Below are 57,671 nucleotides of genomic sequence, written 5' to 3'. Positions count from 1 at the left end.
GATAAGACTTGGTGTAATGCGACTAATACTACCTAACAGAGTATCGTAAATTCCGGTGATGAAGGCTATCGTACCGCCTGACACGCCAGGTACAACATCTGCTGCGCCCATTGCCATGCCTTTTAAAAAGATAGAAACTTTACTCATGATTCTCCGTGTGCTTTATGGTTTAAAGGTGAAATATGACGGCATTATAAACTGTTTGGGTGAAAAAAATGTCATAACAGCAAATACTTTTTTGAATTTAATTTAAATCACGTTTTGCTCGCATCATAAATATACAATGTAAAAGCGTACATATTGATTGTTTCTATTTATCATCTACTTCTATTTTAAATTCAACATTTTAAATGCGTAATTTATTGTTTAATTTTTACATTTCTTTCCTTTGATATTGCTATTAATTCTTACTTTGGCGTTTATTATCGAAGATCACAGTTTTCATCGATCATTCTGCTTAACTGTGATCGCTATAAAACATTTAGTGTTTTTGTATTTAAACTGTCATGTTGTTAATTTAGTCTCGTGTTCGCGATAACAACAATCAAAGGATTTGATGTGAATACACTAAAAAAAACAATAACAACAACTTGCCTTACTTGTCTTATGAGTGCGTCTGTACTTGCCGACAGTGATATCTATTTGACTAATAACTCCAATCAAACGATGGCGATTCAAGTTAGTCATACTGGTTCAGATTTGCTTGAAGAAGGTTCGGAGTGGCAGCAACATGTGCAGACACTTAAACCTTGGGAAACTAAAATGGTATTAAGTTTTAATCGCTGGGAAGGGGTTAAATCGGGTGATACTTATCAGTTCGAAACACTTGTAACGAATGAAAATGGCGAGTCGCTGTCGTTATTACAGCAAGTGAAAGGATATTGGTATAAATCATCGCTTGAACACGGTGCGAGTGCGAATGATGTAAGCTTGAATTGGGCTGATGATCGCGATACTTACCGCTATCAGTCGCAATATGACAGTAACAGCAGTAATACTGAAATCGCTTTTAAAGCGAGTGCAACTGGTCGTTATGATGATATTTATTACAGTATTACCCCACAAAGAATTGATGAGCAGCCTGTTAACGACGCTGATACACTTAAAGTTATGTCGTATAACGTTTGGGCTTTACCTGTTATTGCAAAACATATTGGTGATCGTTTTCAGGAGATCCCTAAGCATTTGAAAGGCTATGATGTACTTATGCTTCAAGAAGTATTTGCTTCTGGCCGTGATTCGTTCTTACGTGATCTTGCTAAGGAATACCCATACCAAACGAAAATGTTAGATCAATCTGGTATCAATGTGTATGACGGTGGTGTCACTATTGTGAGTCGCTATCCGATTGTTAATGAAGGCCAATATGTTTATCCAGATTGTTCTGGTACCGATTGCTTTGCAGACAAAGGCGTTAATTATGCCGAAGTAATCAAGAATGGTAAGGCGTATCATGTATTTGCAACGCATACAGCGTCGTTCGATACAGATACTGCTCGTGATTACCGCCAGCGTCAATTCCGTCAGATCCGTGAATTTGCACACACTCAGAATATCCCAGCGACTGATACGGTTGTTTATGGTGGCGACTTTAATGTGAACAAGCGTAAATTTCCGACTGATTATCAGCAGATGTTTACCAACCTGAGCGCAGGTGAACCGCAATATGCAGGTTATACAGAATCAACGTTTGATCCGCGTATCAATGCGTATGCTGGAAGCGCGTTATCGGGTGGTGAAAATATCGAATACCTTGATTATATCGTTGTCAGTAATGAATTTTCCAAGCGTAACGAAAACATAAACACAGTCAAAGTACCGCGTACTACGGTTGCAAGTTTATGGAAGCATTGGAACTTATCCGATCATTTTCCGGTTAAAGCGGAGATCCGTTAATGCGGATGCCGTTATTATTGATAAGCGTTGCCTTTATCGGCAGCGTTTTTTTCTTCATCACTAATGAAAATGAACTGAACTCCGTTAAGCAAATAATCGTGAGCCCTGCATTACCGGATTCAGATCATTCAAGAGTCCAACCAAATATAATCGCGGAGACAGACGATCAGACTAATGGGAAGCCACAAAGTCATGGCTCTACTGAGCAAAAAAATCGATTACAAGAAGCGAAGGGACAAGCGTTAATGAGCGCGATAACGTCATTTTGGCAGCTATGCCGTCAACAAAATAATTGTGATGAATTACTCGTTCAACAACAGTTAATACTTGATGAAAACCGTTATCAGTTGTTACTTAACTTCTTTGATAATCAACAGACTGAGCAGCGTTTGATGGGGTCGTCGTTAATAAGCCAGTCATCCAGTTTGGCAGATAAAATAGCCCATGTGAAAAGCATACGTGAGCAAGTATGGGGTGCTGATGCTCACTTACTGTTTGAAGATCAAGATGCTTATTATGATTATCGCTTATTGTTAGCAGATCCTGACAGTCGTTTTAATCAGGCTTTGAGTGCTGATGGTTTTATGAATGAATACAATGCAATGTTAGAGGAACTAGGGGAGGAGTTAGACCGTTTTTCTCTCGATTCTGATAATGCAAAATACGAAGAGGCCGTAAATTTAATCCCCGCATCAATGCCTGAGAATGAAGCCGTTCGCATTAAATCTCAATTGGCAAACAAATACCTAACGGGCAATGAGCAACAAGCAATTGTAAATAGAACTGAACAAGTTGATCAGCAACAGCAAGAAGTGGCAGATTATCAACAAGGGTTAAATGCCCTTGAAGTCGAGCTTGCTAATGAACGTGCTACGTCAAAGAAAACGATGAGTGACGAAGATTGGCTGGTGTATAAAGCAGAGCGTTTATATCAATATCGACTTGATTTTTTTAGTGCTTAGGTATGCCGAGTAAAAGAAGTCAGTTTTTCATAACGTCGCTATTTTGGGGACTTTAATACGTTATCTGAGAAAGGTGCTCGTTTGTTGAATTGGCTTAATAAATGCATTCGCATTGCTAAAAATGCAGTGAAAATTATGAATTTATTAACATTTCTGCATTTTTATTGCCATTTTTTTAAATATTTTATCATACTAAAGTAGCATGTTTTTCTCTAATCTTAATTATTGACGAAGTGAATCATTTTATCAATGAATTCAATGTAGTGTTAGCATAGTCGGTTGGTTAATTAGAGCGTTTAAGCTGTATAAATGGCGTCATAATGGGTGTTTCAGAGTTAGTGAATACTACTCAAATTCTCATCGCTTCGGTTTTTACATGGGAAATCATGTATAGTTAAGTTCTGCAACTCTTAAAATGTGAATAGCGAAAGTGCATAGGAAATGCCATTGCTTCCCCTCCCTCCCACACATATTTTAATTGCTGCCATAACTATAACCCCCAAGGAGACCTATGTTAGACCAAGTGTTTTATCAATTTTCAATAAGTACTACCCTCATGCTCTTAGTTGGCTTTTACGGCCTTACTTTTCTCTTCTCTACCTTAGTTTCAAAAAAATCGAGCAGTGTTGATGGCTACATGGTGGCGAATGGTGCCGTTGGATTCGGAATAGCCGCTGCGAGTATGACTGCGACCTGGATTTGGGCTGCTTCTTTTTACGGTGCAGCAAGCTCTGGTTACCAATATGGCATATCAGGTTCTTTGCACTACGGGTTTTGGGGAGCGTTAATGATATTATTTATCTATCCCTACGGACAACGTTTCCGTGAACTAGCGCCGAGAGCACGTACTTTAGCTGAAATAATGCAAGCAAGACACGGTTCGTCAAGTCAACTTATCTTAGCGGTTTCAAATCTAGTGGGTAGTGTTATCAGCCTAATGGTAAACTTTACTGCAGCAGGCGCATTGGTATCGGTGTTAACACCATTGTCGTTTGAAACTGGTGTCTTAATCGCGGGTATTGGCGTTTTATCTTATACGTTATGGTCAGGCTTTAGAGCGTCAATCTTAACCGATTTCGCACAAGTTGTTGCCATGATGGTTGTTGCTATTGTCTTAATCCCTTGGATTTACTTTAGCATGGGTGGCTCAGAAGCACTTTCGCAAGGCTTCAATATTATCACCACTGAACAAGCTGACTTTTTCTCGACGAAAGCGATTCTAGAGCAGGGCGCACCCTTCTTTGTGGCCGTTCTTGCTTATGGTATTGGTAATCAGACCATTGCCCAACGACTTTTCGCCGTTCGCCAAGACCTTATTAAATCGTCATTTATTACAGCTACGCTAGGTTATGGTTCAATTGTTATCGGCTTAGGTATGCTCGGTATGATGGCATTATTTATGGGTATGACACCGCATGATGGGGACTTAAACAACCTTATTCCGCAAGTAGCTTCAGCTTACTTGCCACCTGTTGCGATTGGCATGCTCTTTATCTTAGTTATTGGCTCTTTGTCATCAACTGCGGATTCAGACTTATCTGCGCTTTCAGCTATTGTGATGACTGATATCTACGCTAAAAATTTAGCGAAAGGTAAAATCGACAATAAAAAAATGTTGTTACTCGGTCGAGTTACTATGATTGTTGCGACTGCGCTAGGCTTAATCCTTGCTAGTTTCTCTCTTGATATTTTAGTGATGCTGGTATTTGTTGGTGCATTATGGGGTACGCTTGTTTTCCCTGTTATTGCTAGCTGTTATTGGGACAGAGTCACCAACCGCGCTTTCTTAAGTGCTGTGCTTGGTGGTTTAATTCTATTTTGCTTGGTTCGCTTCGAATGGATCGCACTGATCGGCGCTTGGGCTTCTAGCTTAGAATTAATTGCTGCTGTTGGTGGTGGTACTGTGATTGGTTTAATGTTCTTTGGTTTTACAAATCGCAATGTTGCGTTAATTGCTGGCTCAATCGTTGGTGCGTTATGCGCTTACTATTTCCACGATTTCCTGCGTGACTACACCGTATTATTAGGTTCTTTAGTTGCTTATGGTGCGAGTACGATGATTTGTACTGCGATAAGCCTAGCAAGTAACGAACGATTTGACTTTGCGCTGATCCATGAACGCATTCAACATTTTGATGATTAATAACTATTTGATAATTAACAGCTAGGAGCACAACATTATGTTATCTCTTTATATTTTAATATGGCCAGTAATTTCAGCCGCAGTGTTGTTCGTCATCGTCAAAGCTTTTTTTAAAGATATGGCAGAAGCGAAGAACGAAGACCGGACTATTGTTTAAACAAGCGATTACAGGACATTCTCTGTAATCAATTGCGAAAATCACGGCGTAATCCGTAGTAAAAACACCCATGTGGATACATTGTTTACATGGGTGTTTTACATTTAACCGTCCTTGTCACTAGAGTCTACCGTTAAGGTGGATCCCATATATTTGGTATTGATCACCCTCAATTGCAATCGTAATTTTGAGGTCGCCAGTCACACCAAAATCACCTTGTTCTGAAAGTTTTACGGTGTAATTAAGTATGTAAAATGTAGCATTACCTTGTTGAGCTGCGAATTCAGAAAAACTAAACGTCCCATTTTTTATACCGTGAAAAAGTGCTGTTAGTTTTATGAACTCCTTCTTTGCGACTTCTTTGTCAACTTGCGCCTTTGCGGTTGGCCCAAACATCTCATACAAAGCATCATAGTTTTTGGCATTAAAGTGTGTAATAAAGGTATCCAGTAATTCAGATTTTACCGTTGCGGTGATGAGTTCAGGTAATTGATGGTTAGAAACTTGTCCATGTGAGTTTTGATTTTGTGGGATATCATTATCCTTGACTCCAAACCATATTGTCGCTGTTAAATTAGCAACTAAAAGAGAGATGATAGTTTTATTTGTGTTATTCACTCAACCTTCCTTGAATATATAAATTTAAAAGAAAACCCTATATCGTAATGATAATTATTACCATTAAGTTTATGCCGTTGATTATATTTATATCGTTTTGATTATACAAGATAAGTTGGTGTATATTTTTGAAGCCATGGTTACTTTAAAAAAGTGCAATTATGTGGCACAAAATAACGCTATAATGCGGATTCCAAAAACCTATTTAGCATATAGCTGAGACTTTACTGGGATTTAAACATGACGATTCATACCTTGATGGCTTTTGCTGGCATTGTGTTCTTATTAGCTATTATCCCAGGCCCTAACGCACTGCTTATTTTGTATACCTCATTGGCTCAAGGCAAGCGACTCGCGTTCGTTAATATATTAGGCGTTGGTTTTGGTTTTCTGATCCATGCTTTTGTGTCGGCTCAGGGATTAAGCCTACTGTTGTCACAGTCTGCGATGGCGTTTAATGTCTTTAAATGGATAGGGGTAGGTTATTTACTTTGGTTGGGTGTGAGTAACATCAAAAATGGTTTAAAGCTGTCTCTGCTCACATTAGAGCCGAATCAGCGCACTGTAGCTCCGTCTTTGTTCAGTAGTTTTGCTAAAGGGTTAATGACCAATCTGCTCAACCCTAAAATTGTATTATTCTACTTGTCTATCTTCCCTCAATTTGTGTCACCAGCGCACATTTTAGAGCAAAGCATGATATTGGGGTTTGTTCAGGCGCTGGTTGTTGCGAGTTGGTTTTTGGTGGTTATTCTGTTTGCCACTAAACTTAAAGTCTTGCTGACAACACCAAAAGTAGCAAAGTGGCTTAATTATGTCAGCGGCGGACTTTTTGTGAGTTTTGGTGTGAGCTTAGCCAGCACTCGATTGTAATCTTCTTTAACAGCATTAAAGCGCGTTGAACTCGTCTAGCCATGCGCTGAACGAGCTTGATACCTGCGTAACAGTACAAGCTGCATAGTTAAAAAACCACACCGAGGCATCTGCTTGCTGAGTGGTGCAATCGCTAAGCTTGAAGCAAAACATGTTGCCCTTACAGTCAGACGCAAACAAAATGTGTCCTTTTGGCATGCCACTCATTTCATATAACTGTGATAGTGATGCGACATCTTCTAGGCTTAAGAAATCTTGTACTTCAGAAATATCAGAATTTAAATCGCAAATTTTAGTTAGCACATTTGGTGTGTGAACTAGGCCATATGTCGAGATTAAATATTTATATGAATCAGGTAAAACGCCATTTAATTTTGATTCAAGTTCTACAATATCATCACCATTGATTGGCACCATGGCATTTTTACTGCCCCAGTTTTTTACAAATGTATCAATGCTATTCATTTCGAAATACTCCAAGATTACTCACCGATAATTATCGATATATACGGTAAAAACCGTCTTCGTTTTATAATGAAAACAAGATACACAGGATAATCATACGATTCAATTAATTATTGATTTATTCACATATCCTCTATAGCGTTAGTTATATATAAAACACGACATTGAGCTGGATGAAAATTTACTTATGGCTGAGTTATTTAAAGACATTTATTGCACTGCATTTTATGAACAGTTTTCGGGTGTATTGACCAAGGCGTTACCAGACTTTGACTCGATGACGTTTAATCGGATGATTTTTAATGAACGCTTTGCGGAATATGAACTAAAACAGCGTATGCATCATACAGCCGTTGTCTTACATCATTTTATGCCTCAAGACTTTCGCTCGGCTGTGATAGCTCTCAAACGTATCGTTGATGAGTTACGTGGGCAGGGGATTAAAGAACGCAGTATTGAATATATGTGCTTGCCTGATTATATCGAGACATATGGATTGGAAGATTACGACAGCGCTGTTGATGGCTTTGAATACGTAACCCAATACACTAGTTGTGAATTTGCTGTTAGACCTTTCATTATAGGTTATCCAGCTAAAATGTTAGTGCAACTGCAGGCGTGGACGACACACGAGAGTCGCCATGTACGCCGCTTAGCCAGCGAAGGTTCACGACCGAGATTACCTTGGGCGATGGCATTGCCAGCATTTAAAAAAGATCCGACGCCTTTGTTACCCATTTTAACAGCATTGAAATACGATGACTGTGAAGTTGTGAGGCGCAGTGTAGCAAATAATCTCAATGACATTGCTAAAGATAACAGCGATGTAGTCGTGCATGTAGCAACGCTGTGGTTAGGAGACAACGCACTGACAGATAAACTCGTCAAACATGCGTGTCGCACTTTACTCAAGCAAGCTCAGCCAGACATTATGGCACTGTTTGGCTTTCAACAAGACCTCATTATGCTTACTGAAATGACGATTACCACGCCTATTGTAAAAGTAGGGGACAAGCTTAATTTTGATTTCACGATTGAAAATACAAGCGCGCAAGCACAAAAGTTACGTTTGGAATACGGCCTGTATTATCTTAAAAAGAACGGAACATTGGCGCGAAAAGTATTTAAAATCACTGAGCGCGTTATTGCTGGAAATACGCAAGAACAGATAACGCGTCATCAAAGCTTTAAAGTGATCAGTACTCGTGTGTTTCATTTCGGTACGCATAAATTGAGCATTATTATCAACGGGCAAGAGTGTAGTGTTAATGCTGGGCATGATGGTTTGTATAGTTTTGAGCTAATTGATTAGTTTATAGAAACCTGAGTTAAAGAGGTAATGGGCTGAAATTTAGGCATTCGCTAAATTCTACTCGTAAAGCAAAAACAGACCTATTACTATACCTGTCCCTCTAAATTAAAGAAGTAATCCGCTATGTCTCTGCCTCCTTGCCCAATATGTAAATCTGAATTCGTTTACGAAGATCAAACCCAGTTAATTTGCCCAGAATGTGCTCATGAGTGGAATTCATCTGAAGTGCTTGAGGATACATTCATTGTCAAAGATGCTAACGGCACACAATTGCAAGAAGGTGATAAGTTAACGTTAGCTAAAGACCTTAAAGTGAAAGGTAGCTCGTTAATACTTAAAGTCGGTACCAAAGCGGTGATTAAACGTATTATTGAAGGCAAAGATCATCAGTTAGATTGTAAAGTTGATGGGGTTGGCGAGATGTTGGTGACGGCTAAGTTTGTGAAAAGAGTATAAATTAGTACACATCCAAGAATGGCTTAGCGTTATAACGTTAAGTCGTTTCGGTCTTTTATTAAAACAAAAATAAATATTCAGCACTTTAACTATCCATTTGGTGGTACTATATTGTGTTGCAGCGGCTAATTACTTCAGATGTATAGGTAGAGTCGTGCGCGGTAACCAATAAGTTAATCATTAGGTCACTATGATGAACATATCTTGAGGGCTATTTTCCTCTAATTATATGAATATATTTTTAACTGTTCTTAGTTTTATGCAAGGGATGATCATGGCTAAATCATTACAAACAAGAATTATAAATGTTAGATATTTATGCGATAAAAATTTAATTAACGATATTAAAGAAGCTGCGATCTGTGACGTCAGAACCGTTTGTCGCTTTGTGTGTCATCGTTGTCCTTGTGTACCTGAATTAATAGATGTTGAAAAACTACAACTAAAAGGGTTGAGTTCATATTTCATCCAGTTAAAAAAAGAAGAAGATGGGGAGTTATTGATTTCTATAACGGTGCCGGGTATTGATAATTGGCTGATAATGAATAATCTTCCTTTAACCCCAAAAACATAAAATCTGTATGCTCGCTGTTATCATCACCCCTTAGAACATAGACTAACTTGGCTTAACTACGCTGTAATGAAATTGAGTGTCATTACTACTGTTAGAAGCTAAAGATAGTTTAAACTACCTACTATTTGTTAGTTATATAGTTGTTATAACTGAACCTGTTTGTATTTTCAGGTTAATTTATTATTACTGTGACATAAATTACTTGCATCTAAATTACATTTAACTTACATTGTCGCCATTAAATCGACCTCCTCGATTATTTTGTTTTTTATATGGACTTTAAAATACAGTGATACAAATCATTAATCACACATTTCGTATTTCCCTACCGTACTTCTGATCTCTGATTAGCGCGAGCGCTTTACCGCTTTGCCTAAAATTTAGCATTTTCTATCTGTTGCCCAGCGCAGCTTATCTGTTCGCTTGTCTAGACTCTTTTTAAAAATGGTTAAACCGTTTTTAGCGTGATTTAGCATTCGAATATGCATTTTTTTATTTAAAATTTGAAGAATGATGAAAAACTCAAACCAAAACTCAAATCAAAATAGTGATTGGTCTGATGTATTCGTACATCTAGATCCTAAAGCACAGCCGCATTACCTTAATGCTATCGAGCATTCTGCACGCGAATTATCAGCGATGTTTACTGCTGTTGAAGCACCGTATTCAGGGCTTGAACCAGCAACATTGAATGAGCAAATCATGGCAATGCCAATTGGTAATGCGCCGATTGCTCCCTTGGCTGACATCATTTCAAACAATGTTAACCTCATTGGTAAAAACTCAATTATTGTGCAACATCCGCACTGTATTGCGCATTTACACACACCACCGTTAATCCCTGCGCTTGCTGCTGAAACGATTATTTCGGCATTAAATCAATCTATGGATTCATGGGACCAAGCGTCTTCTGCTACCTACGTAGAACAGAAAATGACAGATTGGTTATGTGAGTTATTCGGTTATAACCTTGAGCAGTCTGCAACAAATAATGGCGCTGATGGTGTGTTTACCAGTGGTGGTACACAAAGTAATTTAATGGGTTTGTTATTAGCACGTGATCGCGCAGTGGAACAAATCTCAGGTGAAAGCGTCCAGAAAGACGGTTTACCAAGTTACGCGAAAAAGCTACGTATCTTGTGTTCACAAACAAGTCATTTTACCGTGCAAAAATCAGCATCGTTAATGGGACTGGGTGAACGTGCGGTTGTTACTGTTGCGACTGACGAGTTTGGTTGTTTAGATATTAACGCGCTAAACGCAACGATTGCAGACCTAGAGTCGCAAGACTTGATCCCATTCTGTGTGGTTGGTACAGCTGGTACCACAGACCTTGGTGCGATTGATGATTTACAAGCGATAGCAGCGATCAGTGAGCAACACAATATGTGGTTCCACGTTGATGGTGCTTATGGCGGTGCATTGATCTTAAGTTCACACAAAGGGCGTCTGGCTGGTATTGAGCTAGCGGATTCGATCAGTACTGACTTCCACAAATTGTTCTTCCAACCGATTAGCTGTGGCGCATTGTTGATTCGTGATAATCACAACTTCAAATATTTGTTACATCACGCTGATTACCTGAATCGTGAAACTGACGAACTACCAAACTTGGTGGATAAGTCTATTGCCACGACTAAGCGTTTTGATGCGTTAAAACTGTTGATGTCTATGCAGGCGTTAGGTACGGATAAATTTGGTGCGATGTACGATCACCTGATTAGTCTAACGCAAGATGTGGCTGCGTTAGTAATTGCGACCGACAAGTTTGACCTGCTTGCACAACCACAATTAAGCACTGTGCTATTCAGGTTCAATCATTTATCTACAAATCAGAACGATGTAACAACTGAGCACGAAGAAGAAATCAGCATGATCAATCAGCGTTTACGTTTAGATCTGTTAACAGCAGGACAAGCAGTATTGGGCGAAACCAAAATTAATGGTTACACCTGCTTAAAACTGACGATTTTGAATCCATGTTTACAGCTAAGTGATTTTGAAGGCCTGTTTACTAAGATAGCTGACTTTGCTGCAGAACAAGCTTATATCAAATAGCTTAGGGTTTATAGAGTGTCGCTTAAGAGTGATAGAAAGTCGAAAGCCATTTAGAAATAAATAAAACATTGGTTAGCGTATCTAGAATACGTTAACCATTTAAAAAATAACAATAAAGAATAAGTTTAAGGAATAGATATGTCTGTATTACAAATTGGTGCTGGTGGTGTTGGTTGGGTTATTGCGCATAAATGTGCACAAAACAATGACGTGTTTGGTGATATTACAATTGCTTCACGCACAATCGCTAAATGTGACAAGATCATCACAAGCGTTCATCACCGCGACAACTTAAAAGACAAGACTCGCAGCTTAGTATCACGTGAAATCAACGTTGATAACAAAGATGAGCTAATCGCACTTATCGAAGAAGTAAATCCAGATTTAGTCATTAATGCCGGTCCTCCATGGGTGAACGTAGCAATCATGGCTGCGTGTGTAGCAACTAAAACTGCTTACCTAGACACATCTGTTGCAACGGACCTATGTAGCGAAGGCCAGCAAGTACCAGAAGCTTATGATCCACAATGGGCATTCCGTGAAGACTTCGAAAAAGCCGGTATCACAGGTATTCTAGGTGCTGGTTTTGATCCAGGTGTCGTAAGCGTATTTGCAACGTATGCATACAAGCATTTGTTTGACGAAATCGACAGCATCGACGTAATGGATGTAAACGCGGGTGATCACGGTCAACGCTTTGCAACTAACTTTGATCCAGAAACAAACATGTTAGAGATCTTAGGTGATTCGTTCTACTACGAGAACAAAGAATGGCACCAAGTACCTTGCCATAGCCGCGTAATGGAATTTGATTTCCCTGTTGTTGGACAACAAAAAGTTTACTCAATGGCGCATGATGAAGTACGTTCATTAGCAGAGTTTATTCCTGCAAAACGTATTGAATTCTGGATGGGTTTCTCTGATAACTACCTTAAATACTTCAACGTAATGCGTGATATCGGTTTATTAAGCCAAGTTCCAGTTACGACAACTGACGGCATTACAGTTGAGCCACTTAAAGTATTAAAAGCGATCTTACCGGATCCAACGTCACTTGCAGAAGGTTACACAGGCAAAACATGTATCGGCACATGGGTTCGTGGTACGAAGGGTGGCAAGCCACGTAGCGTATTTGTATACAACATCTGTGATCACGAAGAAGCATATAAAGAAGTTGAGCATCAAGCAATTTCTTATACAACGGGTGTTCCTGCAATCACTGCAGCACTACTTTACTTCCAAGGTAAGTGGAGTGATGCTGGTTTATTCAACGTAGAACAACTTAACCCAGATGACTTCTTAGAATTGATGCCTCGCATCGGTCTAACATGGGAAGTTCAAGAGTTGGATTGCGAGTAATGTCGGCAGTTAATACAACTATTAATACTGCTATTAATATAACAGACGCAGGGGCGCTTAGTGCGCCTCTGAAAACACCGTATTTCATGATTCATGAAGATAAACTGCTGCGCAATCTTGAGATCTGCAAACAGTTAAAAGATCTATCGGGTGTGAAGTTAGTGTTGGCATTGAAGTGTTTCTCTACATGGGGAACATTCGACACTATCAGTAAGTATTTAGACGGTACAACAAGTAGTGGTCCGTACGAAGTTCAGCTTGGTCATGAAACATTTCCTGGTGAAACACATGCTTACAGCGTGGGTTACAGTGAAGATGACGTGATTGCTGTGCGTGATATTGCCGATAAAATTATTTTTAATTCGGTATCACAACTTGAGCGTATGCAGCCTTTGTTACCAGCTTCAAGCAGTGTTGGCTTACGTATCAACCCTGAAGTGAGTTATGCGGGGCAAGATCTTGCTGATCCTGCACGTGCTTATTCTCGTTTAGGTGTTAAACAAGCGGGTCTAACGGTTGAAACTGTGTCTAAACTTGACGGTTTAATGTTCCACATGAATTGTGAAAACAAGGACTTTGTTGCTTACAACAGGATTCTTAACACAATTTCAGAACAGTTTTCAGCGCATTTAGATCAAGTATCTTGGGTGAGTTTGGGTGGTGGTTTGTTCTTCACTTATCCGGGCTATCCAGTGGCTGAATTAGCGTTAGCGCTTAAAGCCTTTGCTGAAAAACACAACGTACAACTTTATCTTGAACCGGGTGAAGCGGTGATTACGGATACGACAGATCTTGTGGTATCAGTGTTAGATGTGGTTGAAAACGATAAGAAAACAGCAATTGTTGACAGTGCAACGGAAGCGCATCGCTTAGACACACTTATATATAACGAGCCTGCGAGTTTTGCTGAAGCAACTGAAGAGGGTGAGCACCCTTACATCATAGGTAGTTGCTCATGCTTAGCGGGGGATATATTTGGTGAAGCCAATTTCCCACAGGCATTACAAATTGGTGATCGTTTAACTATTAAAGATTCAGCGGGCTATACCATGGTTAAGCTGAATTGGTTTAACGGCCTTAAAATGCCAAGCATCTACTTTAAACGTGCTGACGTTAATGGTGTGAGCGGCAAAATTGAAATTCTGAATCAATTTGATTATCAGGATTTTAAGGCGACATTAGGTCAGGCTTAATGAATACAAGATCAGAGAAGGTGGAAACGTCGTGAGCGAAGTTTTAAATTATGTGACTGAAATGAATAACGATAAACCAGCGATGCGTCTACAAACGCCAGTTGCGTTAAATCTGAATTCATTTCTTAGTCAGCCAACGCGCGTGTTGGCAACTAATAGCTATTTGCAACGCCAAGAACAGCGTGAATCGAATGCGCGCAGTTACCCGCGTCGTTTGCCATTTGCGTTAAAACGCGGTCAAGGTATCTTTGTAGAAGACACTGAACAGCAGATTTTTATTGACTGTTTAGCTGCTGCGGGTACGTTAGCGCTAGGTCACAGCCATCCCGATGTGACGGATGCGTTGATTCAAGCAGTACAATCAGAAGTGCCAATGCAAACACTGGATCTGATGACGCCTGTTAAAGATCAATTTATGACACAGCTATTGGCTTTACTACCGGGTAATATGGCTGACAATGCACGCATTCAAATGTGCAGTCCTTGTGGTTCAGATGCGGTTGAAGCAGCGCTTAAGTTAGCTAAAATTGCCACGGGTCGTCGTTCGGTTCTTGCTTTCTCAGGTGCTTATCACGGTATGACGCATGGCGCGTTAGCAATGATGGGTAACTTAGGAGCTAAGTCGGCATTAAGCATGACAGGCGCTGATGTGCAAATAATGCCATTCCCGTACGCGCCACGTTGTCCTTATGGCTTAGGTGAAACGGGTATTAAAGCCAGTCTTTACCAGTTAGAAACAATGCTAACAGATCCTGAATCGGGTGTTGCTAAACCAGCGGCGATTATTGTTGAAGCAGTGCAGGGCGAAGCGGGTTCATTACCTGCAGATCCAACATGGTTGAAAGGTCTACGTGATATTACTAAACGTCACGGCATTGTGCTTATCATTGATGAAATTCAAGCCGGTATGGGTCGTACAGGTAAAGTATTTGCATTTGAACATGCTGATATTGAACCGGATGTGATTGTGGTATCTAAAGCTCTTGGTGGTGGCCAACCATTAGCAGCGGTTATTTATCACAGTGATTTTGACCAATGGAATCCAGGTGCACACGCGGGTACATTCCGTGGTAATCAGTTAGCAATGGCTTCTGGTTTGGTGGTTATGCGCCATCTTGCTGAAAACCAATTGCATTTGCACGCAGGTGCGATGGGCGCTAAGTTAAAGCATGACTTAGAAGCGATTGAAAGTGACGTTATCGGTGATGTTCGTGGTCGTGGCTTGATGTTGGGTATCGAGATTATTGATCCGAATGGCGAACGTGATGCGTTAGGTAACTTACCGCAAGATGGCCAACGTGCGAAAGACATTCAACAAGCGGCATTACGTCGTGGTTTGATTATTGAATTAGGCGGGCGTTTTGGTTCGACTATCCGCATGTTACCACCGCTTATCATTCAGCCTGCAGAGATTGATGTGGTTGTTGCTATCTTAACGGATGCGATTAACTCAGTGGCTTAATGCTATTTCTTAATTGAAATTCGCTCGTTAATAAAACTGTTCGTTATTAACTGATGAAGTGAGTCAAACCGGACATTTTTAAAACGAGTATATTAAGGTCTAATTCCGATTTAATACGGGGTTAGGCCTTTTTTATTAATACCTTCAATATTTTACCACTTGTTTTATAAAGATGTTAATAGCTTTATCTGCTTTATTTTGGTGTCTTAATCTTATAGATTCTCACCATTTTGGTGAATAAATCTACTTTAATCCAATTTGAAAACTTATTCTAAATTCGTTTATTACGTAAAAAAGCATAATAAAGTAGTTTTTATTATCGCAATAAACTACCACTTTATGAGTTGTATATTTACCTGCTCACCCTAGGCTTTATAAGGGGGCTGTTCTAATCTTAATACCTAAAACTTGATAGTGAGTGATGGGGTTATCGCCATTCCCTTATCTTTCACTTTATCTGAATTCTTCATTTTGGCCTTTTTCTTGCCTGTTATCTATTCGTTGACCAATACCTAGATACCATTTTCCTCTGACTATGCGAAGGAGTTTTCATCATGAGCAAGGGATTATCGAGAAGGCAATTTTTTAAATTCAGCGCGATCATGACTGGCATAGCAATTTATGCACCAAGAACGCTTTTGGCAAAGTCATCCACAGCTGTTGTTCCTGCGGTTATTTTTGAAAATCCGATGGGGTTTAATGGTCAACCAAAAGACTTTGCGATGGATATGTATCATCTTGGTAATGGTTACCGTGTTTACAATCCTGCGTTAGGTAGTTTTCATCAATTTGATGGTGAGATGGCTCCGTTTGGAGATGGAGGGGTAAATGGATACACCTTTGCCTCAAACGATCCCATTAATAATATTGACCCCAGCGGTAGAGTCGATGCGAGTGGCATCATTGGTGGTATTTTAGGGATATTGTTTTCTATCTCAGTGGCCGTCGCTACGGTGATGACTGGGGGGCTAGCGACAATACCAACACTCGCCCTTAGTCTGACGGCACTAACCGCAGGGCTTTTATCTGGTTCCACCGGTATCGCTGCTGCGATTATCGATGATCCGAGTCATCCTGCTTACAATGCTCTCTCAAAAACATCGACAGTATCTGGTCTCGTCATTGATGTCGCTTCTGTTGCATTGGGTGGTTTAAGCGTTTTGGAAAATGGCGCGAAGCATCTTCGCAACGCAAGGAAAGAGTCTACTGGTCTTTATCAAAAAATTTCTAAAGCTAAATGGATGTCTAAAGTAGAACTTACATTTGAAGCTGTTGATGCAGTTGGTACTTCACTTGGTGTGGCATCAACATTTAATGGTAACGAAAAGTTAGCGAAGGCTGGGTTAGGACTTAATATCGGCAGTAATGTGGTTAAGCTTGGCTTTTACTCCCGCATGCCTGCAAAAATGGCCAAAGATAAAATGAGTGGGACAGATGTCACCAAAAAAAGTTTTGGGCGGCAAGATTCTCGAGTTGGTTCAAATACTGGTCCACTCCTTGGGTCCTATACTGCGGGGCAGGTTGCTATTGCTAAGCTGGTTAAAGAGACGCTTCGCAGCGCACGTGTCGCCCGAAATACTTACCGTATCGTTCACAACTCCTCGCCTTCTCCTATCGTTGAAATGGCTCAGTCTGGCAGTTATTCCGTGTTATCAGACACCAGAAATGAACTACGTGAAGATTTTATGGGATCGCTGGGTACGATCTACGATAGGCATCAGCAATGGGAAGGGTCTGGGCAATTAGAATATGGATTCGGCTTAGGGCATTTAAATTAAAAAGGCCTAATTCTTAGTGTAAAAATAACAATCATTATAGTCATGATAACTTAACTGTCCGTTAATAATTGCGCATCAAAACCTTAACAATGGTGCTTTAAAGTGTTCTCGCATCACATTAATTAGAAATCTGAACTCTACCTTGGTAGATGTTTGGATCGTATATACATGGAAATATTAATCAGGATGAAAAATATGAAAAAATCTATTTTATTAATGAGTTTCTTATTTTCAGGAGCTACATTAGCGAATGATTCTTGCCGTGGAATAACACCAGGAGGTTCTGGAGAGGAGTTAGATTATCCATCGATAACCGTACTTGGAAATGGGAATATCTATGCTAATGGTAATATGCAAGCAAAGATCCGGGTTGATTATAAAGCGCAAGCAGGCTTTTCATTAATGGATATTACTTTATGTGATTACTTTGAAATGACCCCTATAGAAGATAGCGGGGAATGGAAAGTTGATGAAATAGAAAATGACTATTTACATGAGATTATATCAAGTCAACCTTCAAACAATGACAATCCTGAAGATGTAAACACTAATTTCGCCGACTGGATACCGTTTTATGATACACGTTATTTAAGAACAGCGGATGATACTGAGGCGTCTGCAGATGTTTGTGTTGTAGTGACTGGCATGCAAAGTGATGGGGAATTAATCGCTAAAACGTCATGCATCGGAGATAGCGTATCGACCATCCACGTTGCTGCCGAAATACCGGAACCAGTAGAGTTTGAATTAAATTGGGACAAGATAAATGATACAAACGAGCATCTTTCGAAAGTTTATGAACTACATAGTGTAGATAAAAACATTCAAATTCATGATATTAAATATCGTAATGGTGCAAGTGAAGCCACTAATACGACTCTTCGTGTAAACAGTCAATCAGATTTTAATGTGTTACGAGATACCCAAACAGGAGAGAGGATATCTAGTTGGGTTGGCGTATGGGCTTATGACTCAAGTAAAGTCGATACAGTCGAGATCATAAACGAAAACTCTAAAAGCGTCGGTTCGTTTGACCTTCCCACTTTAGCGCCCCCGTCTTCACCATCATTAATTACGTCATTCTTTTTATTTCAGCTACATAGATATTACTACATGATAGCAGATAACCTTTGCTATAAAACCGGAACCGGTAGTAACAGCTGCTACAACTATGAAGGAAAGCATTCTTATCCTACAGGAATTGGAGAGTCAGATTACCGTACTAACGATTTAACGATAACAGATGTTTATGGCACTCCTCGATCTGTGTCCATTAAGTTCGGTAACGGGAATGATAACGACGATTTGTTCATTTATTAATTGAATTAAATAGCTCATCAGATTGATGAGCTATTTATTGGCGTTTAGGTCGTACCTTCATAGAAGTATTTATCAGGATGAAACATATGAAAAAATCTATTTTATTATTGGGTCTGTTATTTTCTGGGGCTACATTCGCGAATAATACTTGTAGGGACATAATCCCAGGAGGCCCTATTGAAGAGTTAGAATCGCCATCGATAAGTGTACTTGGAAGTGGCGGGATCTATGCTAATGGCAACATGCAAGCACAAATCAGAGTTGATTATAAAGCGCAAGGCGGGTTTTCATTAATGAATATCACCTTGTGTGATGCTTATGAAATGGAACCTATAGAGGCAAAAGGTAAGTGGAAAGTTGATGAAATAGAAAATGACTATTTACATGAGATCTTATCAAGACAGTCTTCAAACGATGACAGTCTTGAAGATGTAAATACTAATATGGGTGATTGGATACCATTTTACGATACTCGTTATTTAAGAACCACTGGTAATGAGCCTGTCTCAGCAGATGTCTGTGTTGTCGTAACGGGTATGCAAAGTGACGGGGAGTTAATCGCTAAAACGTCATGTATTGGCGATGACATGTCTAGCATACATATTGCAGCGGGACTACCTGAACCAGCAGAGTTTGAATTAAAATCTAAAAAAATTAGAGACGAAAAAAATAATCGTGCGAAAGTTTATGAACTGCACAGTGTTAATCAGGTTATTCAAGTCAAGGATATCCAATATAGCAATGGAGTAAAGGAAGCCACAGCTTCGATTCTTCGTCTAAACGGTAGCTCTAGTTATAATGTACTAAGAGACTATCAAAAAGGAAATTGGGAATCTAGTTGGGTTGGAGTATGGGCTTATGATTCCAGCAAAGTCTACGAAATAGAGCATATTAATGCGATTTCTCATAGTGTCGGTTCATTTTCTCTTTCTACTATAACACCACCTTCTACATCATCATTAATTACATCATTCTTTTTATTTCAAATACATGAACAGAATTTCATGATCGCAGATAATTTTTGTGCAGAATGTATTTACGGTATGAATGACTGCATTAATTATGATGGAGATACATCACACATGCAATTAGTGTCAGATAGATTGACTAACGATTTAACGATAACTGACTTTTATGGTACCGCTCGTTCACTGACTGTTAAGTTCGGTAACGGGAACGATAATGACGATTTGTTCATTTATTAATAGAATTAAATGGCTCATCAGATTGATGAGCCTTTTTATTGGCCTTTGGGCCTAACTTTCATGGAAATATTAATTAGGATGATAAATATGAAAAAATCTATTTTATTAATAACTCTCTTTTTTTCTGGGGCTACATTCGCCAATGACTCTTGCCGTGAGATATCCCCCATAGGAGCTGAAGAAGAGTTATATAACGTATCGATTAGCGTACTTGGAAGTGGGGATATCTATGCTAATGGTAACATGCAAGCAGAAATCGCTATTGATTATAAGGCTCTAGGAGGATTTTCATTTACGGATATCACTTTATGTGATTTTTATGAAATGACCCCAATTGAGACTGATGAAGAATGGGCTGTTGAGGAGGTTGGAAATGACTATTTACATGAAATATTATCAAGCCAATCTTCAACTGAACAACGTAATAACGAGGAAGATATCACAATTACAGACGCAGAGTGGGAACCATATCGTGAAACACGTTTTATAAGAAAAACGAATGATCTTCCTGCGACAGCAGAAATATGTGTTGTCGTAAAAGGCATGCAAAGTAATGATAAAATCATCGCTAAAACCTCATGTATAGGTGATAACATGTCGAGAGTTCATATCTCAGCCCAAAAACCTAAACCTATCGGGTTTGAACTAAAGTCGGACACGATAAGAGACGAAAAGTATCATCTTGCAAAAGTGTATGAACTGCATAGCCAAAGTGAATACGTTCAAATTCATGATATTCAATATAGTAATGGAGCGGTAGAAGCAATATCTTCGAATCTTCGCTTGAACAGTGACTCTGAATTTTATGTATTACGAGATTATCAGGGGGCTGTAGGTGTATCTAGCTGGGTTGGATTATGGGCTTATGATTCAAGTAAAGTAGAAACCATTGAACATATTAATGAGGATAGCGATACTGTGGGTTCATTTGATCTTTCAATCATATCACCTCCTTCAACACCATCATTAGTTACATCATTCCTTTTATATCAGATGCATGAAGAATACTACATGATCGCAGATAAAAAGTGCATTAAAAACGCTTCAAGCCAAAATGTGTGTGTCAATTATCAAGGTGATAATTCCATCGCTAATGGAGAGTCCGATAGGCGAGCTAATGAATTATCTATAACTGACTTTTATGGAACCACTCATTCCTTGTCTCTTAAGTTCGGCACTGGTAATGATGATGACGATTTAGTGCTTCGATAGACAAAATCTAAATAATAAGGCTCATCAGATTGATGAGCTTTTTTATATTAATACCTAACACAGGGTGATGTTATGGACATGACGAGTAACGCATTTAATTTTAGTGAATTTATTAGCTCAGGTGTAGACGTTCGTACCGGTTCATTCTCATTGGAGTTTAGTCTTGGGACATTATTAGCGAATAACCTGTCGGGCCCCAACTTTGAAAAGAAAATTTATTACAATCCGTTTGATACAAATGATTACGGATATGGAATAGGGTGGAAGCTATATATAACCCACTTTGATAAAAGCAATTATAACCTCACGCTTAAAAATGGGCAGCGATTTAGAATTCAATATGATTCTGATTTAGAAGAATACGTTATTCCTTATAAAAAACTCCAAGATACCAAAGTTTATTATATGAGTAATATTTCTAAGCCTGGAGAGTCTGCCAGAAGTGGGCTAAAAATTGCTTATAAAAATGGTGAAACAGAATTTGTGGATTGGAGTAGCGGCACACTGCAACGACGAGTATCTCCACATGGCCAAGAAATATATTTTGACTACGCCGCACATAGTGGTAGCTATCGTTTAATCTGTGTTTCAGACAGTGTCGGCAATGAGCTCAATACTGATTACTGGACCACTAATGCATACACAAAAGTGAGTTTAATCTCGATAACAGGTGAAGAAAGACATATTACGCTTTATAAAATGGGCTCAAAGTTAGATCGAGTAACCTTGCCAAACACTGAAGACTTATTAACTCGTATCAACTACGAGACCTTATATAGTCTTAACGTAAAAGTGATCAATACCGTTATCCACCCGACAGGTCAAGTTGATTATATATGGTACAAAGAACTGGGCCATAAAACGCCATCTGGTTCACCTATGAGTCACTATCCTTATGTCACTAAATTTCAAAGTATCTATGAGAATGGTCAACCATCACAAACCATTATATACGACTACTCGACGCTTAATTTTTTAGGTTATAACAGTGGCGTGTCATGGGATAAAGATGAAGATACTTTATTTAAAGCATTATCTGACTACACCTATTCAAGTGATGAAATTATTAATGGTGATGTGAAAATAACAAGGCATTACAATAAATATCATTTGGTAGATAAAGAACAGTTTTATGACGGTGAATTTTGTTATCAGGTTGTGGATTACGCCTATTTTGCCAACTTGAACTGGAAGATCAGTGATCAACCAGCAAACTACAGCTTAGCGCGTGAACAGAAAGTCACTTTTTATAGTAGCAGTGGTGAACGAACAGAAACTAATACATATGACTATGACATATACGGTAATATCCTCGCCAATTTTTATGAAGATGGCAGTGTTAGCTACTATGAATACTACCCTTTAGAAGGGGTTGAAGCGCAATGCCCTGAGGCACCTTATGGCATTGTCCGATTTTTAAAATCGGAAAATTTTCATTTACCAGGCGCAAGCTTAGGTGGTACGCCTTATCGTTCAAAACACGTCGAATATAAAGAAATTACGATGTTAAACAATGACGGTATTTTCGTCGTGCCAATCAAACAAATAAATCACAACAGCGAAGTCGCTATGATTTATTACGAAGATAAAGCCGACAACAACATGTTTGGTCGCATTGAATCTAAGTCCACTACCGTTAACGGATCTACCAGTCACATATCTCATCGTTACCTTTTTGACACTTCTTATCTCTCAATTACGAATACCTTACGTACGCATGATGGATACACGACATTAAAACGTGAAGACTTTAGCTACTTAACCGGCAATATGATGTACGCACTGGATGAACAAGGGATCAGTGTCAGTACAGAGCATGATGACTTAGATAGAGTGATTTCTGAAAGCTGGGCACACAATAACAGCGTTAAAATTTCGAGAAATTATGACTATACAATAGGAGATGGTGAAAACCAGCTAGCAATAAGCGATTCAACGGGTAGAAACAAGATTTTCAAGTTTAGTAATGCGAACAATCTCATTAGTATTTATCAGCAAAATAATGAAGCCACTCTCTTTAAATCCAATGAATTCATTTATGATGCGCAAGGTCAAATTATACAGCAATCAAGTTTTGACAGGATTAATTCGATAGCTAAGCCAATGCATGAGTATCGAGAGTATGATCATTGGGGCGAAATATCAAAAGTGACTTATCCTGATGATACTGTTGAAATATTTCAAAATGATGTTGTGGCCATGCAGTCCAATCATTATATCGAAGGTCTTACTCGAACAGTTACAACATATAATATCGTAGGTAAAGAACTCTCTATTTTAAAATACGATCCTGATGACATAGAGTTTTCCGAAACCATTAATGATTACAACAGTGCACACCAATTAATTAAGACTGTTGATGAAAATGATTTAGAGACTTTTTACCAATATGACGATAACGAAAGGTTAATTGAGCAATACTTTTATGATGATGACGTAAAAATAAAGATAGATATTCACTATGCTTCATTCACTAATGATTTATTGACGACACAAGTGAGTGTTAATAATACGCCCATGGGACAAAGGGCTTATGACGGTTTAGGGCGAGTAACAACAGAATCGAAATTTGAGGGTACCGCTATAAACTTTGATTATACGGGCTCATCTTCCAAAGCCACCAGTGTTGAGACTGAATCAGGTAGTACGATTGAAATTACATACGAACCATTTTGGGGTGAGAAGACGGCCGTTATTGTTGATGGGGATGAAAATAATACCTCAACATATCAGTATGATAATCAAGGTCGACTCATTCGAGAAACCAATTCAAATTGTGCCATCACTTATGTTTACAACAATTTAGAGCAACTTGTTTCTGAATCAGTAAATATTACAGAGGAGGACAAGGAACTAACTGCAAGTTATACCTATAGTCCGATGGGTGTGCTTTTACAGCAAACGGATTTTGTGGGAATGTCTAAAGTGGTCACTTATGATTCCCTTTGCCGTATAGAACGCACTGACTTTGTAAGTAAAAGCGGCATCGGTCATAACTCTATCGTCATTAATTATGACGCATACAGTAGGCCAACTGAATACACTTATAGCAATGGATATGACTCATTTATAAATACCATATATTACAATTCTTTTGGTGTGGAAAGTGGGAGAAAAACACATAAAGGTGGTGAGCTGGAGGTTGATTTGTCTATTCGTTATTTGAATAATCTAAAGATTGATAACAGGCAGATCACGATCACGGGGAAACGAAATACTAACGAAGATATGGGATATGATCAAATAGGCAGGTTGACTCAGTACAATGCTACCGGGGAGCTAACGCCTCGCGATAATATAGGTCAATTGACCAATCAAGCGTTCAACTTTGATATTTACGACAATATTGACTCAAAACTAACGACATACAGTACTGCTAGCGAAGCGATTAGTACTGACTATCAATACCACGCATTCAATAAAACTCAGTTATCAAACATATCAACTCAACATATCGATTACCCTATAACGCATGATAGCGCGGGAAACTTAACCAATGATGAGCTAGGAAATCAGTATGAATACGATGTATTTAATAGGCTCAAGTCAATCCGTGACAGTAATGGTAACAGCATTAATAGCTACCAATATGATGCGCGAGGCTTTTTAATATCTCAGCGCCCTTTTAACAGCGATACGATTTATCTCTACTATCAATTCAATTCAATTGCCAATGAATGTTCGTCTATCCATAGTACGAGTTATATTGGTGTTGATGATAACGTTATTGGCAGGGTCGTTGACGAAGTGACTTATCAATATATGGCAACAGATACGAACGGTAGTGTGCTATCGACTTGGACTCGTTCACAAGACCAATTGAAGCAGTCGGTCAATACCTACACGCCATTTGGTTCTGGCTATACGAAGGAGTTTTCATCATGAATAATGGATTATCAAGACGACAATTTTTTAAGTTCAGCGCGATTATGACTGGTATCGCCATTTATGCACCAAAAACACTGCTCGCTAAATCCACGACAACGGTAGATCCAGCCATTATTTTTGAAAACCCTGTTGGATTTAATGGCCAGCCGAAAGATTTTGCACTGGATATGTATCACCTTGGCAATGGCTACCGTGTTTACAACCCAGCCTTAGGTAGTTTCCACCAATTTGATGGTGAAATGGCACCGTTTGGTGACGGTGGTTTGAACGGATATTCTTTTGCCTCAAACGATCCCATTAATAATATAGATCCCAGCGGTAGAGCTGACGTGAGTGGTATTGTTGGGGGGATTTTACGTATCATGTATGGCATTGCTAATATGGTAACAACTGTTATGACTGGGGGATTATCGAGCATTCCAACGCTTGCGCTTAGTTTGACAAAGTTAACTACATCGCTGATATCTGGTGCAACGGGTATCGCGGCAGCCGTTATTGATGATCCGTCGCATCCGTCTTACGATGCACTTTCAAAAGCGTCTATCGTTTCGAACCTAGCAAGTGGAGCCTCTTCTGTCTCGTTAAGTGGTGTAAAAGCGGTAGACAATGGTGCAAAGCAGCTTAAGAAAATGGGGCAGCAGTCTGATAGCACCTTTCAAAAATTTTCAAAATCTAAATGGTTATCCAAAGCAGAACTCAGTGCCGAAACGGTTGATACGGTAGGTACTTCACTTCAAGCCGCCTCTGCATTTAACGGTAATGAGACTTTAGCCAAGGCGGGGTTAATTTTAAAAGTCGGTAGTAATATCTTTAAGGTCGGTTTTGGCGCTCGTGTACCCGCAAGAATGGCAAAGGATAAAGTTACCGGCTCAAACTCAACAGCACTAAAACTGGGCACAAAGCACTCTCGCTTAGGATCAAAATCTGGACCGAGCCTAGGTAAGTATACTGCGGGTAAAGTCGCTACTGCTAAGCTAGTCAAAGAAACCATCCGTAGTGCGCGTGTATCTCGAAATATTTACCGTTTAATCCCCAGTTCTTCACCATCGCCTGCCGTCGAAATTGCGCAGTCAGGAAGCTACTCGGTATTATCAGACACCAGAAATGAACTCGGTGAGGATTTTATTGGCTCACTTGATACGCTATATGACAGGCATCAGCAATGGCAAGGGCCAGATGATCTCGAGTACGGGTACGGTTTGGGGCATTTTAATTAAAGATGGCTTGAGATAGGATTAATAAAAAGCCACCTTAAAACTATTTAAGGTGGCTTGAATTACTTATTCGTTAGTATGACTTATTTGTTAGCATTATTTCAGTTTAAACTGACCAACAATTGCCACTAACTGTTCATTTGAACTTGCTAGGTTACGGGTACTGTCCATGGTTTTGTCACCATTTTCGGTAAGTTGATTAACCATGCCTTGGATCATCGTCATGTTACGGTTAATTTCTTCCGTTACTGAGCTTTGTTCTTCGGCTGCTGTCGCGATCTGAATACCAAGGTCATTAATTTGCATCACAGACGTTGTCATTGAATCTAGGTTATCGTTCACACTTGCAGTTGTCGTTGCTGTTTGTTGACAGCTTGCTTTGGTAATATCCATCGCACGAACTACCATATCAGCGCCGTTTCGTAGGCGTAAAAGCATCTCGTTAATTTCTGAGGTGCTTTGCTGTGTACGAGCTGCTAGCGTGCGTACTTCATCTGCAACAACCGCAAAACCACGACCTTGCTCACCAGCACGTGCTGCTTCAATTGCCGCATTTAATGCAAGTAAGTTAGTTTGGTCGGCAATTTCACCGATGACACTTAATACACTACTGATCTTGTCAGTATCTTCATTCATTGTTTGAATGTTAAGCGCCATTGCTTCGACTTCATTTACCAAGTCAGCAACCCCGTGTACAGCGCCTTCTACAACCGCTTTAGACTGGTGTGCTTCATCGGCAGACTGTTGAGTGAATGTCGCTGATTGCGCTGCATTTTGAGCAACACTGTCTGCTGTTGAGCTCATTTCTGTGATGGCTACAACGACTTGGTCTGTCTCACTCGCATGATCAGTTAATACCGTATTGTTTTGTTCAGTTTGCGATCTTAATTGCTCGATGCCTGCTGAAATATGCTCTGTTGATTGTGAAATCTCTAGCATCATATCTTGCAAGTTGATCACAAAGCGATTCACTGCTTCAGCGATTTGACCTAAATCATCATTGCTGTTTACAGTGAGGCGTTGTGTTAAATCGGCATTACCTTGTGCAAGGTCTACAACTGTAGATTTTAATGCCAAAATTGGACGGTATAGCTGGTTAAGTGCTGCATATACAATCGCTGAAGCAATCAGGATAAGTAGTAGGGCACTAAATACACTTTCTTCTAATAGCTCTTTTACTGTTGCGTAATGTGCTGATTGATCAATCGTGATAAGTAAATGCCAGCTCATTGAATCATCAAGTTTAATTTCTTCAAAATAACTGACTTTATCCGCACCGTTAACAGTGAAGTTTGTTACACCTTCATCTTTTGTTAGCATCTCTCGTTGTAGTGGTGCATAGCCAGCATCATCAGATAATTTACTCTGGCCTGGATTACGAATCTGCTCGGTTGAGGCGATGGTTGTGCCTTGATTATCATGTAAACTGGTGACAGCATTCGCAAATGAAGATTCACGTACCATATCATTCAAAACACCAAGCTCAATATCAGCAAGGAGTACACCTGCTAACTGACCATCTTTATAGAAGGGTGCAGAAATACTAATCAGTAATTGTTTTGTTAATGCATCCTTATACATTGCCGTTACAATCGGACCGCGTTTTTGCTGTGCCAATGTATACCAATCACGTGTACGAGGGTCATAACTTGTTAAATCTCGTTTACCACTTGCCGCGCCATAAGAACGACCATCAGCAAAGCCAACAACGATATCACTGGCTTTTGTTGCCGCTGTGATTTGTTTTACCATGAGGTGTATTTGCGCGTCACTGCGTGTTTGTGCAAAATCAGGTGCCGTTGCAATTAAACCTTCTTTGATTGTTTGAAACCAGGTGTTAATTTTTGCGGATGTAGTGTCAACTTTCAACATAGAGTAATCATTGATATTACTCGACATTGAAGAAGATAATTGACGGTAAGAAAAGAAATTAGAGATCGTTAAAGTGATTATTAGGAGTAGAATAATGACCGAAATTATTCGCCCTTTAAAACTTGATAGAAAATTCACGTGAACCTATACCCTTTAATAGTTAGAAATGTTGCCATTTAACTGATTTGCCGATATAAATTCAGCGGATGGCGATTATTTCAATATACTATCATCCATATGTTTCTTAGGGTAGGGTTTTGTAAGCTGTTGTAATAGAGGTTTAATGCAGAGGATATTCTTTTTTACATATTAAAAAGCTTTGTGGTTATAAAAATAGACCACAAAGCTTAATGCATTACTTCATTATTACTTCAGTTTGAATTTATCCACAATCGTCAATAATTGCTCATTACTGCTTGCCAAATTACGTGTGCTATCCATTGTTTTCTCACCATTTTCGGTAAGTTGATTGACCATACTTTGGATCATCGTCATGTTACGATTAATTTCTTCTGTTACAGAACTTTGTTCTTCAGCAGCCGTCGCAATTTGAATACCCAGATCGTTAATTTGCATGACCGAACTTGTCATTGAGTCGAGATTGTCATTTACACTTGCTGTTGTTTGAGCTGTTTGCTGACAACTTGCTTTCGTGATATCCATCGCGCGTACAACCATATCGGCACCGTTACGTAAACGCGCAAGCATCTCATTGATTTCAGATGTGCTTTGTTGTGTTCTCGCTGCAAGGGTGCGAACTTCATCTGCGACAACCGCAAAACCACGACCTTGTTCACCTGCGCGAGCTGCTTCAATTGCTGCGTTTAATGCAAGTAGGTTAGTTTGATCTGCAATTTCACCAATCACACTTAATACCTTGCTTATCTTATGGGTGTCCTCGTTCATGGTTTGAATGTTAAGCGCCATTGCTTCAACTTCATTAACTAAATCTGCAACACCGTGAACCGCGCCTTCGACAACGGCTTTTGATTGGTGGGCTTCATCAGCTGAATGTTGAGTAAAGGTCGCTGATTGTGCTGCACTCTGTGCGACACTATCGGCAGTAGAACTCATCTCTGTTACAGCGACCACCACTTGGTCTGTTTCGCTCGCATGGTCGATAAGTACAGCATTGTTTTGTTCTGTTTGTGCTTTTAATTGCTCGATACCCATTGAAATATGTTCTGTTGAATCTGATATTTCTAACATCATGCGTTGTAAATTACTGACAAATGCATTGACCGATTCCGCAATCTGCCCGAGGTCATCGCGGCTGTTCACGTCTAAACGTCGAGTCAGGTCGGCATCGCCTTTTGCTAAATCTAAGATTGTAGCTTTTAACGCAAGAATTGGACGGTATAAGCGTGACAGGGATACAAATATAATAAGAGATGCGATGATAACAAGCAGGGCATTTGAAATGATAGCGTTATTTAGACCGCGGGAGACAGGTGCAAAGTGTACTGATTTATCAATAGTGATAGCAATCTTCCAGCTCGATTTATCATCTAACTGTAAGGTTTTATAATACACAATTTGATTTTTTCCATCAGCCTTGAATTCAAATGTACCTGTGTCATTTTGAAATATTTGTGTTTGAAGTGCTGCATAACGTTTGTTATAGCGTTGCATTTCTTTACCAATATTTTCTCGTTTATCTGTTGATGCAATTGTCATACGATTAATATCGTAAAGACTGGTTGTTGCACCAAAGAATGCGGATTTACTCACCATTTCTTTTAGCATATTAAGGTTTATATCAGCAAGTAGTACCCCTTTAAGTTGACCGTTTTCATAAAAAGGTTCAGCGATACTAATGATTAGTTCACCAGAGATCGAATGCTTGTAAATATCGGTAATGCTTGTTGTGCGATTTAGTTTTGCTGCTTTATACCAAGCGCTGGTTCTTGCATCGAATGCAGAGAGCGGCACTTGCCCATCTAATGCACTAAATGTACGGCCATCTTCATAGCCTGCGATAATATCGGTTGCTTGAGTTGCATTTGCAACCTGTCTCACCATACGTAATGTCTGTTGATTATCACGCGTGGTTGCAAAACTAGGCGCTGTTTTAGCTAATCCGTTTTCAATTGTGACAAACCAATCTGTAATTTTATCTGTTGTGCTTTCGACTTTAAGTTCTGAATATTGATCAATACTCTCTACCATCGAAGTTGATAATTGCTTGTAGGAGATGAAACTCGCAATAGTCAGTGAGGTTATCAATAATAAAATAACGACCGAGATGATTCGGCCCTTAAAACTAGTTAAAAAGTCCACGAGATAAAATCCTTTAAAGTGCTAATTATTTGTTCGTTAGTATTTATTTTTCGATAAAATATCATATGTACATATCGTTTGATATATACAATTTAGCGGATAATATAGATGGGACGGGTGGTTGTATATAGTTAAATTACACAATCTAGATTCAATGACGAACGCTTACATTTGAAGTGTGTTTTAGATAAAATAATCATCTTTAAATTGAGTGCGTTACAGTGTGGGCAGTAGATTATTAAGTAAATGAAGACAGAAAATTAAGTGAAAAAAAATAGAAGTGAATGTTAAATACAGGCCTTTAAATGATAAAGGCCTGTATATGGCTTATTTATTTAAGTTTGAATTGCCCCACAATGGTCATTAGTTGCTCATTCGAGCTAGAAAGACTATGTGTGCTATCCATCGTCTTGTCACTGTTTTCAGTTAGCTGAGAAACCATATTCTGAATCATCGTCATATTACGATTAATCTCTTCCGTTACTGAGCTTTGCTCTTCAGCGGCAGTCGCAATTTGAATACCAAGGTCGTTAATTTGCATCACAGACGTTGTCATTGAGTCTAGGCTATCGTTGACACTTGCGGTTGTATCCGCAGTTTGTTGACAACTTAACTTGGTGGTATCCATTGCTTTTACAACAGTATCTGCACCATTACGTAAACGGGTCAGCATTTCATTAATTTCAGAGGTACTTTGTTGTGTTCTTGCTGCCAGTGTACGAACTTCATCAGCTACCACGGCAAAACCACGGCCTTGTTCGCCAGCGCGTGCTGCTTCAATCGCGGCATTTAGTGCGAGTAGGTTAGTTTGATCTGCAATTTCACCAATCACACTGAGTACAGTACTTATCTTATGTGTGTCTTCATTCATGGTTTGAATGTTAAGCGCCATTGCTTCAACTTCATTAACCAAGTCTGCTACACCGTTTACTGCACCCTGAACGACATTTTTAGACTGATGTGCTTCATCAGTTGATTTTTGTGTGAAGGTAGCACTCTGTGCTGCACTTTGTGCCACACTGTCGGCTGTTGAACTCATTTCAGTGACGGCGACAACAACTTGATCAGTCTCACTTGCATGGTCAATTAACACTGTATTGTTATATTCAGTCTGAGTACGTAGTTGCTCAATACCGGCAGAAATATGCGTTGATGATTGTGAAATATCGAGCATGATAGTTTGTAGGTTGATAATAAAGGTATTTACTGCTTCGGCAATTTGACCTAAGTCATCTTGACTCGTTACATCCAATCGTTGTGTTAAATCACCATTACCGCGTGCGAGATCTTGTACAGTTGATTTTAATGCGAGGATTGGTTGGTAAAGTTTATTCAAGCAAACGTAAATTAATAACGACACAATAATAGTCATTATTACTGCAGTGGTTAACGAATCTTCTAAGCTGTCGGTAATGATAGCGTGGTGTGCTTCTTTATCGAGGGTGACTAATATGTGCCAGCTTAATGTTTTATCTAGCTTAACAGATTCGAAATAGCTGATTTTTTCTTTACCGTTAACAGAGTGGATGAGTTTACCTTCATCAGCCGCTAACATTTCCTGTTGTAACTGTGCAAGTGCGGCGTTATCAGCAAGTTTTGATTTACCTGGATTATCGATTTTATTGGTAGAAGCAATCGCGGTGCCGAATTCATCAAATAAACTGGTTGTCGCATGATCAAATGCAGATGATTTAACGATATCTTCAAGGACATTTAATTCAACGTCAGCTAATAATACACCTTGTAGTTGTCCATCTTTGTAAAAGGGTTCCGCAATACTCACTAGCAAGTTTTTTGTAAATGCATCTTTATACATAGGTGTGACAATTGTTTTACCTTGGCGCTTTGCTTCTTCATACCAACCGCGTGATCGCGGGTCGTAATCATTAACGTAACGTCGTCCTGCTGACGCGCTATAAGAGCGGCCATCTTCAAAGCCAACAAGAATATCTGTTGCTTTTGTTGACGCGTTAATTTGTGTCACCATTAAATTAAGTTGTTCATCGTCACGCGGTACAGAAAAATCAGGTGCCGTACCAATCAAACCGTCTTTGATTGTTTGGAACCACGCGTTTACTTTTTCGGATGTACTAGAGACTTTTAGCGTTGAATACTTATCAATGTCATCTTTCATGAGTGATGACATTTGGCGATAAGAAAGAAAGTTAGAAATTGCGAGCGTCGTGATGAGCAGTAGTATCACGACTGTAATTATCCGGCCTTTAAAACTTGATAAGAAATTCACGTGGGTACATCCTTTATATTAATTAGTATCGAGTGAGTCCACTCGAATTACTGCGATAGCACTATCGCTCCTACATTGTTATTAGCTTATCGGCAGGAAAACGTAATATCGCATTTAAAGTTATCAGTGAGTGACATTGATCACGTAAATATAACAAATGTAACCATTAAGTGATAAATTCTGATAGGGCTGGAGGGCTGTTATCTGATTTATAATTGTTCTTCGATGATAAGGAATGAAGCCAAGCAGTACGCATTGACCCTAGCTGAGTAGGGTTAATGCGTATAATAAGGAGGGATTTATTTAAGCTTAAATTGGCTCACTATAGAGATCAAATGCGTATTGTTGCTCGCCAGATCGTGCGTATTATTAAGTGTTTTATTACTGTTGTTTTTTAACTGGTGCACCATAGTTTGAATTGATGTCATATTACGGTTAATTTCTTCTGTTACTGAGCTTTGTTCTTCGGCTGCAGTGGCAATTTGAATGCCAAGGTCATTAATTTCTAATACTGATTCCGTCATTGAATCTAAATTGTGATTAACACTTTCAGTTGTTTCCGCTGTTTGTTCACAGCTTGCTTTTGTAGTATGCATTGCTTTAACAACCGAATCAGCACCATGACGTAAACGCGTTAGCATGTCATTAATTTCTGCAGTGCTTTTTTGTGTTCTTGCTGCCAAGGTTCTGACTTCATCGGCAACAACGGCAAAGCCTCGACCTTGCTCTCCTGCGCGGGCAGCTTCAATGGCAGCGTTTAGTGCGAGTAAGTTAGTTTGGTCGGCTATTTCACCAATGACACCAAGCACAGAGCTGATCTTATTCGTATCTTCGTTCATCGTTTGAATACTAATCGCCATGGTGTCAACTTCGCTAACTAATTCGGCGACACCATGAACCGCACCTTGCACGACTTCTTTTGAGCGTCTGGCTTCATCGGTTGATTTTTGTGTAAATGTGGCAGACTGCGCGGCACTTTGAGCAACACTGTCAGCTGTTGAACTCATCTCGGTGATCGCAACAACAATTTGTTCAGTTTCACTTGCGTGGTCTAACAGCACGTTATTATTATGCTCTGTTTGCGAACGAAGTGCGCTAATACCATCGGTGATGTACTCTGTTGACTGAGATATTTCGAGCATCATACTTTGTAAATTGGCTGTGAATCTGTTTACTGCTTCTGCTATTTGGCCTAAGTCATCGTTACTGTGTACTTTAATACGGCGAGTTAAATCACCATTACCTTCGGCCAAGTCTACGATGGTTTCTTTTAACGATAGGATAGGTTGATATAAACGGTTCAACGCGACTAAAATGATAATACTGGCTAAGAAGACAAGAATAAGTCCAGTGATAAATGCACTCTCTAAACTTTCGGCTATGGCGATAAAGTGAGATGACTTGTTTACAGTAATTGCTACTTTCCAAGATATGGCATCATCAAGGTTTAATGTCGTGAAATAAGCAAGTGTTGTTACCTGACCTTGGTTAAATTCGAATGTACCTTTTTGGTTATTTGACAGCGTATTTTTAAATGGTGTTAATACGGCACTAGTGGAGTCCATCGACTTACCTACAACTTGGTGTTTATCTGTTGACGCGATGGTCATGCCTGTCATGTCATATAAACTAAGTGTGGTATTTGCAAACGATGAATTCTGAATAAAGTTACTTACTGTTTCTAGAGGCATATCTGCTAATAAGGCCCCTGTAAACTGGCCGTTATGATAGAAAGGTTCTGCGATACTGATCATCAATCCACCGGTTGTCGCATCATTGTAAATTCCGGTGATGATTGTTGACCCTTTTTGTTTTGCGTTTTTATACCAGTCACGGTCACGTGGGTCATAACTATCTAAGCTTAGCTTGCCATCTATTACTGTAATTGCTTTACCGTCTTCATAACCAGCCAAAATGTCATTTGCGTTGGTAGCGAGAGATACCTGTTTCACCATCAATAATAACTGTGCGTCATCACGAGGTTCAGCAAAGTCAGGTGCGGTAGCGACGAGGCCTTTCTTAATACTTTGGAACCAGGTGTTTACTTTATTTGCAGTACTATCAACTTGTAAGTGTGAATATTTATCTATATTACTGACAATAGAAGTAGATAATTGTTGATAAGAAATAAAGCTAGCAATCACCAGCGATGAAATAACAAGTAACATTACAACTGTAATGATACGTCCTTTAAAACTAGATAAAAAATTCACGTTCGTTAATCCCTTATAAAATTAATCGATAGCATGCTTATGGAATAGTGCTATAAATTGAATAATATCTATAAGGATATTTATTGTACATTCGTTTATATAATAAGCTGCATCTGGATCACCTTTGGCGCTGTTTATTCTGTATATTTGATGTACTGCGTGATTAATATCTATTTAATACATAAGCTATTGGTTTAATTGCTCTTTTGTAATGCTTATTCAAAATGTTATTTATGTCTATCAATTAAGTGGAGAATATGAATATTTTGGCTTAATTGATCTAAATCATAACGAAAGTAAAGCTAGGTAATCTTATTCGACAGTATTAATTATACGTTATACGCTCTCGATCTTTTCAACCCCATCTTCAACTTATGGTCCACTATTTTATGAAATCACTCTTTAAGCCACTGTTACTCGTTTTTGTTTCTTTCTTTGCCCTTGCTGGTTGCAGCGAGGACACTAGTCCAAAAGAAGGAACTGAATATACAATTATCCCTACACCAATGTCTGACTTACCTGATGTTGTAGAAATCTTTTCTCTTGCATGTGGTAACTGTCGTAATATGGAGTCAATGATTCCTGTGATTGAAGAGTTGGCGAAAGTGGACATGGCGAAAACGCACGTGACATTTAATGAAAGTGCACAGCGTTCAGCTTATGTTTATTATGCGGCTGAGATCCAAAGTGATGGCAAACCAAGTGAAGAGATGATGGCTGAGCTATTTGCTTACACGCAAGACGGTGGTGATGATCATGGCCATGGCGGTGAAGAACCTAAAAAAGAAGAACCTGCGGCAGCAATGACGCCAGAGCAGAAAAAAGCACAAATGATCGAAATCTTTGCTAAATATAACATGAAGAGCCCAATTGATTTAAGTGAAGCAGAGCATGAAGTTGTGTATCAAAAAATGATTGGAGCTGAAGCTATTGTGACTAACTCGAACATTGCATCAGTACCTGCATTCTTAGTGAAAGGTAAATACTTAGTTAACTCAAGTGCACATAAAACATTAGAAGAAATGGCGGCGACTATTTCTTACTTGAATGGTTTAGAACAATAATATTGCGTGTTTACTGACAGGTTTATTACGTCGATATTTAATCTGTTAACACGAAAAGGGCTGCATTTATGTAGCCCTTTTTATTTTCTGAGAGTTAAATATTACAGGCAGATATATCGTTACTTTCATACACTGCGTTTCATTCAAAACTAGATAGTATCGTTTATGAACGACGGTATATGTGTGTATGCATTATTTACGAACAGATATAGCTAAAATAAGGAGAAATAGTAGACATTATGTTCGATAATTTCTATCATCCGCATAATATTTTACAAAGAAGTATATAAAATGACATTAGTAGCAATTGATTACCGTGCAGAAAACAGCGGCGAAGCGTTTGTAAAATCACTTCGTGAAACAGGTTTTGGTGTTTTAACTAATCATCCGATTGATGCGGAATTAGTTCAAGCGATTTACACTGAGTGGCAAGCATTCTTCGAAACTGAAGAAAAGCATGACTTCTTGTTCAAACCTGAAACGCAAGATGGCTTTTTCCCTGCTGCTATTTCAGAAACAGCAAAAGGTCACAGCGTTAAAGATATTAAAGAGTATTTCCATGTATACACTTGGGGTCGTATTCCTGAGTCATTAAAAGAAAATATTCTAGCGTACTACGAAAAAGCAAATGCACTTGCAGCTGAATTACTGGATTGGGTTGAAGAATTCTCACCAGCTGACGTATCTGCAAAATACAGCATTCCATTATCAAAAATGGTTGAAGAAAGCTCGCGCACGTTATTACGCGTACTACATTACCCACCAATGACAGGTAATGAAGAAGTCGGTGCTATCCGTGCAGCTGCGCATGAAGACATCAATATGCTAACGGTATTACCGGCAGCAAATGAACCTGGCCTACAAGTACTCCAGAAAGATGGTACTTGGTTAGACGTACCAAGTGATTTTGGTAACATCATTATTAATATTGGTGACATGCTACAAGAAGCGTCTGGTGGTTACTTCCCATCAACAACGCATCGCGTAATTAATCCAGAAGGTGCGGACATGACAAAAGCGCGTGTATCTTTACCGCTATTCTTGCATGCTAAAGCTGAAGTGGTTATTTCGGAGCGTTATACGTCTGAAAGCTACTTGAACGAAAGATTACGTGAACTGGGTGTTCTGTAACTTTTGTTTTTCATGAAGTGACTTTATTTATATATCGTCACTTCATTGAATAACAGCAGTGAAAGCATCGAGTATCTTATGATCGTTGATGCTTTCATTTTTAGTGCTTAGTATGTAAAGCACACGTACTTAATTAGCAAATACATGCTGATAATTTTCTATATTCATTTCTGAAACCAGCACTTGTGTTGCTTGTGCATGGCTCATCTTCGTTTCTGCTTTTTCAACTAGCGTCATCGCTTCAATATCAGCCAATGTGTAACCGGCTAAATTTAAATTGATCAATACTGACTGTAATGGCGATAATGACGGGTTAAATGCCGCATTCTCAATATAACGTCCAGTAATTGTCTCGCCATCCTGAGTGTTTAGCGCAATACCTGCATGACAATGACTATAAGGTGCATAACTTGTATTTGCCGCCTGTAGTGCTGCTTCTGTCAGCGTTGATTCGTTACCAGTCAGTGTTAACTCTGCTGCTTCAGAAGCAAGTAGGGGAGCTGTTACGCCCAAATCAATTGGACCAAAAGAGTCAGGTAATAGTGCCGATAATGGTTTACTACCGCTTGCCGCTAGATTGACAATTAATTCATTTGCACAGCTTAATTCATTCATAAATTGACGGCAGTGGCCACATGGACTTGCAGTGATTGTAATATCTAAAATCGCTGATTCATGATGGCTAAATACGTTATTGATTGCCGCTTGTTCTGCGTGAACACTATTGAATAATGCTTGGTTGGTAAATTCGTAATTGGCACCAAAATACAGGTTGCCAGATTCTGCGCGTGCAATTGCACCAACATTAAAATTGGAAATAGGTGCGACAGAAAATGCGGCTGCGAGTGGTAATAAACTCAGTAATAATTCAGGCGTTTCTAGTGCAGAATGCAGTTGTAATAGGTCGACATCTTCAGCGTTGATAACGCCTTTAAAACCAGGTTTAGAGATTATAGGTAGAACATGGCTTTGAAGTGATACTGGTAAGCTCGAAAGTGCTTTAAGGAGGTTTTCTTTCATAACATTGGCCTTGTTAAAAGTGGCACTGAATAGAGAATAAAATTCTATCTGAGTGCCACTTTGCAACTAAAACCGATTTATTACAAGGTTAAAAGTCTCATTTATAAAACTTTTAGTACTAAACCGTTTAGATAATAACCTTCTGGATAGAAGCTAGCCGTTGGATGATCACCCGCTTGTGATAAACGTTCAACGATATAAGCATCTCTGCCTGCATCTAGTGCTGCATCAGCAACAATTTTCTGGAATAAACCATCTTCCATTAGGCCTGAACATGAGAATGTTAACAGTGTGCCACCTGGCTTAAGAACTTGCATTGCTACGAAGTTAATATCTTTGTAACCACGACAAGCACCTTTCATTTGTGCTTTGCTTTCTGCAAATTTAGGCGGATCAAGAATGATCGTATCAAACGTACGGCCTTCTTCACGGAATTGACGTAACAGTTTGAATACGTCAGCACGTTCAAAAGAGGCGTTTGAAAGGTCAAGTTCGTTGTGCTCTGCATTACGCTTTGCAATGTCTAGTGCAGGTTGTGATAAATCAACGTTAGTGATTGATTTAGCGCCAGCTTGTAGTGCGTAAACACCGAAGCCACCTGTGTAGCTAAAGCAGTTAAGTACGTCTTTGCCTTTTGCATATTTTGCAGCAGCTTTACGGTTATCACGTTGATCAAGATAGAAACCAGTTTTGTGGCCACCTTTAATATCAACTTCAATTTTAACACCGTTTTCTTCGATGATAACTGCTTCTGGTGGCTCTTCACCTTTAAGAACGCCTTGTACTAACTCTAGGCCTTCTTTTTTACGTACTGCTACATCTGAACGTTCGTAGATGCTGCATTCTGGGTAAAGTGTGCTTAATGCTGCAACTAATGTTTCACGGTGAAAATCTGCACCCGCTGATAATAGCTGACATACTAAGAAATCGTTGTAACGGTCAATCGTGATACCAGGAAGGCTATCTGATTCAGCAGCGATTAAACGGTAGCCAGTTAGGCCTTTTTCTTCGATTAACTCATCACGTAATGATTGTGCTTGTTTGATGCGTTTTTCAAAGAATGCTTGATCGATTTCTACGCCACGGTCGTAATGCCATACACGTACACGGATTTGAGATTCTGGAGAGTAGCTACCAGTTGCTAGCCATTCACCGCCAGCACTCATGATATCAACAGTACCGCCAACTTCTACTTCGCCTTTTACTTTCTGTACTGCGCCAGAGAAGATCCACGGGTGTCTACGTTTAAGTGCTTTTTCTTTGCCTTTAGCAAGGATAATTTGAGCTGTCATTTCAATCTCTTATCGTTTTAAATTTAGTTATAAATCATACGTTATATAACAGTAAAGGGACTCAAGCTTGAGTCCCTTTAAAAATCAGTAATTAGAATCGTTTTAGTTAACGATTCAGATAACCGAACTTAATTACATTACGCGCATGCCAGGTTCAGAACCTTCATCCGGGTTTAGTACGAAGATATCGCTTCCACCAGGACCAGCAGCAAGTACCATGCCTTCTGACATACCAAACTTCATCTTACGTGGTGCTAAGTTAGCAACCATAACCGTTAAGCGACCTTCAAGTTGCTCTGGTTCGTAAGCTGATTTGATACCAGCAAATACTTGACGCGTTTCACCGCCCACATCTAAGGTTAGCTTAAGTAATTTCTTAGCGCCTTCAACATGTTCAGCTTTCACAATTTTAGCAATACGTAAGTCAACTTTTGCGAAATCATCAAATGCGATCATTTCACCAATTGGCTCATCTTTAAGGTGCTTGTCAGAAGCAAGTTCAATAGGTGTTTCTTCAACAACTACTTCTTCTTTCTCTTCTTCAGCAGCCACTAAGTTTTGCTTAGATGCTTCAACCATTGCTTCAACTTTGTCCATTTCAACACGTTGCATTAACGGTTTGAACTTATTGATTTCGTGGTCAGTTAATACTGTTTTGTAGCTATCCCAGTTGAAATCATCGTTTAAGAATTTCTCAACTTCAGCAACCATTGCTGGTAGTACTGGTTTCAAGTAAACCGATAGGATACGGAATAAGTTGATACCCATAGTACAAACAAGGTGTGCTTCAGCTTCACAACCTTCTTGCTTGATTAATTGCCACGGTGCTTTGTCTGCGATATAAGCATTTGCTTTATCAGCAAGCGCCATGATTTCTTTAATTGCTTTGCTGAAATCACGTGTTTCGTAGTACTGAGCAATGGTATCGCCAGCAGCAACAAATTCAGCCAGTAGTTCTGGTTCTGAAATTTCGCTTGCTAGTTTTTTATCAAAGCGTTTGTAGATGAAACCAGCAGTACGGCTTGCAAGGTTAACTACTTTACCAACAACGTCAGAGTTTACGCGCTGTGCAAAATCTTCTAGATTTAAATCTAAATCTACAATCTTGTTGCTTAGTTTAGCTGCGTAGTAATAACGTAGGTATTCTGGGTTTAGGTTATCTAAGTAAGTACGCGCCATGATGAATGTACCGCGTGATTTAGACATTTTCTTACCGTTTACAGTAACAAAACCGTGTGCAAATACAGCTGTTGGTTTACGGAAACCCGTACCTTCAAGCATTGCTGGCCAGAATAGGCTGTGGAAGTTAACGATGTCTTTACCAATGAAGTGATAAAGTTCAGTCGTTGAATCTTTTTTGAAGTATTCGTCAAAGTCTAAGTCATCGCTACGATCACATAGGTTTTTGAAGCTACCCATGTAGCCGATTGGTGCGTCTAACCAAACGTAGAAGAATTTACCTGGCGCATCAGGGATCTCGAAACCAAAGTAAGGCGCGTCACGGCTGATGTCCCACTGTTGTAGGCCTGCTTCAAACCATTCGCCTAGTTTGTTTGCGATTTCTTCTTGTAACGAACCTGAACGTGTCCATTCTTTTAGCATGTCACCAAAAGCAGGCAGGTCGAAGAAGTAATGCTCTGAATCTTTAAGTACTGGTTCAGCACCAGATACAACTGATTTAGGAGAGATTAGATCTGTTGGAGAATACGTTGCGCCACAGTTGTCACAGTTATCACCGTTTTGATCTTCGCTCTTACATTCAGGGCAGATACCTTTAACAAAGCGATCTGGTAAGAACATTTGTTTTTCAGGATCGAATAGCTGTGAAATAACGCGCGTTTTGATATGACCATTGTCGCGTAAACGCGTGTAGATCATGCTTGCTAGTTCACGGTTTTCATCACTGTGTGTTGAATGATAGTTATCAAAACCAACATTAAAATCAGCAAAATCAGCCATGTGCTCAATTTTAGTCTGCGCGATCATTGCTTCCGGCGTTATGCCGCGCTCTTGCGCTTTAAGCATAATTGGCGTGCCGTGTGCGTCATCTGCACATACATAAGTACATGTGTGGCCACGTTGCTTTTGGAATCGAGCCCAGATATCAGTCTGGATATACTCAAGCATGTGTCCTAAGTGAATAGGGCCATTGGCATAAGGTAATGCGCTTGTTACTAAGATTTTGCGTTCTGATGTCATAAAAATCTGATTCATCTTGTGGTGAAAAATAAAGTTATCCGATGTTACCTGATACGGCTTATAAAGCATAGATGTTAGACTAAAAACCCTGCTATTTTTAGCGTATTTATTTGTGATTCTTTGCTTTATCATTGATATAGTAGATTAATAAAGTATAAATGCTTAAAAGCTAAACACTTATCAGTTTAAATATAAGAGGCGGTTATGGATATTGCAAAAGTCACTCAGCTTGTTGGAATTTTTCAGCCAAAAGGTTGGTTAAAAAATATAGCAGACACGAATATACTTGAAACAGTGCTTCAAAAGGACGGTTGTGCTGAAATTCAGCTGCGTCTACCTTTCCCTTCTTTAGATTTTGAACATGAGTTAGAAACCAAGTTAGCCCCTAAAATCATGCTAATTAAAGGTGTTGATAGCGTTAAATGGGATATCAAACTGGATATTGCCACACTTGCACGTTGTAATGATGCTCCTGCTATCCAGGGTGTTAAGAACGTGATTGCCGTTGCGTCAGGTAAAGGTGGGGTAGGGAAATCAACAACAACCGTTAATACGGCATTGGCGTTGGCTAAGTTGGGGGCGAAAGTGGGTATTATGGATGCGGATATTTATGGTCCTTCAATCCCATTAATGCTTGGTGTTAGCGAATCTCGTCCAGAAGCATATGATGGTAATACCATGAAAGCGATTAATGCTCATGGTTTAGCTGTTAATAGTATTGGTTTTATCGCACTGAATGATCAAGCAATGATTTGGCGTGGACCAATGGCGAGTAAGGCATTAATGCAGTTACTTGGCGAAACCCATTGGGGTGAACTTGATTATCTGTTCATCGATATGCCACCGGGTACAGGTGATATTCAATTAACACTCAGTCAAAATATTCCGGTAACAGGTGCGTTGATCGTATCAACCCCACAAGATGTGGCGCTTGCAGATGCAGCGAAAGGGATCAGCATGTTTAGACAAGTGAAAGTACCTGTATTAGGTGTTGTCGAAAACATGAGCACACATATCTGTAATAACTGCGGTCATGAAGAAGCAATTTTTGGTACTGGTGGGGTGGTGAAAATGGCGGCACGTTTTGATACCGAATGTATTGCTCAATTACCCTTGCATATTGATTTACGTGCGGATGTTGATGCTGGTATTCCGACGGTTGCTGCACGACCTGATTCTGCGTTCTCAGCCGTGTACGCACAGCTAGCAAATGATATTGTGAGTAAAATGTTCTTTCAAGCGGACACTATATCAACAGAGATTCCGATTAAATTCAGCTAATACTGCGAGTTTTCTAACTTAATATAGGTAGTTTTATAACTTAATATAGGTATTTTTAGGATTTCCCTAGAATGACGGACTATAAATTTCTATAATAACGGGGTCTTAAGCCCTAACGGATCATTTAATTAATGAATAATACATCTAACTCTTGTGTGATTATCGCAATCGCAGGTGCTTCTGCATCTGGTAAAAGCTTACTTTCTTCAACTATCTATAACGAACTGGTTGCAGAATTCGGCGAATCACAAATTGCAGTAATTACCGAAGATTGTTATTACCGTGATCAAAGTCACCTCGAGATGGAAGACCGAGTTAAAACAAATTATGACCATCCACAAGCGATGGACCATAAGTTATTGTGCAGTCATTTACAGGGTTTAAGTGACGGCAATGCAGTAGAAATCCCGACGTACAGTTATACAGAACATACGCGTATGGCTGAGACAACTAAATTGACACCGAAGAAAGTGATCATTTTAGAAGGTATTTTATTACTCACAGATCCAAATATCCGTAACATTATTCACGCAAGTGTATTTATGGATACGCCGCTAGACATTTGTTTTGTTCGTCGTTTACAACGTGATGTTGCTGAACGTGGCAGAACAATGGAATCGGTTATTGAACAATATAATGATACAGTACGTCCAATGTTCTTGCAGTTCATTGAACCATCAAAACAATATGCAGATCTTATTGTTCCGCGTGGTGGTAAAAACCGTTTTGCGATTGATACATTAAAAGCGAAAATTTGTCAGTTAATGAGTGAAAGCTAGTCATAACTAACACCGCATCTATTAAAGAGAGAAAACATGCGCCTGTGCGATACAGATATTGAAAACTACTTAGAAGACGGTCGAATTTCGATTGAACCAAGACCTGACCAAAGTAAAATTAGTGGCGTAAGCGTTGATGTTACTTTAGGTCATGAATTTCGTGTATTCCAAGCGCACAATGCACCTTATATTGATTTAAGTGGCCCGAAAGAAGAAGTGGCTACTCAACTTGATAAAGTCATGAGTGATGAAATTGTAATACCTGATGGTGAAGCATTTATCTTACATCCAGGCGAATTTGCATTGTCTGTTACGTTTGAAAAAGTGACGTTACCAGCAGATATTGTAGGTTGGTTGGATGGCCGTTCATCACTTGCACGTCTTGGCCTTATGGTTCATGTTACAGCGCATCGTATTGATCCAGGCTGGTCTGGTCGTATCGTTCTTGAGTTTTATAATAGTGGTAAGTTGCCGCTTGCGTTACGTCCTAAAATGACGATTGCAGCGTTAAACTTTGAAACACTGACTGCACCTGCTGCGCGTCCTTACAATCAACGTAAAGATGCAAAGTATAAAAACCAACACGGTGCTGATTCAAGTCGTATTAACCAAGACGATAATGCTACTAAAAATGCATAGATGATGACTGACTGAATATTGTTGGAATACATTGAGTGTAAATATAAAAATCCCCATCATTGTGTAAACAGTGATGGGGATTTTTTTGCTTCGCGTTTTAATTATCAGTTATTTTCTTCGTTAATGTGGTCTTAACTAGAATATAAGATGTGCAACACCAGTGATAATCGGTAATGTGATGATTGTACGCAGTACGAAGATAATGAATAGGTCGACGATATTCACCGGAATTTTACTACCTAGAATCAACGCGCCCACTTCTGACATGTAGATAAGCTGCGACACGGATACACCAGCAATGACGAAACGAGTCATATCAGTATCGATAGACGTTGCAAGGATACTCGGCACAAACATATCAGCAAAACCAACAACTAATGATTCAGATGCAAGTGCTGCTTCTGGTACGTTCATTAAATCAAGGTAATACATAAATGGTTTGCCTAGTATCGCAAACACAGATGTATATTCAGCGATAAGTAAACCGATAGTACCGATTGCCATTACAACAGGCAGAATACCGAATACCATATGTGTCGCGTTTTTCAATCCTTCGATAAACACTGTGCGGTATGATGTTACTTTCGATGCTTTCTCTATCGCCTGATCAATACCCCATGAAAATACATTATGGTTGGCAGGGATCGCTTCCAAATCATGCGTTTTGGCTGAACCATCAATATAGATGTCTTTTTTCCAACACAAAGGCGGTAATTTAGGAATGATGATTGCCGCAACAATACCTGATAGTGTAATTGCCAAGTAGTAGGGTAAGAAGTACTGCTCTAAATTAACCTGCGCAATAACAACAAGGCTGAACGTGATTGATACTGCCGAGAACGTTGTCCCAATAACAGCAGCTTCACGCTGTGTATAGAACTTCTCTTGATACTGTTTGTCCGTCAGTAATATACCAACACTACCATCGCCTAACCAAGATGCAATACAGTCAACCGCAGAGCGACCTGGTAGGTTGAAGACTGGACGCATGATCTTAGTACATAGCGAACCACACAACTCAAGTAAGCCAAAGTTAAGGAGCAAAGGTAATAGAAGACCTGCAAAAATAAAGACTGCAAAAAGTGTTGGTAGTAAGTCATTCAGTACAAGACCACCGGTATTTTCATTCCAAATATATTCAGGCCCAATTTGAAATACAGTCGCGATAGTAAACGCGCCACTGATAATTCTGACCGCTAACCAAAGTGGTGTTGGCATGAACAATTCAGTTAAGAACGTGCGTTGGGTAATAAACTTAGGCTTAAATAAAACAGCTAATGTCGATGACACAGCCATAAATGAAATGATGATGGTAATGATATTAAGTAAGTAACCATCTAATAGTGCCATTAACGCTTTCGCTAACAAAGCGACTGGTATCGTCATTTGACCTTCATAACTTACTGGGGTCATGAATAAAAATAACCCGATTAATGACGGTACTAAAAATCGCAGCAGTGATTTGTTACCTGCATTGGTGTTATTTAGGTCACGCGATGATTCAGCGTAAATATTATTATCTTTCATTAAACTTTCCCTTTTATAGGACCCATGCTGAAATCAGATTGATAAACAACATTGTCACTAATTATTCCATATTCTTTAAATTTCCGAGCTTTTAACTGCGGTAAACTTAATTGTTGGAGATAGTAACTGCGAATATACATATGAGAAACATATTATTAACACCCTGTGTCGGGCGTCATGAAATTAAAATAATTTATAGTATTTTAGGAGGCGTAGATCACAGATATAGACTTTTTCATTGATGAATTATATCGATTAGCGTGTTTTTTCTAGTTTTATATATCGATATTTAATAGATATGCAGTAATCATGATTATAGTTCCGTGTTCTGGCTATATTTATGAATAATACTTTAATGCTGAAATTAGCGTGGTGCAGGTTTTTTAAGCTAATTATTCAATAATCGCTAAATATTATGCGTAACCTCCTATAATCTAATTACCCTTTATATAGTGGGTGCTTTTTTATTATGTATCTTTCTGCCTTTATGGTAATTACATGATATTCTTAGAGTAGATAGCGTAAACATAATCTATTATGTGTTGTCATAACAGGTTATGAAATATTTCTAATAAGGTGGTTTCAGGATGAAAAAAGTACTCCTTGGTATTGGTGGACTCATTGCGGTTATTTTTATCGTGGGTTTTATTGCGATTAAGTTTTTAGTGAATGAAGAGTTAATTAAAGACAATTTGATTGAGCAAGCAAAACAGCACACTAAACAAGATGTCACAATTGAAGGTGATCTGAACTTAACGTTCTACCCACAGATTGGCTTTGAACTAGGTAAAGTGACCTTATTCAATAAGCATGAATATGCAGACTCGAAACAAGTTGAAGTTAAAAATGTTCATGCAGCCGTTGAGTTGATGTCATTATTAACGAAAACAATCGTTGTGACGAATGTAGAAGTAGATGGCTTAACGGTAAATATAGAAACATTAGCTGATGGCCGTAATAACATGGATGAGTTACTTGCCACATTAGCGCCACCAGAAAAACCATTATCAAACGAAGATATCCAAGCGATTAAAGTTACTCCTGAAGGTGATATAGCGAAGAGTGAATATAAGTTTGTGGTGAAAGGTGTAAACATTACTAATGCCCAGTTATCATTGAATAATCGTCAAGATGGCACATATCACAAGTTATCTGACAGCAGCTTAAATATCGGTGAGTTTGCTTTTGCCAAACCTGTCGCTATTACGTTAGCCGCAAATTATCGCACGAATGAGTTAACGGCTAAATTGAATACCAGCATGGTACTCACTATTGATGAGCAGTTTAATCAAATTACACTCGCGCAACTTGATAACAAACTCGCCTTAACAGGTAAGTCATTACCGCGTCCAGAGATGAATATTTCATTACAAGGCGATATGACGTATGACAATGCTTATAAAAAAATGCAATTAACGGGTCTTAAATTAGGCGTTGATGAGTTAAAGATCACGGGTGACTTATCTGCGGATGTATTTGCAAAACCAAGTCTAGAATACAACCTTGCAATGAACACACTGGTTGTTGACGACTGGCTGCCTAAGACTGATGCTAAAAGTACAAAACCAGCAAGCACTAAAGGTACAAATAAGAATAAGCCTGCTGAAGTTGAACCAGATCTGACTGCGCTATCAAGCGTGAATCAAAAGGGCACATTAACCATTACTAAAATTAAACAGGGCGAGTATGTCTTGGATAATATTAAAGTACAGAGTGAGTTAAAAGATGGTGTATTTCAGTTAACTAAATTATCGTCAGATCTGTATGAAGGTAAACTGATGGTTAAAGCGTTACTAGATAGCAACCAGAAGCCTGCTACATTTAATATGAATAGCACGTTAGAGAAAGTACAGTCGGAGCAATTAGTGACAATTGCTGCGGGTAAGAAAATGCTAACGGGCTTGGTTGATATGGATGTACGTTTAAGCGGTAAAGGGTTAACCATGACAAAGCTTAAATCGGTCACGAAGGGCACGATAAACACGACCTTTTCTGATGGTGCAGTGTTAGGTGTTAATGTGGCGCAAGAAGTTCGTAAAGCAATTGCTATGTTTAGCAAGAAGCCTGTCGATGATGCTGACCAAAGTGAGCAAACTGATTTCAGTTCAATGGTTGCAAACTTTAAGTTAGGTCATGGTAAGTTAACATCAACGAAGATTGATTTAGCATCACCTGCGATTAAGGTGGACGGTAAAGGTCATGCAGACTTAATGCGTGAAAAGCTTGATTTTACGTTTGGTGCATCAGTTGCTGAAAATATTGGTGGCCAATCAAGTTCAACGATGAAAGCTGTGCGCGATTTACGTCTTCCAGTTAACGTAAAAGGTAGCTTTGCAGAACCAAGTATTAAGTTTGATTTTAGTGACGTAACAAAACAAGTGATTGAACTTGAAAAAGACAAGCTAATTGAAAAGTACCTTGGTAGTGATGAGAAAAAAGATAAGATTAAGAATGAGATATTTAAAGGTCTAAATAAATTGTTCTAATAGTTAATAGTTAATAGTTAATAGTTAATAGTTAATAGTTAATAGTTAATCGACAGCGTTGGCTATAAATACAGACGTAAAACAAAAAAGCCTGTTAGTTTAACTTATTCCAATAATAAATTATCTAACAGGCTTTATATTATCTATTTACAAGTGTGACTATCTATTCACTAAATGAAAAGTAATAGCCGTTATGCACCAATAATCTTCTGACCATAAAGGTATAACTGCTGAAGCAGTTTCATTTTACGTTCGTCATGGCTATTCTCAATGGCTAACGCATCTAATCTTGCAAAGTAAGCAGGTGCTGCATCTTCAAGTACTGTACGGCAATGATTAAGCCACTTCTGTTGCTCAGGCATAGACAGTAAATGCGGGAAGTTACGGGCACGATAGCGGAAGAATAGCTCATTGAAACGCTCGTCACTGACTTTTAGTTTCAATCCTGCAAGCTGTTCTGGTGCTGTTTCACGTAGGATCTCAAAGTTAGCTTTATCACCCGCACTGAAGAAACCATCGTAAATCATTGCATCAACGTTATTCGATTTTGGATATTCGCGCTCGACTTGATACACACCAACGACGTTTTCACGTAATGTTGCACTTTCTTTTAAGCGTTTAAGATTCGCTAAGCATGCACTGCGATCAATACCTAAGCGCTCTGCATTTTCAGGTAGTAACGTTTTAGCAGGTGCAAGCACAGGGCACTTGTTGATATGAATCAGCTTAAGTGGAATAGGGGGTAAGTCACCCAGTTCTTTTCTTGGGGTATAAAGGCGTTCGCGTAATTCATCTGAACTTAGTGCTAATAATGGCGTGATGTCTTGTGCTAAATCAGCCACGATCACTGCGTTGTTATTGGTTGGATGCCAAGCCAGTGGCACAACCCAACTTGTAAAGCCGCGGTCGGCACCGAACATCCCACTGACATGCACTAACGGTGTCATGTTAATGATGTCGATAAGCGATTCTACTTTACGTTTATTACGCAGGTTAAACAGAAAATCAAATAACTTAGGTTGTTTGTCTTTTACTAATTTCGCCATCGCAATCGTTGCATATACATCGGATGTTGCATCATGTGCATTGGCATGTTCGATACCATTGGCTTTCGTTAATAGTTCAAGACGCATGCTCGGTAGGCCATCATCATTTTCTGGCCAAACAATACCTTCTGGACGCAGCGCATAACAAGCGCGCATTAAATCAATGATATCCCAGCGCGAGTTACCATCTTTCCATGTGTGTGCGTACGGGTCGTAGAAGTTACGATAAAAGATGTTACGGGTGACTTCGTCATCAAAGCGAATATTGTTATAACCGATAATACAGGTATTTTTTTGGCTGAACTGCGCTTCAATACGCTTACTGAATTCGGCTTCCGTTACACCTTCAGCTTGTGTTTTTTGAGGCGTAATACCTGTGATCATTGCTGCTTCTGGCGATGGTAGGTAATCATCCGATTGACGGCAATAAAACATGTCTGGTTCACCGATGACATTAAAGTCCATGTCGGTGCGGATACCTGCAAATTGAGAAGGGCGATCAAGTGAGGGGCTTAATCCGAATGTCTCATAATCGTGCCAGTAAAAAGTGGGTTGATCAGCAGCTGTTTTATTAGAATTGTTATCCATACTACGCCTTGTTCTTATTCATTTTTATCTAATGAGAAGGTTGTTTTTCTGTATTGCTGGTAGCGGTTAAATCGCAACGTTGCAAGATAGAATACAGCAGATATTGACTGGTTTTTAAAATCAGAAAATAAGCTGTTAAACGATAGTCAGAGGGTAAGTCAAACACGGGTAGATGGCAAGTTTTTAAGCGTTGTTGTGCCGTATCGTAACTGAACATTGTAGTGTTCATTTTAAAAGTCTATATTATGTAAATTCCTCGCTTATTTTTTGATGTGTTTGATTATATGGATTTAAATCTATTACGTGTTTTTGATGCGGTAATGAAATTGGGTAGCGTTAATGCGACGGCTGATATGCTGGATATTACAGCACCTGCTGTTAGTCACTCGTTAAATCGTTTACGTGAGCAATACAACGACCCTTTATTTATTCGCAAGGGCCGCGGTATTATCCCGACTAACTTTGCGATTGAGTTACATGCCGATATTCAAGCACCACTTGATTTATTAGTTAATAGTACTAAATCACGACAAGTATTTAACCCGTTAACAAGCACACGAACATTTCGAATTTCCAGTCATAAAGACATTGATTTGGTGGTGTTACCCAAGCTGCTTCAATATAAAGAAAAGCATGCTCCGAGTATTAATATTATTTCCGATATTGAACATTTGGACTCTGATGAGCAATTACGCCATGATGATCTTATTTTACGTAAAGTAGACTTGGTTTTCGCGACAGTACCATTAAAGATGAGTGGTTATCATAACGAAATTATTTTAGAACAAGACTTACTGGTTGCCTGTAGTATCAATCATCCCCGTATTGATGATCAGCTATCTCAGCAGCAATTTTTTAATGAAAAGCATTTATTATGGACGACAAAACGTCTTAATGATGATGTATTACATTCTCTTTCTTTAGAGAAATTGCCTTATCGAAAGATAGCCTATCGCGCAGGTTCGATGGCATCAGCCTTAATCATGGCATCACAAACAGAGTGGTTATGCCTGACATCTCAATGGTACGCGGATACGCTCTCTGCCTTTGCTCCAATCAAAATATTAACGCTGCCTTTTGCAATGGATCCTTTGCCTGTTTATATGACATGGCACCAATCACAAAATGCGGATGTAGGCTTAAGATGGTTAAGGCAAACCATTCTTGATGTCTTGAAGGACGAAACTTAACGTATTGATCAATCGAGTTTTAGCTCTAATCATTAAGTTTAACTTTTCAATTAATGACTTCTGGATTAAGCAGCACTTAATCCACATTTAACCTTTGCTATATCGATTAACCTCTTTCATCGCCTTATTATTTGTAACAAGACACAGCGAGTGATGTTGAGTCACTCATTTTAGATATACCGAGGTTATGATGAAATTTAAAAAGATGATCCTGAGTGCTGCGATTATATCCATTTTATCTCCAGCTGTATTTGCTGCTGATTCGTTTAATACAACACAAAAAGAAGCATCACCGGCGACAATAAAATTAAACAATGAACTGAAACAGTATCTTAATTTTGACAATAGGAGTGATTTTGCTGACGCTGAACGTGGCTTTATTGCGACCTGGCCTGAAAAAACGATTACAGATGCAAAAGGTAAAGTAGTTTGGGATTTTGGTGAGTTTGAATTTGTTGATCAAAATGCAGATGTTGCTACGATTAACCCATCATTATTACGTCAGGCTAAATTAAATAATATTCACGGTTTATTTAAAGTGACTGGCGGTATCTACCAAGTGCGTGGATTTGATTTATCCGTGATGTCATTCATTCGTGGTGAAGATGGCTGGATTGTCATTGATCCATTACTTTCGCCAGAAACATCAGCGGCTGGCTTGAAACTACTCAAAGATAATGTGGCTGATTTACCTGTAACAGCAGTAGTATTTACGCACTCACATGCTGATCACTTCGGTGGTGTGTTAGGTGTAACAAGTCAAGCGGATGTGGATGATGGCAATGTTGAAATCGTTGCTCCAGAAGGCTTCTTCAACAATTCTATTGCAGAAAACCTCATGGCAGGTAATACCATGTCACGCCGTGCATCATATATGTATGGCAACCTACTGGATGCGGGTACGAAAGGTATTGTTGACGGTGGCTTGGGTAAAACGACATCTTCGGGTCAGCTAGGTATTATTAAGCCAACTATGATCGCCAATGAAACAGGTCAAACATTACATATTGATGGCCTTGATGTTGATGTCATGATGGCGCAGAATTCTGAAGCACCGTCTGAATTTATGTTTTATTTCCCCGCATTTAAAACCATGATGGCAGCAGAAGATATTACGCATACTATTCATAATATTTCGACATTGCGTGGCGCTAAAACACGCGATGGTTCAGCTTGGGCAAGTTATGTAGATCAAGCGTTGCAAACCTTTGGTGATAAATCAGAAATCATGATTGCGTCGCATCACTGGCCGACTTGGGGTCAAGACAAAATCAAAAGTCAGTTAAGAAAAACACGTGATATGTATCAGTACGTTCATGACCAAACATTACATTTAGCAAATAAAGGTTTAACGCCAAACGAAATATCAGCAACGCTAACCCTACCTGAGTCGTTAGACAAAGAATGGTATAACCGTGGTTACTACGGTACGGTATCTCACAATGCACGCGCGACTTATGATTACTACTTCGGCGCATGGTGGGACGGTAATCCAGCGAATCTAAACCCACTAACGCCAGCTCAGCAAGGTCAAAAATACGTTGAAGCGATGGGTGGTGAGCAAAATGTCATTAAGATTGCGCAAAGTGCAATTGATAAAGGTGAATACCGCTGGGCTGTGACATTGCTTAACAATGTGACTTTCTCGAATCCTGAAAACATGGATGCGCGTTATTTAGAAGCGGATGCGATGGAGCAATTAGGTTATCAAGCGGAATCAGCACCTTGGCGTAACTATTACCTTGGCGGCGCAAAAGAATTACGTCATGGCATCGTACCTGTATCGACACCAAATGGTGCGTCATTGGCTTCAAGTATGCCAATGGAAGAGTTCTTAAAATACCTTGGCGTAACAGTGAAACCTGAAGTGGCAAAAGGTATAGATCTGAAGATTAACTTGGATGTAACGGGTGACGGTGAATACTCATTAGATTTAAGTAATTCGGTACTGAAATCGTATTCAGACAGACAATTCGATAATGCTGATTTAACGATTACGATGACACGTAACGCGTTTGGTAACATGATTACGCAAAAATCAACGCTAATGGATGAGATGAAAGTAGGGACGTTTAAAGTGAGCGACCAAGCTAAATTCCAACAATTAATGTCTATTTTCGACAAGTTTGATTTATGGTTTGGTGTTGTTACACCTTAATTAGCGTCTACTCGTTGAACAGAGATAACGGTTGATATATTGCTGGTGGAAACATCAGCAATTTTTGTATTCACAGTACTTTTTGTATTAACGGTACTCTTTATATTAACAGTATTCTTTATATAAACAGGCTTAGTCATTCCTATAGTTGTATTCATCGAACGATAGACAGTTAACGCTGCACTACTGTTAAGTCCCTCCTTTTACTTTTATCGCATTAAATAATAAGCACAAGTGTCCGATAGTGGACAGTTTATCCATTGCTCCTTCTATATATTAGCAATTATTCATTTCTATAATGATTTATATAAAAACACAGCCGTTAATATGAGAGATATAATGAAAAAAGAGCAAGTAGAATATACGATCCAGTTATTACGTGAAGGCTATTCATTAACGGATATTGCTAAACTAGCAGATATTAATGTGATGTATGTCAGCGTGATTCGTAAGTTAATGGTGATGGAGTTACTGAAAGTCGACGCTTAATGTCGATACTAAAAACACTGAAATGCATTCTTATCACAGGTGTTTTTAGAAATGGCTCGGCCACACATAATTGTATGGCTGAGTATATTAAAAAGGACGTGGTTTAGCGTTCAAGAATATGTAACGGAGTATATTTAAACATATCGTTAAAGTGACAAAACTCAACAGCACCGTGTGTGAGTGTGCCGAAGGTTTGGCTCAAACGTGTGGCGATAGAATCTGTTGTTACTAATACTTCTTCTTTATCCCCTTCATCCAGTTCAATAATCCGATAACTCAATGAAATGTGAAAATGATAATCATCGTAATTTGGATGCTTAATACCTGTCGCTTGACTGAGTTGTGCTCTACAGTTCAATAGTGATTGTGTTGAGGTTGTTGTTGCAGGTTTAATGCGAATTGCAGAACCACCAATAGGGCAGTTATAGATAGAGTGAAAATCCATCTCAAAATCGCCTAACCGAGACATCGGCTTTAATTCATTGACGATCATATCTGATATGTCAGATAACGATGAGTTCAAGTCACACTTATTTGTCCACAGCGCTTGTTCACGTATATCTTCACATAAGCAGTCAAATACAGTCATGTGCATACTGGTCATGGGTAAGAATGAAAATTTATATGCGCATGTCATCGACTTTAATTTGTCTTGAGCCCATTTAATTTCATTTAACAGCTTGGTTTCATGCGGTGCTATATGGCATAGAAATGTAATACCCTTAAATTCCTTTACCTTTCCATGTTTATCGAATTTTACGCCAACGGCGGGTGCATATTTCATAAATGCTCACTTGTCTGTTTAACTCGGGAAAATATAACATAGCGACATTAAATTAACACTGTTAATTTAACTTGACGGGTTTTATGCCTGGACTTAATTTGTCTTTTTGACGATGATAGGCTTAGTTAGGTTAGATTGGGTGAGGTACTTACGCCCAGGCTACAATGCGGGCTTAATACTATAGTATATAGTCATATCGTTGTTTTATATGAACTTGGTTGTTTTTATAGTTAGTGTTAAATGATGTTGTAACGCTATGTGACAGAAATATTAAACTTTACAACTATGGGAGTAATAATCAATTTGTGTGATCAATAACACGGTCAAGTTAACTTGGGAAAGTTATTATCCACTCAACTCTTCTGCTAGGAAAATAAACATGACACAACTTAGCCTACATAATATCGCTAAGAATTTCGGTGATTTTGTCGCGTCAAAAGACATCAGCTTTTCAGCTAAAAAGGGCGAGCTAATTACATTGCTTGGTCCTTCTGGTTGCGGTAAAACAACCTTGCTTAAAATGATTGGTGGTTTTCATCATCCTGATAGTGGCGAAATTAAAATTGGTGAGACAGTCGTTAACAATGTACCGCCAGAAAAACGAAATACGTCAATGTGTTTTCAGTCATATGCACTTTTCCCACATTTAAGTGTTCATCACAATGTTGCGTTTGGTCTTCAACAGAAGAAAATAGCTAAAGATGAAATTATTAGACGAGTAGATGAAGCAATTGAGCAAGTGTCTTTGCAAGAACATGCGCACAAAATGCCAAGTGAGTTATCTGGTGGTCAGCAGCAACGAGTTGCGTTAGCGCGTGCAATGGTGACGCGTCCAGACGTTATTCTATTTGATGAGCCTTTATCTAACCTTGATGCGAAGTTACGTGAATCAGTACGTTTTGAAATCAGAGCGTTACAGAAAAAATACGGTTTAACTGCTGTTTACGTTACTCACGACCAAGCAGAAGCACTCGCGATGTCAGACAAAATTGTAGTGTTAAACCGTGGTTCGATTGAACAAATCGGCACACCAGATGATATCTATTACACACCTATAAACAGCTTTGTGGCTGACTTCATTGGTTCTGCCAACATATTTTCAGCCTATGCGACACCTACGGGTAAGACTAACGAATATGCGTTAGAAAGTGTGATGGGGAGTATGACTGTGACATCTGATGAAGCCCCTGTCGCAGATAATATTAAAGTATGCTGGCGTCCAGAAGACGCAATTATTTTGGATGATAACGCTGACATTCAGCAGGTTGCAAACAAAATAACGTTAAATATTAAAAATATGGCCTTCATGGGTAACGTAACCGATATTATTGCGACTATTCCCGGTGATGATTCAGGCTTAGAAATTCGTTTACAAACGCCTAAAAAACCAAAATTCAGCGGTGAACAGCTAAGTATTTCATTACCGGCGAACTGCATTCGTTTCTTGGAAGAGGCTAACTAATGAAAACGCTACCAAGCTGGAAACTATGCTTATTACTGCTTCCCAGTATTGGCACGATCGCTTTGTTAATGGGCTCAACGCTATACATGGTTGTCTCACAAAGTTTTGGTTTGCACAATATGATGGGAGACAGTCAATTCTCCTTTGAATTTTGGCAAGACTCTCTGCAAGACACAAAATTGCATGTGGCCTTAGTTTACTCAGTCAAAGTTGCTGTATTTGGTGCTATCGGTGCAACCATCATGGCATACCCGTTAGTGTTGTGGTTACGAAAACCATTTACGGGTTCAACCGCCATCACAGGTATGTTACGTGCCCCAATGTTTATTCCGGGGTTAGTGGCTGCATTTCTAATGGTTAACGTGATTTCTTATCACGGTATTATTAACGAAAGCATGATTTGGCTGGGCATTATTGATAAACCGATTCGCATGCAAAATGATTCCTTTGGTTGGGGGGTGATTGTTTTGCAAATTTGGAAGCAGTTACCGTTTGCAATGATCTTACTGGCTGGTGCTGTGAATTCTATTCGTTCAGACGTGTTAGATGCAGCAAGTGATTTAGGCGCGTCGAGCTGGCAGCGATTTACCAAGATTATTTTCCCTCTGACGTTACCGGCATTGCAGGTATCACTCATTCTTATCTTTATTGGCGCGTTGGGTGATTACTCGTTTTATTCGATTGCAGGTCCAAAGAATGCGTATTCATTAGCCATGTTAATGCACATTACATCAACAGAATTCTTTGAATGGAACAAATCAGCAGTGATTGCGGTTGTTATTATGCTGACGGCAATTGTCGCTTCATTGATTATTAGTCTTGCGACAACACCATTTATGAAAAAAACAGGGAAACTGAAATGACAGCCCAAACTAAAAACGGTGGTTTAATTCATAAATTATCTATCGGCTTTTTTATCATCATTAACTTCTTTTGGATTGGTGTGCCGTTTTTAATGGCGCTACTGTGGTCTTTGGTTGATCCAAAGCACCCGTGGAGTTACCCAGATATGTTCCCTAAAGTCCTGTCGTTTGGTCGCTGGGAACAAATGTGGGAAACATCAGGTCTTGTTGAAGCATTAACGAATAGTTACACGATTGCGCCGCTAGTTGCATTATTCACGGTAATCTTGGCGTTACCAACTGCATATGCATTTGGTCGCATTGAATTTCGTGGTAAAAAGCTAGCTGAAGTGGTGGTGCTATTACCGCTTATTATGCCGGGTATGATTATCGGGGTGTTCTTTAGCTCAATGTTAATTAGCCTTGAGTTGTCAGAACCGTTTTGGGGCATTGTGATTGGCCATACTGTATTGGCATTACCGTATGCAATTCGTATTTTATCGGCAAGTTTTAACAGCGTACCGCAAGATCTGATTGATGCGAGTAAAGACTTAGGAGGGAGTTCATTCACGACATTCCGCCATGTGTTTATGCCGATGCTGAAACCGGGGTTATTGGCATCACTGATTTTCTGTCTTGTTATTAGTATTGAAGAATTTAATATCGCGTTCGTACTGGGTTCACCTGATATTACGACTGTACCCACTATTTTATATTCGTATTTGGGTTATTCATTTATTCGCCCTAATGCGGCTGTTATTTCATTAATCCTTGTGATCCCTAACGTTATTTTAATGTTAGTCATCGAGCGATTATTGAAGGGTAACTACTTAGCCGAATCAACTGGTAAAGCATAATTAGATCATAAACAAAGGACACTATGATGAATAAAACACTTACAGCCATTGCAGCAACAGTTGCGTTAGGTTTAACGACACAAGC

At 39.2% G+C, this 57,671-nt stretch carries 45 protein-coding genes (2 of these 45 running past the window's edge); 31 read left to right on the top strand and 14 right to left on the bottom strand.

Annotated elements, in window-relative coordinates; translation table 11 throughout:
* A protein-coding gene (locus HWV00_RS11500) for a DUF368 domain-containing protein (protein ID WP_211681331.1) crosses the window boundary here: on the bottom strand, positions 1-147 show its 5' end (the start). It extends 771 nt beyond the left edge of the window; 147 of the gene's 918 nt are visible here — the first part of the coding sequence; it begins with the start codon at positions 145-147; the stop codon falls past the left edge of the window.
* Positions 148-558: 411 nt separating this feature from the next.
* Between HWV00_RS11500 and HWV00_RS11495 the strand changes: the two genes are divergently transcribed.
* From HWV00_RS11495 to HWV00_RS21635, 4 genes are all read left to right on the top strand, one after another.
* Complete coding sequence (locus HWV00_RS11495) at positions 559-1,896, top strand: sphingomyelin phosphodiesterase (RefSeq protein ID WP_255554501.1); 1,338 nt, start codon at positions 559-561, stop codon at positions 1,894-1,896.
* A complete protein-coding gene (locus HWV00_RS11490; RefSeq protein WP_211681329.1) occupies positions 1,896-2,858 on the top strand; it encodes a chromosome segregation ATPase in 963 nt (320 codons plus the stop codon). Before HWV00_RS11495 ends, HWV00_RS11490 begins: the two co-directional genes overlap by 1 nt.
* Before the next feature lie 511 nt (positions 2,859-3,369).
* On the top strand, positions 3,370-5,001 hold the full coding sequence (locus HWV00_RS11485) for a sodium:solute symporter family protein (protein WP_211681327.1): 1,632 nt from the start codon (positions 3,370-3,372) through the stop codon (positions 4,999-5,001).
* Positions 5,002-5,038: 37 nt separating this feature from the next.
* Positions 5,039-5,158, top strand: coding sequence for a putative transporter small subunit (locus HWV00_RS21635; RefSeq protein WP_370630453.1), 120 nt, complete (start codon positions 5,039-5,041; stop codon positions 5,156-5,158).
* Between the two features lie 120 nt (positions 5,159-5,278).
* Here HWV00_RS21635 and HWV00_RS11475 read toward each other — a convergent pair whose 3' ends face one another.
* Complete coding sequence (locus HWV00_RS11475; RefSeq protein WP_211681325.1) at positions 5,279-5,776, bottom strand: hypothetical protein; 498 nt, start codon at positions 5,774-5,776, stop codon at positions 5,279-5,281.
* A gap of 240 nt (positions 5,777-6,016) precedes the next feature.
* Here HWV00_RS11475 and HWV00_RS11470 point away from each other — a divergent pair, with 240 nt between their 5' ends.
* Complete coding sequence (locus HWV00_RS11470) at positions 6,017-6,646, top strand: LysE family translocator (protein WP_211681323.1); 630 nt, start codon at positions 6,017-6,019, stop codon at positions 6,644-6,646.
* A gap of 15 nt (positions 6,647-6,661) precedes the next feature.
* Here HWV00_RS11470 and HWV00_RS11465 read toward each other — a convergent pair whose 3' ends face one another.
* Positions 6,662-7,111, bottom strand: a complete 450-nt coding sequence (locus tag HWV00_RS11465; RefSeq protein ID WP_211681321.1) for an SMI1/KNR4 family protein — start codon at positions 7,109-7,111, stop codon at positions 6,662-6,664.
* Between the two features lie 187 nt (positions 7,112-7,298).
* Here HWV00_RS11465 and HWV00_RS11460 point away from each other — a divergent pair, with 187 nt between their 5' ends.
* The 13 genes from HWV00_RS11460 to HWV00_RS11400 all read left to right on the top strand — a co-directional run bounded on the left by HWV00_RS11460 (position 7,299) and on the right by HWV00_RS11400 (position 26,145).
* The gene (locus tag HWV00_RS11460) at positions 7,299-8,423 is read left to right on the top strand and encodes a DNA alkylation repair protein (RefSeq protein ID WP_211681319.1); all 1,125 of its coding nucleotides are present in this window, start codon (positions 7,299-7,301) and stop codon (positions 8,421-8,423) included.
* Positions 8,424-8,546: 123 nt separating this feature from the next.
* Positions 8,547-8,879: a zinc ribbon domain-containing protein YjdM gene (locus tag HWV00_RS11455; protein ID WP_211681317.1), complete on the top strand. Its 333-nt coding sequence runs from the start codon at positions 8,547-8,549 to the stop codon at positions 8,877-8,879.
* 274 nt (positions 8,880-9,153) lie between these two features.
* The gene (locus tag HWV00_RS11450) at positions 9,154-9,453 is read left to right on the top strand and encodes a hypothetical protein (protein ID WP_211681315.1); all 300 of its coding nucleotides are present in this window, start codon (positions 9,154-9,156) and stop codon (positions 9,451-9,453) included.
* 510 nt (positions 9,454-9,963) lie between these two features.
* A complete protein-coding gene (locus HWV00_RS11445) occupies positions 9,964-11,511 on the top strand; it encodes an aspartate aminotransferase family protein (protein ID WP_211681313.1) in 1,548 nt (515 codons plus the stop codon).
* 138 nt (positions 11,512-11,649) lie between these two features.
* Entirely contained in the window at positions 11,650-12,870 is a 1,221-nt protein-coding gene (locus HWV00_RS11440) for a carboxynorspermidine synthase (protein ID WP_211681311.1), read from the top strand.
* Positions 12,870-14,063 (top strand): carboxynorspermidine decarboxylase, encoded by a 1,194-nt coding sequence (gene nspC / locus HWV00_RS11435; RefSeq protein ID WP_211681309.1) that lies wholly within the window; start codon positions 12,870-12,872, stop codon positions 14,061-14,063. The genes HWV00_RS11440 and nspC overlap by 1 nt, the downstream gene beginning before the upstream one ends.
* A 31-nt stretch (positions 14,064-14,094) precedes the next feature.
* Positions 14,095-15,525: a diaminobutyrate--2-oxoglutarate transaminase family protein gene (locus HWV00_RS11430; RefSeq protein ID WP_255554500.1), complete on the top strand. Its 1,431-nt coding sequence runs from the start codon at positions 14,095-14,097 to the stop codon at positions 15,523-15,525.
* 638 nt (positions 15,526-16,163) lie between these two features.
* Complete coding sequence (locus tag HWV00_RS11425; protein ID WP_211681307.1) at positions 16,164-17,303, top strand: RHS repeat-associated core domain-containing protein; 1,140 nt, start codon at positions 16,164-16,166, stop codon at positions 17,301-17,303.
* Positions 17,304-17,498: 195 nt separating this feature from the next.
* A complete protein-coding gene (locus HWV00_RS11420) occupies positions 17,499-18,623 on the top strand; it encodes a hypothetical protein (RefSeq protein WP_211681305.1) in 1,125 nt (374 codons plus the stop codon).
* Positions 18,624-18,709: 86 nt separating this feature from the next.
* Complete coding sequence (locus tag HWV00_RS11415) at positions 18,710-19,828, top strand: hypothetical protein (protein WP_211681303.1); 1,119 nt, start codon at positions 18,710-18,712, stop codon at positions 19,826-19,828.
* Positions 19,829-19,915: 87 nt separating this feature from the next.
* Positions 19,916-21,040, top strand: a complete 1,125-nt coding sequence (locus HWV00_RS11410; RefSeq protein ID WP_211681301.1) for a hypothetical protein — start codon at positions 19,916-19,918, stop codon at positions 21,038-21,040.
* 150 nt (positions 21,041-21,190) lie between these two features.
* Positions 21,191-24,925, top strand: coding sequence for an RHS repeat protein (locus tag HWV00_RS11405; protein WP_211681298.1), 3,735 nt, complete (start codon positions 21,191-21,193; stop codon positions 24,923-24,925).
* Positions 24,922-26,145: an RHS repeat-associated core domain-containing protein gene (locus tag HWV00_RS11400; RefSeq protein WP_211681296.1), complete on the top strand. Its 1,224-nt coding sequence runs from the start codon at positions 24,922-24,924 to the stop codon at positions 26,143-26,145. The genes HWV00_RS11405 and HWV00_RS11400 overlap by 4 nt, the downstream gene beginning before the upstream one ends.
* 93 nt (positions 26,146-26,238) lie before the next feature.
* On the opposite strand, the gene HWV00_RS11395 is transcribed toward HWV00_RS11400, so the two are convergent.
* From HWV00_RS11395 to HWV00_RS11380, 4 genes are all read right to left on the bottom strand, one after another.
* Positions 26,239-28,152 (bottom strand): methyl-accepting chemotaxis protein, encoded by a 1,914-nt coding sequence (locus HWV00_RS11395; RefSeq protein WP_211681295.1) that lies wholly within the window; start codon positions 28,150-28,152, stop codon positions 26,239-26,241.
* Positions 28,153-28,380: 228 nt separating this feature from the next.
* Positions 28,381-30,294, bottom strand: a complete 1,914-nt coding sequence (locus tag HWV00_RS11390; RefSeq protein ID WP_211681293.1) for a methyl-accepting chemotaxis protein — start codon at positions 30,292-30,294, stop codon at positions 28,381-28,383.
* A gap of 331 nt (positions 30,295-30,625) precedes the next feature.
* Positions 30,626-32,539 carry a methyl-accepting chemotaxis protein gene (locus tag HWV00_RS11385; protein WP_211681292.1) on the bottom strand — a complete coding sequence of 638 codons (1,914 nt, stop codon included), beginning with the start codon at positions 32,537-32,539 and terminating at the stop codon, positions 30,626-30,628.
* Between the two features lie 299 nt (positions 32,540-32,838).
* Positions 32,839-34,752 carry a methyl-accepting chemotaxis protein gene (locus tag HWV00_RS11380; protein WP_211681290.1) on the bottom strand — a complete coding sequence of 638 codons (1,914 nt, stop codon included), beginning with the start codon at positions 34,750-34,752 and terminating at the stop codon, positions 32,839-32,841.
* Positions 34,753-35,141: 389 nt separating this feature from the next.
* On the opposite strand from HWV00_RS11380, the gene HWV00_RS11375 reads away from it, so the two are divergent.
* Together HWV00_RS11375 and HWV00_RS11370 are read left to right on the top strand one after the other, a co-directional pair.
* Positions 35,142-35,816, top strand: a complete 675-nt coding sequence (locus tag HWV00_RS11375; protein WP_211681288.1) for a thiol:disulfide interchange protein DsbA/DsbL — start codon at positions 35,142-35,144, stop codon at positions 35,814-35,816.
* A 291-nt stretch (positions 35,817-36,107) separates the two neighbouring features.
* Positions 36,108-36,947, top strand: a complete 840-nt coding sequence (locus tag HWV00_RS11370; RefSeq protein ID WP_211681286.1) for a 2OG-Fe(II) oxygenase family protein — start codon at positions 36,108-36,110, stop codon at positions 36,945-36,947.
* Between the two features lie 129 nt (positions 36,948-37,076).
* On the opposite strand, the gene cdd is transcribed toward HWV00_RS11370, so the two are convergent.
* The 3 genes from cdd to metG form a co-directional block, all read right to left on the bottom strand.
* Entirely contained in the window at positions 37,077-37,967 is an 891-nt protein-coding gene (cdd, locus tag HWV00_RS11365; RefSeq protein WP_211681284.1) for a cytidine deaminase, read from the bottom strand.
* A 101-nt stretch (positions 37,968-38,068) separates the two neighbouring features.
* Positions 38,069-39,259 carry a class I SAM-dependent methyltransferase gene (locus tag HWV00_RS11360; RefSeq protein WP_211681281.1) on the bottom strand — a complete coding sequence of 397 codons (1,191 nt, stop codon included), beginning with the start codon at positions 39,257-39,259 and terminating at the stop codon, positions 38,069-38,071.
* Positions 39,260-39,391: 132 nt separating this feature from the next.
* Positions 39,392-41,458, bottom strand: coding sequence for a methionine--tRNA ligase (gene metG / locus HWV00_RS11355; protein ID WP_211681279.1), 2,067 nt, complete (start codon positions 41,456-41,458; stop codon positions 39,392-39,394).
* A gap of 204 nt (positions 41,459-41,662) precedes the next feature.
* Here metG and apbC point away from each other — a divergent pair, with 204 nt between their 5' ends.
* From apbC to dcd, 3 genes are all read left to right on the top strand, one after another.
* Complete coding sequence (apbC, locus tag HWV00_RS11350; RefSeq protein ID WP_211681277.1) at positions 41,663-42,739, top strand: iron-sulfur cluster carrier protein ApbC; 1,077 nt, start codon at positions 41,663-41,665, stop codon at positions 42,737-42,739.
* 131 nt (positions 42,740-42,870) lie between these two features.
* Positions 42,871-43,518 carry a uridine kinase gene (udk, locus tag HWV00_RS11345; protein WP_211681275.1) on the top strand — a complete coding sequence of 216 codons (648 nt, stop codon included), beginning with the start codon at positions 42,871-42,873 and terminating at the stop codon, positions 43,516-43,518.
* Positions 43,519-43,554: 36 nt separating this feature from the next.
* Positions 43,555-44,157: a dCTP deaminase gene (dcd, locus tag HWV00_RS11340; protein ID WP_211681273.1), complete on the top strand. Its 603-nt coding sequence runs from the start codon at positions 43,555-43,557 to the stop codon at positions 44,155-44,157.
* Positions 44,158-44,292: 135 nt separating this feature from the next.
* On the opposite strand, the gene HWV00_RS11335 is transcribed toward dcd, so the two are convergent.
* Complete coding sequence (locus HWV00_RS11335) at positions 44,293-45,684, bottom strand: YjiH family protein (protein ID WP_211681271.1); 1,392 nt, start codon at positions 45,682-45,684, stop codon at positions 44,293-44,295.
* 587 nt (positions 45,685-46,271) lie between these two features.
* On the opposite strand from HWV00_RS11335, the gene HWV00_RS11330 reads away from it, so the two are divergent.
* Positions 46,272-48,170 carry an AsmA family protein gene (locus tag HWV00_RS11330; RefSeq protein ID WP_211681269.1) on the top strand — a complete coding sequence of 633 codons (1,899 nt, stop codon included), beginning with the start codon at positions 46,272-46,274 and terminating at the stop codon, positions 48,168-48,170.
* A gap of 191 nt (positions 48,171-48,361) precedes the next feature.
* On the opposite strand, the gene sbcB is transcribed toward HWV00_RS11330, so the two are convergent.
* Both sbcB and HWV00_RS11320 read right to left on the bottom strand, forming a co-directional pair.
* On the bottom strand, positions 48,362-49,804 hold the full coding sequence (sbcB, locus tag HWV00_RS11325) for an exodeoxyribonuclease I (RefSeq protein WP_211681267.1): 1,443 nt from the start codon (positions 49,802-49,804) through the stop codon (positions 48,362-48,364).
* A gap of 28 nt (positions 49,805-49,832) precedes the next feature.
* Positions 49,833-50,033 (bottom strand): hypothetical protein, encoded by a 201-nt coding sequence (locus HWV00_RS11320; protein WP_211681265.1) that lies wholly within the window; start codon positions 50,031-50,033, stop codon positions 49,833-49,835.
* Positions 50,034-50,088: 55 nt separating this feature from the next.
* Here HWV00_RS11320 and HWV00_RS11315 point away from each other — a divergent pair, with 55 nt between their 5' ends.
* The 3 genes from HWV00_RS11315 to HWV00_RS11305 all read left to right on the top strand — a co-directional run bounded on the left by HWV00_RS11315 (position 50,089) and on the right by HWV00_RS11305 (position 53,641).
* The gene (locus HWV00_RS11315) at positions 50,089-50,994 is read left to right on the top strand and encodes a LysR family transcriptional regulator (RefSeq protein WP_211681264.1); all 906 of its coding nucleotides are present in this window, start codon (positions 50,089-50,091) and stop codon (positions 50,992-50,994) included.
* A 187-nt stretch (positions 50,995-51,181) separates the two neighbouring features.
* Positions 51,182-53,152 carry an alkyl/aryl-sulfatase gene (locus HWV00_RS11310; RefSeq protein ID WP_255554499.1) on the top strand — a complete coding sequence of 657 codons (1,971 nt, stop codon included), beginning with the start codon at positions 51,182-51,184 and terminating at the stop codon, positions 53,150-53,152.
* 339 nt (positions 53,153-53,491) lie between these two features.
* On the top strand, positions 53,492-53,641 hold the full coding sequence (locus tag HWV00_RS11305) for a hypothetical protein (protein WP_211681261.1): 150 nt from the start codon (positions 53,492-53,494) through the stop codon (positions 53,639-53,641).
* A gap of 103 nt (positions 53,642-53,744) precedes the next feature.
* Here HWV00_RS11305 and HWV00_RS11300 read toward each other — a convergent pair whose 3' ends face one another.
* Positions 53,745-54,425, bottom strand: coding sequence for a DUF1868 domain-containing protein (locus tag HWV00_RS11300; protein WP_211681259.1), 681 nt, complete (start codon positions 54,423-54,425; stop codon positions 53,745-53,747).
* A 379-nt stretch (positions 54,426-54,804) separates the two neighbouring features.
* Between HWV00_RS11300 and HWV00_RS11295 the strand changes: the two genes are divergently transcribed.
* The 4 genes in view from HWV00_RS11295 to HWV00_RS11280 are tightly spaced (at most 23 nt apart) and all read left to right on the top strand, a layout consistent with a single transcriptional unit that may run on beyond the window.
* Entirely contained in the window at positions 54,805-55,887 is a 1,083-nt protein-coding gene (locus tag HWV00_RS11295; protein ID WP_211681257.1) for an ABC transporter ATP-binding protein, read from the top strand.
* Positions 55,887-56,750 (top strand): ABC transporter permease, encoded by an 864-nt coding sequence (locus tag HWV00_RS11290; RefSeq protein WP_211681255.1) that lies wholly within the window; start codon positions 55,887-55,889, stop codon positions 56,748-56,750. Before HWV00_RS11295 ends, HWV00_RS11290 begins: the two co-directional genes overlap by 1 nt.
* Positions 56,747-57,586 (top strand): ABC transporter permease, encoded by an 840-nt coding sequence (locus tag HWV00_RS11285; RefSeq protein WP_211681253.1) that lies wholly within the window; start codon positions 56,747-56,749, stop codon positions 57,584-57,586. Before HWV00_RS11290 ends, HWV00_RS11285 begins: the two co-directional genes overlap by 4 nt.
* A gap of 23 nt (positions 57,587-57,609) precedes the next feature.
* Positions 57,610-57,671, top strand: the start of a protein-coding gene (locus HWV00_RS11280) for an extracellular solute-binding protein (RefSeq protein ID WP_211681251.1). It continues 1,057 nt past the right edge of the window; the window shows 62 of its 1,119 coding nt (coding positions 1-62); its start codon is at positions 57,610-57,612; its stop codon lies off the right edge, out of view.

It is taken from the genome of Moritella sp. 24 (genome assembly GCF_018219155.1).
Taxonomy (GTDB): domain Bacteria; phylum Pseudomonadota; class Gammaproteobacteria; order Enterobacterales; family Moritellaceae; genus Moritella.
This window is presented reverse-complemented; position numbering and strand designations above follow the sequence as displayed.

Coding starts and splice junctions, on each gene's coding strand:
- HWV00_RS11300 (WP_211681259.1), bottom strand. CDS start 54,425: ATGAAATATGCACCCGCCGTTGGCGTAAAATTCGATAAACATGGAAAG.
- HWV00_RS21635 (WP_370630453.1), top strand. CDS start 5,039: ATGTTATCTCTTTATATTTTAATATGGCCAGTAATTTCAGCCGCAGTG.
- nspC (WP_211681309.1), top strand. CDS start 12,870: ATGTCGGCAGTTAATACAACTATTAATACTGCTATTAATATAACAGAC.
- HWV00_RS11410 (WP_211681301.1), top strand. CDS start 19,916: ATGAAAAAATCTATTTTATTAATAACTCTCTTTTTTTCTGGGGCTACA.
- HWV00_RS11335 (WP_211681271.1), bottom strand. CDS start 45,684: ATGAAAGATAATAATATTTACGCTGAATCATCGCGTGACCTAAATAAC.
- HWV00_RS11375 (WP_211681288.1), top strand. CDS start 35,142: ATGAAATCACTCTTTAAGCCACTGTTACTCGTTTTTGTTTCTTTCTTT.
- HWV00_RS11305 (WP_211681261.1), top strand. CDS start 53,492: ATGAAAAAAGAGCAAGTAGAATATACGATCCAGTTATTACGTGAAGGC.
- HWV00_RS11440 (WP_211681311.1), top strand. CDS start 11,650: ATGTCTGTATTACAAATTGGTGCTGGTGGTGTTGGTTGGGTTATTGCG.
- cdd (WP_211681284.1), bottom strand. CDS start 37,967: ATGAAAGAAAACCTCCTTAAAGCACTTTCGAGCTTACCAGTATCACTT.
- HWV00_RS11295 (WP_211681257.1), top strand. CDS start 54,805: ATGACACAACTTAGCCTACATAATATCGCTAAGAATTTCGGTGATTTT.
- HWV00_RS11370 (WP_211681286.1), top strand. CDS start 36,108: ATGACATTAGTAGCAATTGATTACCGTGCAGAAAACAGCGGCGAAGCG.
- HWV00_RS11415 (WP_211681303.1), top strand. CDS start 18,710: ATGAAAAAATCTATTTTATTATTGGGTCTGTTATTTTCTGGGGCTACA.
- HWV00_RS11490 (WP_211681329.1), top strand. CDS start 1,896: ATGCGGATGCCGTTATTATTGATAAGCGTTGCCTTTATCGGCAGCGTT.
- HWV00_RS11485 (WP_211681327.1), top strand. CDS start 3,370: ATGTTAGACCAAGTGTTTTATCAATTTTCAATAAGTACTACCCTCATG.
- HWV00_RS11460 (WP_211681319.1), top strand. CDS start 7,299: ATGGCTGAGTTATTTAAAGACATTTATTGCACTGCATTTTATGAACAG.
- dcd (WP_211681273.1), top strand. CDS start 43,555: ATGCGCCTGTGCGATACAGATATTGAAAACTACTTAGAAGACGGTCGA.
- HWV00_RS11400 (WP_211681296.1), top strand. CDS start 24,922: ATGAATAATGGATTATCAAGACGACAATTTTTTAAGTTCAGCGCGATT.
- HWV00_RS11465 (WP_211681321.1), bottom strand. CDS start 7,111: ATGAATAGCATTGATACATTTGTAAAAAACTGGGGCAGTAAAAATGCC.
- HWV00_RS11420 (WP_211681305.1), top strand. CDS start 17,499: ATGAAAAAATCTATTTTATTAATGAGTTTCTTATTTTCAGGAGCTACA.
- HWV00_RS11360 (WP_211681281.1), bottom strand. CDS start 39,259: ATGACAGCTCAAATTATCCTTGCTAAAGGCAAAGAAAAAGCACTTAAA.
- HWV00_RS11330 (WP_211681269.1), top strand. CDS start 46,272: ATGAAAAAAGTACTCCTTGGTATTGGTGGACTCATTGCGGTTATTTTT.
- HWV00_RS11450 (WP_211681315.1), top strand. CDS start 9,154: ATGGCTAAATCATTACAAACAAGAATTATAAATGTTAGATATTTATGC.
- HWV00_RS11320 (WP_211681265.1), bottom strand. CDS start 50,033: ATGAACACTACAATGTTCAGTTACGATACGGCACAACAACGCTTAAAA.
- HWV00_RS11315 (WP_211681264.1), top strand. CDS start 50,089: ATGGATTTAAATCTATTACGTGTTTTTGATGCGGTAATGAAATTGGGT.
- HWV00_RS11285 (WP_211681253.1), top strand. CDS start 56,747: ATGACAGCCCAAACTAAAAACGGTGGTTTAATTCATAAATTATCTATC.
- HWV00_RS11470 (WP_211681323.1), top strand. CDS start 6,017: ATGACGATTCATACCTTGATGGCTTTTGCTGGCATTGTGTTCTTATTA.
- udk (WP_211681275.1), top strand. CDS start 42,871: ATGAATAATACATCTAACTCTTGTGTGATTATCGCAATCGCAGGTGCT.
- HWV00_RS11290 (WP_211681255.1), top strand. CDS start 55,887: ATGAAAACGCTACCAAGCTGGAAACTATGCTTATTACTGCTTCCCAGT.
- metG (WP_211681279.1), bottom strand. CDS start 41,458: ATGACATCAGAACGCAAAATCTTAGTAACAAGCGCATTACCTTATGCC.
- HWV00_RS11445 (WP_211681313.1), top strand. CDS start 9,964: ATGATGAAAAACTCAAACCAAAACTCAAATCAAAATAGTGATTGGTCT.
- HWV00_RS11310 (WP_255554499.1), top strand. CDS start 51,182: ATGATGAAATTTAAAAAGATGATCCTGAGTGCTGCGATTATATCCATT.
- sbcB (WP_211681267.1), bottom strand. CDS start 49,804: ATGGATAACAATTCTAATAAAACAGCTGCTGATCAACCCACTTTTTAC.
- HWV00_RS11455 (WP_211681317.1), top strand. CDS start 8,547: ATGTCTCTGCCTCCTTGCCCAATATGTAAATCTGAATTCGTTTACGAA.
- apbC (WP_211681277.1), top strand. CDS start 41,663: ATGGATATTGCAAAAGTCACTCAGCTTGTTGGAATTTTTCAGCCAAAA.